This window comes from Pedobacter sp. MC2016-24 (assembly GCF_015223055.1).
Lineage (GTDB): Bacteria > Bacteroidota > Bacteroidia > Sphingobacteriales > Sphingobacteriaceae > Pedobacter.
The window spans coordinates 1-57,671 of the sequence record NZ_JADFBX010000007.1 but is presented as its reverse complement, the minus strand read 5'-3'; the positions used below and the strand labels follow the sequence as shown (position 1 = coordinate 57,671).

The window sequence follows — 57,671 nt, the reverse complement described above, 5'->3', positions numbered from 1 at the left end:
ATGAATCAACCGGTTACACATTTTATTTTTCATATACTTTCCTACTGGCCTCAATCAACTAGAGATAATATTTTGTAAGTATACTAAACTTTTTAATAAAATTAAATAACATAGCAGATATTTTAGCTCCTTTTCTTGCCTTAATAAAAAACGGTCTTGAATACCAGTCATTTCTGGTTACCAAGACCGTTTAGAAAAAAGCGGGGCAAAAATTTATTTGAAGATATTACTGCTGGTAAACACGCACGTAATCAATTTCAAAGCGGTTAGGAAATTTTGTATCCCCAAGCGCACCTCCATTGATTCCCCCCATCGCCAGATTTAATAGCATATAATGCGATTGCCTAAAAGGATTTATATTCGTTCCATCTTTATTGTGCAGCTGATCTACATCAACCTTCAGCAACAGTTGATCGTCCACATACAAAGCTATAAAGGTTGCTGTCCAGTCCATACGCCAAACATGAAATTTTGAAGCCCAGTCATTTCCACCCAGACTGGTTATAGACCTGGTTTTACTATACCATTCCGCTTTGTAAGGCTCCTTGGTTCCTATAGCAATATTGGCCAATAATTTACCTTTATAATACTCCATAATGTCAATCTCGCCATTTGAAGGCCATCTTCCAGCTACACCAAGCGTCCACCAGGCGGGCCACAATCCCGAACTCACATCAATTTTACCACGCATCACAAAGCGGCCATATTGCCAGGATTGTAAACCTGAAGTATGAATACTGGAAGAAGTATACCGGATATGCTCCTGTTTCCGCCGCCAGTCCTTACTCCCTGCTATAAAAAGCGGATTTGGTTTTACTTCGGCCCTGCCTTCAATAATTAACTTACCGTCTTCACACCATGCATTATTTTTTTGGTACCATTGCTGTTCCTCATTTCTTAAAAATCCATGTTCAAACTTCCAGTTTGCCGGATCTGGCTCACCATCCCCATTAAATTCATCAGCCCAAACCAATTTATAACCTTCCTTTGAATAAGCAAGCGCTTCTGCTCTATACTCCCCCTGGGCATATCCATTCACAGTTCCAAAAACCAGCAGGAAGTAGAAAATATGATGTAGGTATTTCATGGAAGCAATCTGTTTATTTGTCCAGTAAACTGATGGTGTAACTATAGCTGTATTTTTTATCCAGTAAAAGATATTCGCGATGTGGATAAGCCCCCCAACTGTCGTCACCACCAATTCCACGCTGCTTCAGATCAATGCTCAAAAATACCTGGTCCCTGGGAGGCAGATCCGTTGGATGCTGCTGTTTTTTGCTTAAACCAGGATCAAGATCTTCGGTACTGTGGTTAATGGCCGTAAATGCAATAGGTTGTGCTCCCGCGATCCTGATCCCACGCCCCTGCCCGTCTGTCAGCTCAACCCAGCGGACATCCGTTTTATTTCCACTTTCCTGAGGACGGATATAGCCTGCATAATACTGGTTTTCTACCTTATCCTGATACAAGCCAACAAAAGACCCCAGGTATCGGTCCGTATAATTTTCGTGGGGACCACGACCGTAATAACTCAACTGATTCAACCGCCCGGGCAAGGTTGTCCGCATGCCAAAGCGCGGTAGCTCAGGAAGGTCCCTTCCCGTCATATCCATCTTAGCCGTAATCGTAACAGAACCATCCTGACGAATGAAATAGGACAACTGATAAGGTACATCAATATCAGACAACTGCCAGTCCACCTCAATCCTCAGGCCTTCGCCACTTTGCGCTCCTACGACTACCTTTTTCAGCTTTTTCTGCTGATGCGCAGCACGCCAGATTCCCAATTTTGATGGCATGCCATTTCCAAAATCATTATCAGTTGGAGCCCTCCAGAAGTACGGCTCCGGAAAATTATTGAACCAGGTATTGTTGTTATGGTATTGTGTAAAACGACCAGCGTTCAGGTCAAATTCACCTTTAACTGTGCCTGAAGAAAAACTGATCTTTTGCCCCACCTTTGAAACCAACAGCGTATTACCTTTGGTATTTCCTCTTGAAAAATAATCACCTGCACATTTGAATTGTTCTTTGGCTACCTCAAAACCAGCCGGTAACATGGCACTGCTATCCCTGCAATAAGCATACACATTTAGAAAATACTCTGTTCCCTCAACTATGGTATATTCAGGTAAATTTAGCTTAATTTCTTTTTGCTGATGCGGAGCAAGCTGAAGCTTAAAATCACCGGTATGCACTGGCTTTCCATTTCTAAGCAATTCCCATTTAAACTTATACCGATCTAAATCTGTGAAATCAAAAGAATTTTTTATCCGGATTATTCCCTTATCCACATCAACAGGAGTAAAAATGACATTTTGATATACCTTTTTCACTTCATAAGCACCCGGATCCGGTGTACGATCGGAACTGATAATCCCATCTGCCACACCATTTTCATCATTTTGCAAATAAAAAGCACCAAGATCGCCACCATAAGCCCAAAAAGGCTTTCCATTTACATCTTTAGTTTTCAATCCCTGATCTACCCAGTCCCAAATAAAACCACCCTGCATATTTTTGCTATTTCGGATGATGTCAAAATACTCCTGAAAATTGCCATTGCTGTTCCCCATTGCGTGTGCATACTCACACATGATGTAAGGCCGCTTTTTTGTGGTATCCGCAGCATATTTTTTCATATTGCCGATACTTGGATACATAGGGCAAACAATGTCTGTATTCCAATCTTCACCCGCCTGCTCAAACTGCACAGGTCTTGAACCATCCCGCTGTTTAATCCATTTGTAATTGTCATGAAATACGGGGCCATTGCCACATTCGTTTCCCAGCGACCAGATGATAATTGAAGGGTGATTTTTATCTCTTTCCACCATCCTTACTGTGCGGTCTATATGTGCAGGCGCCCATTCCGGTAAATAAGCCGGATGCTTAGTCCGGTCAAACCAGGATTGAAATTCGGCCCCCATGCCATGCGATTCGATATTGGCCTCATCAACCAGGTAAAGCCCATATTGATCGCACAACTTATACCATAAGGGATCATTAGGATAATGAGACAGGCGCACAGCATTCACATTAAATTCCTTCATTAACCGAATATCTTTCAACATCAATTCCTTACTATTGGTGTGTCCAGTCACATCGTCATGTTCATGCCTGTTTACGCCATGAATTGAAATCGCGACACCATTTACCAATAGCCTGGCATTTTTAATTTCCACTTTGCGAAAACCTACTTTGGAAGCAATGAGGCTTAGTATCTTTCCACGATCGTCTTTCAAAGTCAAGATGCAATCGTATAAATTTGGTGATTCTGCCGTCCATTTTAGTGGTTTCTGAATCGAAGCGCTAAAGTTTAAAGTTTGCATACTATCTGCACCTATTTTAAAACTTTTTGCCTGATTAAAAACAGCATGTCCCGATTTATCCAATAGCATTACCGATAAACTTCCACTCTTAACCACATTAGCGTTAAATTGTCGCAGGTCAACCGCAGCACTAAAGCGGCCATTCAGATATTGCGTATCCAGATCACCTTTGATAAAAAAGTCCCAGATCGCCATTTTCGGTAAAGCATATAGATACACATCTCTTTCAATCCCACTCAGTCGCCAAAAATCCTGATCTTCCAGGTAACTCCCGTCATGCCAGCGGAACACCTGCACAGCCAATAAGTTTGTTCCCTTTTTAAGGTATTTGGTGATGTTAAATTCAGCTGGTGTTTTAGATGCTTTACTCAGCCCTACCTTATTTCCGTTTACATATACAAATGCACATCCAGAAATAGAACCAAAATGGAGCAATACTTCTTTCTGGTCCCATTGATCTGGTATCGTAAACGTTTTTCGATACGTACCTACCGGATTATCAGCACCTATAAAAGGTGGTCTTTTAGGATGTGGGTAGGTGATATTCGTATAAATTGGTACGCCAAAACCATTGAGTTCCCAATTGGATGGAACCTGAAGATTTGCCCATCCGGAATCGTTCAGGCCGGTCTGGTAGAATTCCTGGTTCCGATCGGCATGTTTATCCACATAATTGAATTTCCAAAGGCCATTTAGCGATTTAAAATCGGCCGACCTCGAGTAATCGTCAGCAAGGGCATCTTGCTGACGATCAAAAGACATAAAAGTAACATGCGGTTTTTCTTTACCTGCATCAACGAGTCCGGGGTTCTCCCAATCCTTGTTTTGCGCCCTAACCGACACAAAACAGACAAGGGCAATGCTTGTCGCAAGAAATAGCTTTTGAATGTTCATTTGTATAGTGTAGTGTGTATATATAATTAAGCCTGACTCCTGGTAAACTTACCTTTAAATTGATAGGTTACGCCTGAAACCGTATAGTTATACCACAGCTCAAAAACCTTGGTTGCTGGCTTGTAAGTACCTCCACCCGCTGTAATGACTAAGCTGCCCCAGGGTGTGATGGTTAAACTGTTGTCATCAGCAATGCGCACCTTCACGCCCGATTCATTTGCAGTCGCCACCGTTTCTCCTGCAGAAAGATGGGAGAAACGAATTGTCTGATAATTTACTGCCTTCAATGTCCTGGGCAAGGCAATGGATGTAGTATCCAGTGGACCGGCATTCAGCAATTTATAATATTTACCCTGGGCCTGGTAATTACCTGAATAATCATTGGTCAGCGCAAAAGAAACCATCAGTACCGTATCTACCTGACGTATCGAAATATAGCCAGGGTCTGACAATGATGCAATTTTTACTGTTACCGCATATAAGGAGTCACAGTGTAAACCAGCAGTTTTAATATAAAACGGCACAGTTCCATAAGTATCTCCAGACTTAATCTGCACGTTTTTTTCGGGGATACGATATAAACTGGACGCGAGCATCTGGTATTTGATATCCCCATTAAAGCGATATAAAAAATTATACCGGATAATGGATGCATTTCCGGCGTCAGCCAGAGTAGCCGTGATGTTCCTGTCAATATTCTTACTACCCCCGGTGGCCACAGAAATATAGCTCAGCTGCTCCTCATCAGCCGATTTACCATAAGCCAATTTGATGGTCGAGAGCCCTTCATTGTTCGATTTATTCGATCCAACTAGATATGCCTGTTTCATAAACTGTTCCTCATCCAAGGGATTTTTTTCTTTCGAACAGCCCGTTAAAATCGCCATCAAAGCCACAAGCATAGTCGATATAAATTTCAATTTCTTCATGATTATAAATTCTTGATCCTATTTATTTTGATTAACCCTTACCAACTTGGATTTTGAACCAGCTTGGAGTTTTTATCCATTGAGTTTTTAGGAATGGGCCAGAAATAATTTTTGAAACTCCAAACACGTGTAGTCAGTAGGTTACTGATGGTCGTACGGGTAAAGAAACGTTCCCGCTGACTACTTGTAGCCTTTACATTCATACCCACCACCGGTTTGCTGTAAGCATCTGGCGCATCTAACCATCTGCGTAAATCATGATAGCGACGACCTTCCAAAGCGAATTCGACTTTGCGCTCCAGCTTGATCGCATTTCTTAGACTTTCCTGACTTGACAATTCGGCTGCCGAAAGGCCAGGTAAGCCCGCTCTGAACCTAATCCGGTTAAAAGCACTTTTGATCTGGTTTAGATCCCGGCTAACCGTAATGCCTAATTTAGGATCCGTGTAAGAACCATTGAGTTCATTCAATGCCTCTGCATAACTCAAAAGCACTTCAGCATATCTGAAAATAGGAAAAATCTTATTCATAATGGATCCGGTCTGCTGCATATTGTCGACCGGATGGTTGTACTTGATACAGGTATAGCCTGTATGGTTGTAATCATTTGGAAAATTAACTGTAGGTGCCGCTGTACCATTTGAGTAATAAGTAACCTCAACATTTTTAAATGCACCGGAGCCGGTATATGAAGTTCCCTTCCAATACGAATGGTTAAATCCAATAGTGGCATAAAAACGGGCTTCCCTGTTGTTATACATCTTTGCCGTATTGGAAACCAATTGCACATCAGATATATTTTTAGTTGTACCAATAGGCTGGTAAACATCATTAACACCTGGATAAGGAAAAACAGCACTCGATGAATTGATGTCAAATCCATCCTTCATTTTGTAGGCATCAACCAGATCTTGCGTAATGTTCAAACCATTTCCACCGTTAAGCTGGGCTGGAGAAGATAGCCATAATGGAGAATCACCGGCAGTTGGGTTTACCCTGGTACACCAGATGACCTCCGGATTATTGTTAGCCGGAACCTCACCAATAAAAGTATACTTATAAGAACGATAAGGATCTATACCGCCTGCGCCATTTGGATAGGTGGCAGTTGGTACATTGTAAGCCAAAGGATCTGTATCTGAACTCACCGGATAGGTGTACAGCTCATATACGCCCGTATCCATAATACGTTTTGCAGCGGCCGCAGCTGCCCCCCATTTGTTATTGTCTTTGGTTTGAGAAATGAAAGGCGTCCCATCTGTGCGTGTCCAGCCAGCGTAAGACTGATTGCCATTAAACAAAGGGCTTGCAGCGGTTAACAACACCCTGGACATGGTTGCCAAAGCCGCCCCTTTAGTAGGCCGGTAAACATCCGATAAAGCCTCCTGTGTATCGGGCAAATAATCATAAGCCTGTTCCATGTTTTGGGTAATGTACCTGACGCAATCGTCATAACTGCTCCGCTCTTTCGAAAGTGCCATGCCATCCGCATCCAGTCCGAGCCCTTTATCATCCGGAAGAACTGCCGGGCCATATTGCTGTACCAGCAAATACATAAAGTAGCCTTTAAAGAAATACATTTCACCTAGAAACTGCCTTTTAGTAGTCAGCGACAAAGTCTTACACTCATCAATCCGATTGATAACCGTATTCGCCTTATTGATTCCTTTATACCAGGTTGCATAGTTGTTAAAATAGGTATTGGCTGCAAAGGGTGTAATTTCACCGACCATAAATTTGATCCCGGCATGGCGGGCATCGTTCCAGGACGTAAAGTTCTCGTCCGAAGCCCCTTGAAATGGCGCCCATGAGGATGTCCAGAGCTTATCTTCATCAGGCAGGTATAATGCAATACCATTGATATACGTCAGCAATTTATCCTGATTGGCAAAAACGCTGTCAATATTCGTTAAATCATAAATATATTCATCCACATTAAGATAATCCTTTTTGCAGGAATTAAATCCTGTAGCCATTAAACCAGCGACAAATAGGGTGGCAATTAGCATTCTAAATCTTCTGTTCATCTGATTGGTTATTATTAAAATGATAAAAACATTTGCAAAGTGTACATCCTTTGAAGCGGATATACAGCGCCATTACTGGAAGCTTGTTCAGGATCCCATAATTTAACTTTATCCCAAACCGCCAGGTTATCCCCTACTGCGCTGAAAGTGGCTGATGAGATACCATAACGCTTCAGCAACTGCGATTCCCAACGGTATGCGATTTCCACATTCTTCAAGCGCAGAAAAGAGGCATCGGCAGTCCAGAACGTAGATGAACGATTGTTATTTTCATTTACACCATAGGTGAGTCTCGGGAATCGTGCATTTGGATTTTCCTTACTGGCGTCACCAGAATAAGACGCAGGTGTCCATCGGTCTTTTTGATTGGCCACGATGTTAAGTACATTCCCCGTTGCGCCACCCTGAAAAGGATAATACCCTGATCCACCAAGGAAATAACTCACCTGATCCTGTCCGGTAAAAAACACATTGAACGACCATTTCTTCCAGCTTACCGAAGTGGCAAAACCATAGATCAGGCGCGGTACATTGGAATAATTGAGTGGAACAACATCATCCGTATCAATCACTCCGTCGCCGTTTACATCCTTATATTTAATATCACCCGGCCGATAATTCGTCATGAATGTTTGCTTAGGACTATTGGCAATATCTGCATCGTCTTTAAACAAGCCCAATGCGATAAGCCCTCTTTGTACACCTAAAGGCACATTGCTATAAGATTGGTAAGGAAAACTGATCCCTGTTTGCTCCCAATGCGTAACTTTATTCCTGGAAAATGTAAAATTCCCTTTAAGCGTTAATCTTAAATCCTGACTTAAGGATTCATTATAAGTCAGATTACCATCAGCACCCCAGCTTTTCATAGAGCCTACGTTCAAAAACGGAGCCTGTGCTACCCCCACCTCATCCGGAATGGTTACTCTTTGCTGATAAATATCATCCGCCTTAGTCAGGAAACCATCTACTGTCAGCTCAAATTTATTCTTAAAAAATTTCACGTCCAGTCCCAGATCATATTTGGTCGAGGTTTGCCATTTTAATCCACGGGTACCTACCTTGGTTTCTGCAATGGTTGTACCCCAGTCATTACTGGAAGTAGTCAGGATTGTCTGATAGGGAAAACGCACCAGTTTACCATCCGCATTGGTGATCTTTGCATTTCCCACCTTACCCCAGGATCCCCTGATTTTAAAGTAATCGATGAAAGGTATGTTCTTTTTTACCCAGTCATACTGAGTTGGGATCCATCCTGCAGATAAAGCTGGAAACAACCCATACTGTTCCCCTGGCTGAAAATTCTCAGAACCAGAATAACCCACATTGGCTTCCAGTAAATAAGTATCCTTGTAGGAATACGTGGCCCTCCCGGATAAAGCCTGATAGCGAAGCGGAATGATACTCATGTAAGGATCGGAATAAGCCGAAACATTTGAGGTAACATCTTCCTGCCGGTAAACATGGAGCAAACCAGTAACATTGTGTACCGAATTGAACACGCGATTATAGTTTAACTGCGCCTCCATGTACATCTGCCGCGTAATTAATGAACTTTGCGCATAGCCCGCATCACTGCTCTGTATGGTTCTCGTAGTGATTAAAGTTCCATCATTCGCTCTTCCTGTTGCCAGATAAGCAGCTTCGCCCACTTTACCATGTATGGCGGTATTGGTCCCATAATAAGTCCAGGAGAACAAACCTCGCGCTGTTAAACCCTGTGTCAAAAATTTCAGGTCCTGTTCCAGACTTAGTTTCGCATTCACGTTGTTGTCATTCGATTTTCTAAACCCCGTATAATTTAGAAGTGCATAAGGTGTTAATGAAGTTCCCCCACTGCCAAAACCAGCCAGCTGACCGTTAGAATACCTCAATGGTGTACTTACCGGTGTGATATTGGCCTGAGAACTCCAAAGGTAGGAGTTATCAACACCAAACGCCGGTGCATTCTGCAAGGTAATCGCATCGTCCAGATTGAGCGCCATTTTGGTGGTCTTGGTTAAATCCACATCAATATTGGCCCTGAAATTGTATTTTTTATAATTGGTATTTACATCGTATTTATTTGCGGTTTTATCTTCTTTGAAAATCCCTTCCTTATTCAGGTAGCCCAGGCTCATGTAATACCGGGCGTTTGTACCGCCGCCTGAAATGTTCAGATTGTACTGACTGTACCTGGAATGGTCTTTAAGGATAATGTCTCTCCAATTGGTATTTGGATATAGGTCTGGATCAAGCCCAGACTTAAAAAGCTCCAGTTCAACCGGGGTATAGACTGGATTTAACCCCCGTACTACCCGGGCTTCGTTTGCCAGTTGCGCATACGCAGATGCATCGGCATAGGCTGGCATTCTTGCCGATTGTGTAATCGTGCTGTTCACTTTGAAATTTAATCTCAAATCACCGGCCTTACCCCTTTTAGTGGTGATGACTACCACACCATTTGCACCGCGAACCCCGTAAACCGCTGTTGCAGAAGCATCTTTCAGAACGGAAAAGCTTTCGATGTCTGATGGATCAATGTTGTTCAGGTTTCCCTCCACACCATCCACCAGAATCAGGGCTGATGAACTGGCACCAAAAGTGCTGATGCCCCGAACCCAAAATTCAGAAAAATCATTTCCCGGCTCTCCACTGCGTGTTACCGCGATAATACCCGGCACACGTCCACCCAGCATATTGCTTAACGAAGTTGCCGGAACCTGCAATTCTTTTACATTGATGGTGGTAATGGCTCCTGTTTGCGTCACCTTACGTTGCGTACCATAGGCCACCACCTGAACTTCATCAATGTCATTCAGTTTTTCTTTAAGCACCAGTTTTACCTTTTCTTTGGTAGCAGTCACCTGGTATTCCTGACTTTCATAACCGATATAAGTGAATACGAGCACATCACTTTGACTGAGGTTTTGAATTCGGAATTTTCCATCCAAATTGGACGAAGTTCCTTTCTTTGAATTTCCCTTTACAATTATGGATACCCCGGGAAGCTCTTTCCCCTGCTCGTCCATTACTGTTCCTGCGATCGTGATCTGACCATTATCCTGCGCATAGGAAACCGCTGCGAATGTGGAAAACAGGCTGATCAGTATCAGATATAATATTTTCTTCATAAAATTTAATTATGCTTTACTCTTGTTAATAAAATGGAGTTAAATACCTGTAAATATTATTCAATAGCCAGTTTACGTATCGTACAGCCCCAACTTTCGCCGATGAATATGTTGTCACTATCATCCAGGTTAACCGAGTAAGGATAATTAAAACTGGATAACATAGGCGCGCCATTTGCGCCACCAAAAACACCCGCCGTTCCGGCGATGGTCGAAACATAACCAGAGCTTTTACTGATCTTTCTTATCAGATTGGTATTTGAATCCAGCACATACAAATTGCCTTCGGTATCAACCGAAATACCAACAGGAGAATTAAATGAAGCATCACGACGTGGGGCATCCAGCTGGCCTAGTCCATTAAAGCCAGCAAATTCTTCCACGGTTTTCCCGTCCTTGCTCACTTTATAAACCCCATTTATACTTTGCACGGTAAAGAAAAAACAATCATCTACCCTGCTATAAACCATATAACAGTAATCTGTATTTCCAACATTTCCGCAAGCGGTATTTAAAATCTGTACGTTGGTTGGCTTGGCAATTTCCAAACGGCCGAATACGCCATTTTTATCCCTGAAATACAACCACTCTTCAGTATTGTCTAACGCAGCAGCAAAAATCACCCCGGTAGAACCAGGAATCTGTGCGGCTATAATCTGAGGCTGCCATAAACTGTTTTTATCATAGGCATATACCTTGTGCGGTACCGACCTGCCAATGGCGTACATTTTATTTCTGGCCCTGTTCAAAGCAGGCTGTGTTCCATCAAAACCGGTTTGAAGGGTAGAGATTTTATTATCAGAGACCGAAATGTACCTTACCGAACTGGATAAGGTTTCAAAAGAAATCAGTTCATCATTATTTAAAGCCGCCAGACCAAATGTTCTTTGAATCCGGCCATCTGCAAGTGTTCCATTCACAGAACCGGCCACCCCCGATACACCCACAATATTGGAAACACTTTCTGCTACAGTATATAAAAATGTTTTTGATGAAGCCCCGGTTGTCTTTCCAACAACTACCTTCAGCTTATTATTACCTCCAATCTGTTTGGGAACCAGGCAATAAATGGTTTCATTATCGAGGCCTACAATTGTGGCGCTTCGCTCCTTTTCTTTGTCTAAAAAATATACTTTGATGTTGTTTTTATCGGTTCCAAAATTGGATCCCTTGATGATAAACTTTGTCCGTATTCCGCCCGAATCAGGCATAAAGGAGTTTAACTGCACCGGTAAATTCGGATCATAGGCCTGAGCAGCCTCGGTTTTACTTTTTTTACATGCCAGAACAAACAACAGCAGGACGAATGGCAATAACACATGCGGTGCGCCGATCTTAATCGGGAAGTTCATATTAAAATAATTTTTCATCTTGATTTTTTGGTTGATATTTGGTTCTATCCACGTTTTTATAATGATCAGCCTGAATAATTAACTGTCAAAACAACAATTAATAAAACTGACAAAAAAAAACGATAATTCAATTATCCCTTCGCAGCATATTGTAAAAACAAATGCTTGTAAGGGCTTAAATTATGTTGGTATTTTCAACAGTTCCCCCCGATTAGAATAAAAGAAGATCAGGAGCAATTGATTGGATGGCCGGAAATCAAATTCCAGCAGCCGGAGTCGATGAAGTAGTGTTTTGTTCATATGCAATTATATTTGGTTTGATACAAATTAACTGCAAATAAACGCTTGTTATGAGGGGTATAATCGTACAATAGCAGGGTCGAAATCGTTTTTACCCCCTTCTTTGATCAGATTTTATATATTTGTTAAGACAATTCTAAACCAAACCATTTCAGCACCATCATTCATGAAAAAATTCATTTACGTGGCCTTAATGTCCCTTATTTGTTTTTGTTCTAAAGCTATTGATCATCCATACCTACACTATTTAGGGATTGAACACGGCTTATCAAACAATGCAGTAACCAGCATCTATCAGGACAAGTACGGCTTTATGTGGTTTGGCACTTATGAAGGGCTGAACCGCTACGATGGTTATACATTTAAAGTTTTCAGGAATCATTTAAATGACCCGGCTTCCCTGGTCAATAACTGGATTGTTGCCATTCACGAAGACAGCAGACACAACATTCTGGTGGGGACAAAAAAAGGCGCGAACTTATACAATATTGTGACTGGTAAATTTAACCTGATCAACTTTCGTTCTGCAAATAACAAAGAACTAACCCCTGCCTCATATGCTATAAATGCATTTGAAAATGATGCAAACGGCAATGTATTTATTGCAACTGCCGGGCAGGGATTACTCATCTATAAGAACAATGATACCATTGCCACGCAGGTACCTTTTAACCTCAAATCCGGTCGCCTGACTTCCTACCATGTGCAATCTGTTAAAATAGACCAGAAAAAAAACGTTTGGTTGTTTATTCAGGGCTATGGCCTATGTCTTTATCACGATAAAAACAACAGCATTGAAAGAGTAGATTCAAGGCTACAGACGGCCTTTTGCATGGTGCCCGATCAATTGGGGAACATGTGGATAGGCAACGAATTTGGACTATATAAATATGACATCGCTTCCAAAAATTTCCAGATTTACACAGAAACAAATAGCTTTTTGTCTCACAACAACATCCACGGCCTGACGATCGATAAAAATGGCTTGTTATGGATTAGTACAGACGGTGGGGGGATAACAATATATGACATTAAAAACAACAAATCGAACCACATCCGTCCAGGTAAAGAGAACGGCATGCTGACCAGCGGTGCTGTAAATACCGTTTTTGAAGATAAGGACCAAAGAAAATGGATTGGCACGTTAAGGGGTGGGATAAATGTCCTGGATAGAAATAAAAACAGGTTCCAAACCCTTGCCGCAAACCCATTAAAGCAAAATGGGTTAATCAGCAATTTCATTATATCTTTTTGTGAAGACCAGGCAGGTAATGTCTGGATCGGCACAGATGGCGAGGGATTAAGCTATTGGGACAGGAAAAACAACCATTTTTCAAATTACAGGCATCAATCGAATAAGCCAGGTTCATTGACAAATAATAACGTGGCCCGCATCATCAGAGATTATAAAGATGAGATCTGGTTAACAACCTATGGTGGCGGAGTAAACAAATTCAACAAGCAAAATGGCACTTTCCAGCATTACCCCTGCTTCAATACGACAACCAAATCGCCAGACCGAAATGCATGGAGTATTTATGAAGATCGGCTCAGGAACATCTGGGTAGGCACCTGCACTGATGGCGGATTTTATAAGTTTAATAGAAATAGAGATAAATTTGAACTGTTCAGCTCAAAAATAACCAATGTCATCTCTATAAATGAAGATCAGCAAGGTATGCTCTGGATGGGTACCTTCTCTTCGCTACTTTGCCTTAGTAAAGATCATAAAACCGTTAAAACATTTAACCTGAACACGGCAGTAAGAGCGATATATGAAGACCACAAAGGAAACTTCTGGATCGGAACCGAAGGCGCCGGTCTGCTGTTATTTGACAGAACAAAGGGAACCTATAAAACCTTTTCTGAAAAAAACGGACTCCCGGGAAATACGGTATTAAACATTCTGGAAGACAAATCTGGCATGCTCTGGATTTCAACTTTCAATGGGCTAAGCCGTTTCAATCCGGTTAACGGGCATTTTAAAAACTTTTATGAAACCGATGGGCTTCAAAGCAATCAATTTAATTACAATGCTGCATTGAAATTGAATTCTGGCGAGTTTTTATTTGGTGGAATCAAGGGTTTTAACATTTTTTATCCAGAAGAAATCAAACCCTTCACCATGAAGCCAAGTCTTTTAATCACCGGGTTGAGCACAAACAATACCGCATATGAGCGTGACGAAAGTTTTAGCGATAAGAAAAGTGTTTATGAGGTAGATAAAATCACATTACCTTATGATAAAGCGACGTTATCTGTCGATTTTGCAGCCTTGGAGTACTCTTCACCCAGTAAAATTTCTTATGCTTACTACCTGGAAGGATGGGACAACAACTGGAACAACGCGGGTAATGTCAGAACCATAAATTACTCTAAATTGCGGGAAGGCGATTATCGTTTAAGAATCAAATCAACCAATGCAGAGGGCGAATGGCTACACAATGAACGGATATTACAAGTAAAAGTTTTACCTCCATGGTGGCGATCGATATGGGCATATATGGCCTACACCATGGCTATTTTTGGCTCGCTATACCTTTATCTGCGTGATCAAAAAAAGCAAACAATTTTAAAATACCAAATAGACCTTGCCAATTTAAAGGTAGAACAGGAAAAAGAGCTTAATGAGAAGAAGCTGGCATTTTTCACAAATGTATCACATGAGTTCAGGACACCGCTCACGCTGATTATTAATCCACTGAAAGAGCTTTTAAATAGCACAAGGCAAATTGAACCTAAAGAATTGTCGGTAGTCTATCGAAACGCCCGGCGATTGCTGAGCCTTGTTGATCAATTGTTACTTTTCAAAAAATCTGATGAAGAAAATCTCAAAATCGCGCCCATTAATCTGATCATTTTCTGTAAGGATATCCATAGTTGTTTTGTTCAACAGGCCATTGCAAGGAACATCACATTTAGTTTTTCAAGCACCATAGAAACGATTGAAATTTATATAGATAAAGAAAAAATCGAAATTGCCCTCTTCAATATAATTGCCAATGCATTTAAATTTACGCCAGATGGTGGCACCATTGCTTTAAGCATTTTTGATCAGGAAAATCAAGTCGAAATTCATGTAAAAGATACCGGAACAGGTATTTCAGCAGATGTTGGCCAAACTATTTTTGCACGGTTTTCGCAGGTATTTGAGAAAAACACAGCTTCCAGGCCTGGATTTGGGATTGGACTTTACCTGGTTAATAAATTCGTTAAACTTCATTTTGGAACAACTACTTATACCAGTAAACCGGGCCTGGGAACTGATTTTATGATCACCTTATTAAAAGGTCACGCACATTTCCCTTCGCATACGATCCATGAAAATGTTAGTGACGCCCCGGTATTTATGGATGAACTTATAGGTGATGAATCAGGACTTCAAAGCAAATCTAAATCCATACATGAAGATGATGAAAATAATCAGGAAGTTACCAGCGAAAAGAAAAGTATCCTGATTGTAGATGACAATGATGACATTAGAAGTTACCTAAGTCAGTTATTTAAGCCAAATTATCTTTTATACGAGGCTGCGAGTGGTGAAGAAGCACTAGCCATGGTTCACAAATACCTGCCGGACCTCATCATTACCGATGTAGTCATGGGAGAAATGAGTGGAATAGCCCTTTGTGAGCAGGTTAAGGAGCACCCGGCATTGAGCCACATACCTGTCATTCTGTTAACCTCCAGTTCTTCTGCCGAGATTAAGCTGAAAGGGATAGAAGGTGGTGCAGACGACCACATTACGAAGCCATTTGATAAGGATATTCTTTTAGCCAGGGTGACCAACTTGTTGAAAAACCGGACAACATTACAGAGTTACTTTTTCAATGAAATCACCCTTCAGTCAAATGATTATAAAGTGTCTAAAGAAAATAAAGCTTTCCTGGAAAAATGTATCAGTATTGTTGAAGCCCATTTGAACAACCCGGATTTTAACATCAAAACTTTGGCCGAAGGTATAGGCATGAGCCATTCTGCTTTATACAAGAAAGTAAAAACCATTTCGGGAAAATCTATCAATGAATTCATTCGCTACATTCGTTTACGTAAAGCCGCGCAATTGTTTATCAATTCATCTGACAACGTGAACGAAGTGGCTTTCCAGGCTGGGTTTAGTGACATCAAATATTTCAGAGAACAGTTTCAAAAACTATTTGGCTTGCTCCCGTCTGAGTACCTGAAGAAATATAGAAAGAATTTCAATAAAGGTTTTAAGCTGGATAATAAGATCAGGTAAATCAGTTTTTGCTGTAACTGGGCAAAATTCCGGGACACACTGGGGACAAAATAAGGTGTCGGAAAGGGCAAGTCCACACATAGGTCACACATTCCACACACTTTCTTCACAAAAAGGTACCTGTTTGTGTGTTTTGTGTGAAGGAAGTGTGAACCAGGTGTGAAGAAACTATTATCTTGTGAAGAACCAGGACTTAACCTGTCACGTTCTGATATAGCAAATGAAACAAAAAACCCCACTTCAATAAAATGAAGTGGGGTTTTTTAATATTTAATAGAATTTAAATTCTATTCTGGTAATAGTTCAAATCCCGTTGCAGTTCTAATAAATTTAACAGGAACATAAGCATACTTACCGGAATACGCATAATAAGTAATCGAATATGGAATTTTTGGATTAGCTGTTGCATTAGGAAACTTAAGGTTTAAGGTATAACTCAAAGCCTGTGCAATTTCAGCATCTGTCCATTGCGTACCATTGGTGGCACTGATGTTAAAACTTTTGAAATTTGCCACATTTGCTCTGTTTGTTGCCGTTCCAAAAGTGTAAGTAACATTAGCAAGATTAAGATTTAAATAATCTTGACTATTCATCGTATAATAAATAGTCGGATCAGCAATCCATTGACCATCTTGCTTAAGGAAAGCTAAGGTTAAAGAAGGAACCCAGTTACCCGTAGCATCATAACTCAAAGCATAAACCTTCTGATGAACGATGGTAGCTGATTGAAGATACTTATAAGTGATGTATTTTACATCCCCCACTTTTGGAGCAATTATACTAGGATCTGCCTTTAAAAAGTTATTAAAATAAGAAGGAAGATTTGCTACATCAGCCGATGTAAAGCCATTGTTTATTCCTCTACCCAATGAAGCATACTGCGCAGGAGAAACCAAATAGATTTTTTGCCATCCATCGAGCAACATAAAAGCTTCTGTAACGGTTACTCCCGCTGACGGGGTAGCATTGGATTGGAAAAACTGATAAGTAAGCAATACCAATTTGTTTGCAGGTGTTGTAGCTTGCGGATATTTCCAGTCCAAAAATGCTGTAGCTTGCGCTACACTGTAAGTTTTGAAAGTACCATTACCTACTGTAGCTGAAGCGTCTGTATAATCATTTGCAGTAACTGTATATTGAATATTTGCAAATAAACTATCAGCCGGTTTAATGGTATTTGATTTAAAGCTATAAGTTACATTGGCTTTAGTACCATCTCCAAATTGAGGATATGATTTATTCAACAAAGAAACGATACCTGCCTTAGCAGCATCTGAAGACTCGTATGTGGCTGTGGCTGTAATTACCAGCGTTTTGTTGTTTGGATCTGGCTTAATGTTATTGATTTCATCCTTCAAAGGATTACAAGAGGCAAATATTACAGCAACAAATGCCAATAGAAATAATATATTCTTTTTCATGATTGTCATTTTAGAAATTAATTTTTAAACCAACTGTCCAGGTTCTTCCCGCACCATAATATACCTGCGAATTATTTACATCGCTAATAGAAGTCTTAACATCGAAAGAAGAATTTGCATCAGAGATATAAGCTACATTTAACAGATTATTTACGTTAGCAAATAACGAAGAACCTACACCGGCAAATTTAAACTTAAATACCGCATTTACATCAAGTAGTGAATAACTTGGAACTTGCCATGGCTTCATATTTTCTTTGGTCAAGTCTGTTGGGATAAATGAAGAGTAATAGTTTCCAAAATAGTTATAATCAGCACCTATTTTTAAATCTGGTGTTACTGAAAAATCTACACCAAGTGCAGCAGTTGTTTGAGGAGAATCTCCAACTTTTATCCCTTTAGTATAAATAGGACCAAAAGTACCATTCTTTACAGGATTACCATTAACATCGGTAACTACCACCTGTGGAATGTTATTTGACCATGTCCAGTTGCCAAGAGAAAGCATACCATTAAAAGTCACACCAGATACTGGGGTATATTTAAAATCAGCTTCCAAACCCTGGTGCAAAGCATTTACACCACTTAAAGTAGCAGTATAAAACTGATTGGTTGGTTGATCAAAAATGGTTTTGATAGACGTTCTGTCTCTCCAGTCGGTACGGTACAAATTCACATTACCTGAGAATTTCTGACTTCTATAACCGTATCCCAGCTCATAACTCAAGATTTTTTCAGTTGTAGCGTCTGGATTAGGCGTATTTTGATTATTTACAAAAACGGCACTAAAGATTGGTGCTTTTTCGAAATAACCAACATTAGCAAATACGTTATGATTTTGATCAATATTGTAATTAGCACCACCTTTTGCTTGATATCCAAAGAAATTAACTTTTTTGCTTTTGCGTAATGGGTCGCTATTCAAATAACGGAAATAGTCTATACGACGATAAGAAGTATTCGATCCTGATAAGGACACGAAAGCTGATAATGCACCATCAGAATACTCACCTTGTAAGAATCCCCCTTGCCATCCTACTAAACCATCATTATAAAAGCCAATTTTATCACCTGTTTTAGCCATATTCACAGGATTATTGATGTTACCTCCACTGGCACCTGTTGTAGGCGTAGCGCTGTAAACATCCAAAACATATTCTGCTCCTAATAAATTTCTAACCGAGTTATAGTGAATCCCTTTGTAGTCTCTTAAGTCAAGACCTGCTAAAAGATCGATTTTATCAGTCAGTTTTTTCTTATATGTACTTAACAAGCCACCCCATTTGTGATCGTTTCTATTTGACTGAAGGTAGGCAACAGCTTTGCCATCCGTTGCAGCGGTATTTAAATCTACGATTGCATCCAAATCAACTGGTGTATACTTATTACCTGTTCTTGTATTAAGAAATAAGTTCGCATCATTAGGGAACTCGTTTCCACCACTACCGATTGATCCGTAAAGCGCTGTAGATAGTGAAGATGTTTCATCAATAATCCAGTTGTGGTTTAAGGAAACCTGTGGTTTATGATAAAAGTTACCGCTAATTGTTTTTTCTTTACCATTCAGGATACCATAGTTCGGATTGAATTTATTACCCTGAGGTGCGTTTTCATAATAAGCAAGAGGAAAACGCTCAAATCTCGACCCGTGGTACTGTGGAGCGCCAAAGCCTGTTAATGAAATCGTGTGATTTGCATTGATTACTTTAGATACGTTAAAGAAATAACTGTAAGCTTCATAAGCTAAGCCGTCAACAAAACCATCTCCAACATTTCTTGAGCCCATAACTGAGAATGCCCAGCCCTTATCAGTTAGACCTGTTGAATAAGAGAAAGTCGTTTTATTAAAACCATAGCTTCCCAATCCCTGGTAAATAAAACCACCTTTTTTAGCATCAGTAGTTTTAGTTGTAATGTTCATAGTACCACCAATTGAAGGTACAGCAACCTTAGATGCTCCTAAACCTCTTTGAACTTGCAAAGAACTGGTTACGTCATTTAAACCAGCCCAGTTTGACCAGAAAACACGACCGCTTTCCATATCATTTACCGGAATACCATTGATCAAAACCGCAATATTTGCGCTTTGGAAACCACGGATATTAATCCTTGAATCACCAAAACCACCACCTACACCTTTAGTAGCGTAAACTCCTGGAGTAGACTTCAAAAGCTCAGGAAATTCTTGCTGACCGCCTTTTTCTTCAATTCTGCCAGCAGTAATCGTAGAAAGTGCTACCGGAGTCTTTCTGTCAATTGCCAAGTTATTTGCAATGATGGCAACTTCATCCATCGTGTTTGCACTTGGAGACAGTGAAATAGATCCCAAGTTCATTTTTCCTTTAGTTAGCACTACTTCTTTACGGTTATAACCGATATAAGAAATAACCAACACTTTAGCTCCATCCTGAGCTTGGATGGAAAAATTACCATCTGAAGATGTTGATGTGGACACACCTGTGCCTTTTAGACTGACAACTGCACCTGGCAGTGTTTCATTTGTCAATGAGTCTACAACTTTACCCTTAATTGTTTGCTGAGCGTAGGCGCCAACAGCAAGGAATTGAAGGAACAAAGTGAGAATTAGTAAAGATCTCTTCATTCTTTTTAAGTTAGTTAATAATGTTTTGTTTTGATAGGATAACTAAAAATATTGACGCAAAGGTAAATATTAATTTATCCTACTACCCGATTTCAATGTTAAATAATTATTAAGAATGTCATTATTTTTCAACACTTAACAAAGAATTGATCTGGATAATACACAGACAAACAATAAATTAGCCATATGTCATTATGACAAATAAAGGAAATTTAAGAATTACTCTAAATTATTTCAAAATGAAATAAAAAAACAAAACTTCAACGACACAAGAGGCTAACATTTAATTAACATAAAAAATAACCGAAAATAAAAAAGGCGACCTCTTAAGGTCGCCTTTTTGAAACATACTGAGTAGGTTAGTTAAATGAATAACGAACACCAACTTGTATCTGATATCTTGAAGCGATATTCACGTTATCCTTAAATGTAGCAGCTGGTAAGTTTTTGTCAATAGTGTATTGTGGAACACCAGCAACGGTTGAACGGTATTGCATAAAATTGAACATTGCAGGCTGCCTGGTAGTACCCCACTCTTTGTTTAACATATTTCCGATGTTAACAAAGTCTACCGAGATTTGAAAACGACTTTTATTTTCTTCTCCAAATTGGGTAAAAATATCCTGTGAGATTCTAAGATCAAAACGGTTGCTCCATGGATACTCAGCGCCATTACGTTCCGTTACCTGACCTTTTTTTGAGCTTAGATATTTATCCTGATTAATAAAGGCTTCTAATCTTGCCCATTGGGAATCAGCACTTTCAGCAGCAAACAAAATTTTTCCTTTGCTATCTAAAACATCAGTCTCTACAAAATGTATGTCACTCTTGTCTTTAGGAACGTACATCAGGTCGTTTGCAGTTCCATTGTCATTATTCAAGTTACCAGAAGTAATATAAGAATATCGTGTATCACCGAAAACATCTCCGTAAGGAGAACCTTCATATATCAGACCGATTGAAGTTGGCAGTTTGCGGGCCAGTTCAAAGTTGAAATTAACAGCAGCAATCACCCGGTTTTTAACTACATAATTACTGTAAGCTAAAACTGGCTTGTTGGGATCATTCACAATCTGGTTACCAGTAAACGCTGAGTTAGCCTGAGAACCCGGAGTTGATGTAACGTCACGTGCATCACTATAAGTATAAGCAACCATTGCATCGACATATTTACCAAAACGCTTTTGCAGCTGACCGGTGATGTTATATGCATAGCCTTTGCTTGTATTGTCAAGGATAATTGCATTTGTGATGAAACTATTCACACGGTTAGCAGAACCACCGGGAAATACGTCGCGAGTATCACCTGTTCCAGTCAGCTTACCAGAAGGGTTCTTCAAGTTGGCATCACGATGAAAAATCTCGTTGATGGATTTAGTATAAATACCTTCAATCGTAGCAATAATGCCTCCGGGCAGATTAAAATCCGCAGCAAGGTTTGAACGCCAGATCTGAGGGATTTTAAAGTTGCTCGCTGTAGCGTTGATCGCGTATGTAGATGGAATAGAAGGATTAGCAGGAATATACTGGGCAGGATTAGAACTAAATGGACGGTTTTTAGGATCTGTCGTATTCTCATTTCCAAAAAGCAAACCTGTGTTACCAGCCTGGTTAACCAAATAAACACCTGGCATACCACCTGTAAAAATACCAGAACCGCCTCGAATCTGAAGAGACTGATCACCATTCACATCCCAGTTTAATCCAACACGTGGTGAAATCAGGATTTGATTTTTAGGTAATTTGCCTACATCTATTTTTTCATTATCGCGGAAAGTCAGTGCCGTTACCGCCGGATTTGAAGTAATTTTGGAAGTGTAGATTGGCATATCTGCACGTACGCCATAGGTTAGTTTAAAGTTATCTCTAACCATCCACTCATCTTGCACATAAGCTGCAATTGGAGCCATACTCAATTCTGCTACAGGTCTGGGATTTCCATTGATTGCAGAATAAGTCAGTTGATAAAGGGAAGGATTGACAGAAGCATCTCCACCAGCAGCAGCAAGGAAATCGGAAACTGATTTATACCTGTACTGGCCGTAAAGGAACTGCGCAAATCCATTTGCATATTTCAAATATTGACCAGAAATACCAATAGTTATGTTGTGACTTCCAGCATAGATGTTAAAGTTATCAGTAAAAGAGTAAACATCCTGATTTAAGGTATTTAATCCACTGAAAGGCTCAGAACCCAACGAAATATAGTTTGCTCCACCTCCATTTTCAATATCTACAACAGGAAATGGAGATCCGTAAATACTACGATAATCGCGGAACGCAGAATAACTCACTTGCAAGTTATTGGCAAAACGGTTTCCAAACCTTGAGTTTAATTCAGCTGCGATGGACTTCGTATTGTTAAAAAAGCGGTAACGCATGTTAGAAAAAGTCATTGATGTTGCACTCGGACCACGACCAGTATTAGAATTCGAACCACTCGGATCAAGATCTTTAAACGACTTTAAATAGTTATAGCGAACAGTAAGTTTATTGGTCGAGTTGATATTCCAATCTAAACGGGCGGTTAAATTATCAGCCTGCTGATCACTGCTATAGTTATCATAATCGCCAGGGTTATAACCGTACTTAGAAATCAGTAAGTTTTTCACGGCATCCAGGTCGCTGGTTTTAACAGCCGAGATACCACTGCCATTCTCACCCCTATTCGCTAGCCAGTTTGATCCGGGAAAAATTCTCCGGGTAATCTCGCCGTTTACAAAAAAGAACAATTTATCTTTTACGATTGCTCCTCCTAAACGTGCGCCAAATATTTTATTGGTAAATGCACTGCTTGAATTTTTTGGAACAGTGTAATCTCCGACCTTATATCCCTGTAAATTTTGATCTTTATAGAAAGTATAAATGGAACCTGAATATTTATTGGTTCCGCTTTTGGTAACCGCATTCACACTACCGCCAGTAAAACCGCCTTGTTTTACATCATAAGGCGCGATACTAATCGTTATCTGATCAATTGCATCCAGCGAAATTGGCTGCGCTCCTGAACCACCACCCGGTAAAGCTGTTAATCCAAATGAGTTATTAAACTGTGAACCGTCAATAGTAAATGAGTTGAATTTGTTATTACGACCAGCAAAAGAAAAACCATCGCCTGTTGAATTAGACTGTGGTGTTAGCTTAGTTAAATCCGTAACACTTCTATTAAATGTAGGCAGTTTTTCCATTTGCTCGCGTGAAACACTTGTTTGAGCCCCGGTACGCGAACTGTTAATGACTTTGTTTTGTCTGGAAACAATCGCAACCTCAGCCAAAGCCTGCGAAGATTCCTTTAATTTCAAATCAACTTTGAAATTCTGACCCAAAGCAAGATTAATGTTATCACTTTTTGCTGCCGTATAACCTACCATAGTAGCCGTAACCGTATACGGGCCTCCGACATTCATATTGGTAAAATTGTATCGTCCATCACCCCTGGTAATGGTTTTGTAAACTGTTCCGGTTGGCCCGTGAACGGCTACAACTGTTGCACCAGGCAATGCGCCCTTGGCATCTGTAACAGTACCATTCATTGCCGATGTAGTTACCTGTGCATGCGCAACAGAAAGAAAACCAACAAAAGCAACAAGCATCACTGCAATTTTGCATAGTAGAGATTTTTTCATTCTTCTTTTTATTTATAGCGTATCTTTTAATGATATCAATAGGATACCGCTACAAAGCTAGAGAGTCAACCTACGCAAACATTTGAACTCAATATTAAATAATCATTAAGTAGTTCAGCAATTTTTAACAATTAACACCAGAATTAAATATATAACCAACAGTTTATCAATTAAATAACAACCTCAAATAATCAACAAAAACGACCAAAGCAGAACAAATCTAAATTAGATTACATATTTATGGCTTTCAAAAAGTATTGTAGCACCATTAACTAACATTTTTTTTTATTTTTGGCGTTTACTTAAGTTATAATTTCCTTTATTAAAGATATGAACTACGATGTAATTGTAATAGGCAGCGGTCCTGGTGGATATGTAGCTGCAATCAGAGCTTCTCAGTTAGGTTTGAAAACTGCTGTAGTTGAACGCGAATCTTTAGGTGGAATATGCCTTAACTGGGGCTGTATACCAACTAAAGCTTTGTTAAAAAGTGCTCAGGTATTTGAATATATCAACCATGCAGCTGAATACGGTATCAAAACGGCGCCTGCAGAAGCAGATTTTGCTGCAGTAGTAAAACGCAGTCGTGGTGTTGCTGATGGCATGAGCAAAGGTGTTCAGTTCTTAATGAAAAAGAATAAAATTGAAGTGATCATGGGTACTGCCAAAGTAAAATCTGGCAACAAAGTAGAAGTAAAAGCTGCTGATGGTTCCCAAAAAGAGATCACTGCTCCACATATTATCATTGCAACGGGTGGCCGTTCAAGAGAATTACCTAACCTGAAACAAGACGGTAAAAAAATCATTGGCTACAGACAAGCTATGGTATTGCCAGAGCAACCAAAATCTATGGTAATTGTGGGTTCTGGAGCTATCGGTTCTGAGTTTGCTTATTTCTACGCAACCATGGGTACCAAGGTTACTTTGGTAGAATTCATGGACAATATTGTTCCGGTAGAAGATGAGGACATCTCTAAACAATTGTTGCGCAGCTTCAAAAAAGTTGGCATCGATGTAATGACTGCTTCAAGTGTTGAATCGGTAGATACCAGCGGTGCAGGTTGTAAAGTACAGGTTAAAACAGCTTCAGGCATGCAAACCCTGGAATGTGACATCGTTCTTTCGGCTGCAGGTGTAGTTGCCAACATTGAAAACATTGGCTTAGAAGAAACCGGCATCAAAACTGAAAAAGGTAAAGTGGTCGTAGACGAATTCTACAATACTTCTGTAAAAGGCTATTATGCCATTGGAGATATCGTGTCTGGACAGGCTTTAGCACACGTAGCTTCAGCAGAAGGCATCACTTGCGTTGAGAAAATCGCTGGTCACCATCCAGAGCCGATCGACTACAACAATATCCCGGGATGTACTTATACATCTCCTGAAATCGCTTCTGTTGGTTATACTGAAAAAGCAGCAAAAGCAGCAGGTTATGAGCTTAAAATTGGTAAATTCCCATTCTCGGCTTCTGGAAAAGCGAGTGCTGCCGGCGCAAAAGACGGTTTTGTAAAAGTAATCTATGATGCTAAATACGGTGAACTGTTAGGTGCACACATGATTGGTGCTAACGTAACCGAAATGATTGCTGAGATTGTAGTAGCCCGTAAACTGGAAACTACTGGTCACGAAGTTTTAAAAGCAATCCACCCGCACCCAACCATGAGTGAGGCGATTATGGAAGCTACTGCGGATGCATATGGTGAAGTAATTCACTTATAAAAGACAAATTGTCACCAAAGAAAGGAAAGAGGTAGTTATTCACTACCTCTTTTTTTATATTTACAATGCTAACTTACTTATCATGAATTTACACACAATCAATACCGGATTATTTAAATTAGATGGCGGCGCTATGTTTGGCGTGGTACCTAAATCCATTTGGCAACGTAGTAACCCGGCAGATGCGAACAACATGTGTACCTGGGCCATGCGCTGTCTGTTGATTGAGGATGGTGATCGTTTGATTTTGATTGACAATGGAATTGGTGATAAGCAGGATGAAAAGTTTTTAGGACATTATTATTTGCATGGTGATGATACCTTAGACAAATCGCTGGCGGCAAAAGGCTTTAGCCGCAATGACATTACCGATGTCTTTTTAACGCACCTCCATTTTGACCATTGCGGTGGTTCAATTGTTCGTGAAGGAGATAAACTCCGTCCGGCTTTTAAAAATGCATTTTACTGGAGCAACGCCAAGCACTGGGATTGGGCGGTAAATCCAAACGACAGGGAAAAAGCTTCGTTTTTGAAAGAAAACATATTACCCATACAAGAAAGCGGACAGCTCCGTTTTATAGCAGATCAAGATGGGATAGCTTTCCATGAGGGCATACAAGTACGATTTGCCTATGGCCACACCGATGCCATGATGCTCCCGCAAATACAATACAAAGACAAAACCATCATCTATGTCGCCGACCTGCTTCCTTCTGTAGGCCACATCCCCCTACCGTATGTGATGGCCTATGACATGTTCCCACTACAAACACTGAAAGAAAAAAAGGCCTTCCTAAATGAAGCTGCCGATCGGAATTATATCCTGTACCTGGAACATGATCCGATCCATGAGTGCTGCACCTTGCAACAAACCGAGAAAGGTGTCAGACTAAACCAAACTTTTGACCTGTCTGACATTTAAACCATTAAGCAAAAAAAACTTACTACTTTCTTGTTCCCCGTTTTGTTTTTTTCTAAATTGTGTTAACGGAACACAATCTGCTTAAAACAATTAGATCATGGGAAAATTTGAAATTACAATAAGAAAGGATGGCGAATTCCAGTTTAGTGAATGTATGAAAGTGAGGCCTCGAGGTAAAACGGAATAGCATCAGTCAAGAAAAATGCACCTGAGGCAGAAATTTCTGATATTTCCTAGTTTTTTGTATGGTTGCTTCATCACAACAACCGGCATCAGTCTGAAGTATTCAAGATTTTTTTTTCCTGACATCAGCACGACAATGAGGTTATTCTCGAAACAAATATGAACCAGATGTGTTAGTAATCAATATGTATCCATTTAGTAACAAGAAATATATAGTGATTATGCAAGCTAGAGCACAACCTGACAAAAGTAATTTGGAATAATTTTTGCTGAAGAAATATGAGATAAATAATGTCGTAAAGTGTAACGTTTTCAGGAATTTATGTTTCAGATAATCCTTTAAATGCTTACCTTTGCACGTTCAAAATATATAACGAGTACCAAAACACATAAATGAGACAACTCAAAATCACGCAATCAATTACCAATCGCGAAAGTCAATCCTTAGACAAATATCTTCACGAGATTGGTAAAGTGGATTTAATCACAGCAGAGGAAGAAGTAATTTTAGCACGAAAAATACGAGAAGGAGATCAGGCAGCACTGGAGCGTTTAACTAAGACAAACTTACGTTTTGTGGTTTCCGTGGCTAAGCAATACCAAAACCAGGGATTAACACTTGGTGATTTGATCAATGAAGGAAATTTAGGTTTGATCAAAGCAGCAAAACGCTTTGACGAAACCAAAGGTTTTAAATTCATCTCTTATGCTGTTTGGTGGATTCGTCAATCAATTTTACAGGCTATTGCTGAACAAAGCCGGATTGTACGTCTCCCTTTAAATCAAGTTGGATCGTTAAGTAAAATCAGTAAAGCCTTCTCTAAACTGGAGCAGGAATATGAGCGTGAACCTTCTCCTGAAGAATTGGCAGATATTTTGGAAACCACGGTAGACAAGATTTCTGATACACTGAGCAATTCAGGTCGTCACGTATCTATGGATGCACCATTTGTTCAAGGTGAGGAAAATACTTTGTTAGACGTATTGGAAAATCATGAACCAAATACGGACAGCAGTTTAATTAATGAGTCTTTATCTGAAGAAATCAAAAGGTCTTTATCTACTTTAACAGAACGCGAGCGTGAAATTATCGTATTGTTTTTTGGACTAAGCACCAATCATCCCCTGTCTTTAGAGGAAATTGGTGAGAAGTTTAACCTGACCCGCGAGCGTGTGCGTCAGATTAAAGACAAGGCATTACAACGTTTGCGTCATACTTCAAGAAGTAAAATATTAAAATCTTATTTAGGATAATCCTGCCGTTATTCCGGTGCTGGCCGGAATCCCGCAAAGAATAAAATATTAAATAAAAAAGATTGGGTACTCGCTCAATCTTTTTTACTTTTGTGCCATTCTAACCAAAAATACTCCAGCATGTTAAAGAAGTACCAATCTGAGTTTCAAAACTGGATTGAAAAAGAAAAAAAGGCAATTGAACTGATCAATATCGTAGGGCAATTGTGGTTTGACAGATCTGTTGAACTCGTTTTATTCCGTAAACCATTATTTGATGTAGGCAGCAGTGAAATTCTTTCACACCATCAGTACGCAAAAGAAGTAAGCGGTAAAGACATCAGTATTTACGAAACCTTAGAATTGGCGCATACCATTGCGAAATGCAACCTGGCCCCTTCAAGGATTGACATTGGTCGCCTGGCTTCCGAATGGCTGGAAGGCAATGACAACTACGCTTCCATGCATGACTTTGTCATCAGCAAATTGAGCAAACACATTGGCAAGGATAAAATTAATCTGCAACCTAAAGATGTAGTGCTTTATGGATTTGGCCGTATTGGTAGAATTGCAGCAAGAGAATTGATTGTTCAGGCCGGAAAAGGCGAGCAATTGCGTTTAAGAGCAATCGTAACCAGGAGCTATAGCGATGAAGAGCTGATCAAAAGAGGTGAGCTGCTACGTACCGATTCTATTCACGGACCGTTTCACGGTACCATTGTGGAAGATTTTGAAAACAAAGCCCTAATTATCAATGGCCAAACCATTTATTTCATAGAAGCCAAAGATCCAGAATCTGTTGATTATACAGCTTATGACATTCACGATGCCTTATTGATTGACAATACAGGTGTTTTCCGTGATCGTGAAGGATTGGGCAGACACCTGAAAGCAAAAGGAATCAGTAAAGTCTTGTTAACGGCACCTGCAAAAGGAGACATTCCTAACGTAGTAACGGGCATTAACGACACTGAAATTGATTTCAATACAGAAACCATATTATCGAATGCATCTTGTACGACCAATGCCATCGTACCGGTATTGAAAATTATTGATGATGCTTTTGGAATCGAAAAAGGCCACATTGAAACGGTCCACTCCTATACCAACGATCAAAATTTACTGGACAATTACCATAAAAAATACCGTAGAGGACGTTCTGCAGCTTTAAACCTGGTAATTACTGAAACCGGGGCAGATAAAGCTGTGGCAAAGGTAATTCCACATCTTGGTGGCAAACTGACAGGAAATGCAGTACGCGTTCCTACGCCCAATGTGTCATTGGCAATATTGAACCTGTCCTTGAATAAAATAACGTCTAAAGAAGAGGTGAGTGAAGTTTTAAAACAGGCCTCCCTTTTTGGGGATTTATCAGAACAAATTGAATATTCTATCTCCAATGAACTGGTAAGCACAGATTTGATAGGAAACAGTCATGCTTCGATTATTGATGGCCCGGCTACGATCATCGCGCGCGACAACAAGTCAGTGGTACTGTATGCTTGGTACGACAACGAATATGGATACACCAGGCAAGTAATCCGATTAGCCAAGAAGTTAGCCGGCGTAGTAAGGTTAACTTACTACTAGCCTTACAATGCAATATAAAAAACGGCCGGTAACTGATGATACCGGCCGTTTTTATTTTATAGTAACCCCCTGAATTAAAATGCGGACAACTTGGGCTTACTTTGCATAATCTCTTCAATTTCCGTTAAAACCTGAGGCGTTAATAGCGGAACAACTTCTAAAGTAGTCAGATTCTCTTTCAGTTGTTCCGGTTTCGAAGCGCCTAAAATCACGGTACTCACATTCGGATTGGTTAAACACCAGGCCAGGGACAATTTAGCCAGTGGCACATTCAACTTATCAGCCAGTGATTGTAATTTTTCTGCCTTTTTTAGCTTATCTTCATTCAAAACAGCATCTTTCAGCCATTCCATCCCCTTCAGATCCAGACGTGTGTCTTTGGTTTTCTTCGAAGTATATTTACCCGATAATAAACCAGAAGCCAATGGCGACCAAATGGTAGTTCCCAGCCCATACTCTTTAAATAAGAGCAAGTACTCATTTTCTACCTTATTACGCTCAATTAAATTGTATTGTGGCTGTTCCATCGTAGGCCCGATCAAATTGTATTGTTTTGCAACACGAATCGCTTCCATAATCTCAACGGCAGACCATTCCGAAGTACCCCAATACAATATTTTGCCCTGTTGCAATAAGGTATTCATCGCCCAAACAGTCTCTTCAATGGGCGTATTTTTATCCGGGCGATGACAAAAATACAAATCCAGATAATCAACCTGTAAACGCTTTAAAGCACCGTTACAGGCTTCAATAACATGTTTACGGGAAAGTCCCATCCGGTTTGGACCTTTATTTTCTGTACCAAAAAAGACTTTACTTGACACCACAAACGATTCACGTTCCCACTTATGCGATTTTAAGATCTTACCCATCACCTGCTCTGATTTTCCTTCGGCATACCCTTCAGCATTGTCGAAAAAATTCACACCCGCATCGTAGGCTATTCCCATCAATTCATCAGCAGTCTTGTCACTGATCTGCTGACCGAATGTCAGCCAACTTCCTAAAGACAAAGCACTAACTTGTAAACCTGATTTACCTAATCTTCTATATTCCATTTAAATAGCTTTTAATGATTAACAATTACCCCAAATTAAAGAGATAATAGGAAAACAATAGCAGGACTGCTTAAGTTTTACAAAAATAGGATGGCCAGTTTATCAGGCAATATATTTACCTTTATATGATGTTCAAACCTATTCAAATGAATACTTACCTGCTTGTAACGCTAGGATTGTTATTAAGTTGTGGCTCAGTAAAACAGGCTCCACCGATGTCCGCTGATACCCAGTTGCTAAGTGATGTGGAAATCTTGTCATCAGATGCTTACGAAGGCCGCAAAACCGGCACAAAGGGCGGAGAAATGGCCAGAACATACCTCAATAAACGTTTTACTGAGATCGGTTTAAAATCTTTCCCGGTTTTAGAACGCTATGAACAGCCCTTTTCATTTGAGACCAGTAAAGGCATAGTCAAAGGGAAAAACATGATTGGTTATATTGAAGGTAAAAGCGAGCAGGTGATCGTGATCTCAGCCCATTACGACCACATTGGCATCATCAACAACGAAGTATATAACGGGGCGGACGACAATGCTTCCGGGATTGCAGCGTTATTGAAATTCGCTGCTTATTACAGCAAACATCAACCCAACCATACTTTAATTTTTGCAGCCTTTGATGCCGAAGAAATGGGACTAAGGGGTGCTAAAGCATTTGTTGCCAGCCCACCGGTAAATATTGACCGCATTAAACTGAATATCAATATGGATATGATCAGTCATAACGATAAAAATGAGTTGTATGCCTCCGGAACTTCAAAATACCCCACCTTAAAGGATTACTTTTACACCAGCAATCCCAATCCGAAGATTTTATTCGGACATGACGATCCTGAATCAGGTCACAACGACTGGACCAACCAAAGTGACCATTCAGCCTTTAACGATAAAAATATTCCATTTATTTACTTTGGTGTGGAAGACCACAAAGATTACCATCAAGCCACCGACGAGTATAAGAACATCAATAAAAAGTTCTTTAGCGATGCTGCGAACGCCATTATGGAGATCATCATCAACATCGATAAAGAACGGGATGCCCAACAGCTATTTCATGAAAAGCTGAAAATGAAAAGGCAATAGATTTTAAAAATCAATATCAACAAGGCTGTTTAAAGGGATGTGAATCCCATTTTTCAGCTGGATATATTTCTCTGTAACGGACCATACCGTTGTAGATACTGTCTTTGGTCCCTCCTTAGTATTGAAAGTAATGTCGGCTTTTGATTTAAATTCATTACCCAAACGTTGGGCCGCATTCAGCTTATCACGTAACTCTTCAGTATGATTCTGATCAGCCGCTACAATCTGGCTGATGTCTATCGCTTCTTTTTCTATTAATTCCCCTAACATAGTATATTCGATTAAAGTCCGCTATAATGGTATTGAAACCACGTTTTCATATACCAATAAACAAAAAAAGCACCACAGTTCAAAGCCAATTGCCTAAATGTTTCAACAATATTACTGACGCAAAAGAAAGACTACTGATTACCAGTTTATTAATCTACTTCCGTTTAAAACGATCTTCAATCATCCCGATAAAACTCCCAGGCTGATCTACAGGCTGAATGGCATTCGGACTATCGAGATTGATTATTTTGCCATTAACGCTCATCACAGCACCTTTGGCCAGGCTTGTCGCGCCCGAAACCGGGTTTAATATGCTGATGGCTTTAGCAAGGTATACTTCCTTTTCGTCGCCCAGCTGATAAGTCGGATTCTCGTTCAGATCGTAATCAGGTGTCATGCCAGAAAAATAACCACCCTGGTCCTGAGAGTTCTTTGTTTCAAACATTGCATAATACACATCGTACCGGTTTTGAATACGAATAGGAAAAAAGCCTACAGGTTTGCCATAAGTGGTTTTGCCAACCAGTTTCACATTCATTTCAGGCTTGAGTGAATTGATTACAAGCTCACTGGCTGACGCAGTACTGCGGCTAACCAGGAATACAACATTCGTTACGCCGGTTACACTACCCACCTTGCTAAAATTATGGGTATTTTTTGCTACTGTATAATCCTGGTCATCGTACAAATTCATCATCCTGCCGCCAGTTGCATACTGAACCTTATCATTCGCATCCGTAAGCGGCTGATTTTTTAGAATCACTGCCCTTTTGTTCTGCATATCTGCATTGAAATATTCTTTATACATGACCTTCCCAAAGGCAGTTGAAGGTGCGATCAGGTTAACCAAACGTTCGGCAGTGTAAACATAGCCACCACCGTTATACCTTAAATCAATGACCAGATCGGTAACCCCCTGACTTGAAAAAGTAGAAAACACATTATTTAATGCCTCAAATGAATTACTTTCATTTGAAAACCGACCATATGCGATATAACCGATCTTTTTATTACCTGAAGTAATGACTTTTGATGCGTACACAGGACTGCTTTTGTAACTTTTCTTGGTCAATGTAACAGAAAAAGCCTCGCCCTGCACTCCATTTACATATTTAAAGCCCTCAATCCGCACGCTGCTTTTAGCCATTTCACTATAAATGGACAAGTATTCTCCTGGATAATTGTTACCATAAGAGATGCCATTGATCTTTGAAATCGCCCATCCCCTTTTTACCCCTTGTGCTTCGGCATCAGAGCCCGGTGCAACTACCGTTACAAAAATAGTGTAACTGTTATTGGTACCAAAAGGAATCCACATCACCCCGGTATCGTTTCCGTTTCCTTCCAGGTCCACAGACATTTGCGCCCCCTGCACATTGGCGGTTGGACTTGGATTTGCAGTTGTGATATCCTGTATATAAGAATATTTGGTTTCGTTATCGGCAGTCACGTAGTCAACAGAACCCGAAGCCTTGGCAATATTAAGCAATTCGCTATCGTAATTACTGCCATATTTCCTCGGGTTAAAATCATCATAGGAAGGGAGTGCCGAATTCCAGAAATACACCTGTTTGGCATATAGGAACAAGGAGTCATTGCTCAATTGTGTCCTGTCAGTTGTTGCTGTCTGTAAGGTATTCGGCCCAATTGAAGGCGCAACCGGATCGGGCTCTGGCTGGGTCTTATTTTTTTTACAGGCACCCAATAATAAAAGCACCACAAGTCCCGCCAGGCGGAAGTCAACCACTTTAGGAAAAAGCAAGTTTTTCATTCGTTATATTTTAGCGTAAATATAAACGGAATTAAGATAGAAATAGTTTCTCAGCTACTGCAAAATCAATATTATTTTCAATAGCAGATTTCTTTGACATTTTAGGCTTCCCAATAAAGATTACACTTTTAGGCTCAAGATCATGTGTAACCAGGATTTGACCCAGTCCTGCAGTCATTCCGCCCATTTCCTCCGTAAAATAAACGGTCAGGTAATTTTCTAAACCGTTCCACTCCACCTGCTTAATCACATTGAGTTGCATTGCAGCATTGCCATCAACCAGTAAGAATATTTTCTTCCGCTCTACTACAATCTGCTGCATAAATTTCAGCACTTCACCAAACATCAAAAGTTTTAAAGGTAAACGCGCACTTAACAGCAACAATTCAAAATTCACCTGATACTTTTCCGGGATATTGAAACGCCTGGCAGTTTTGCTAAAAATATCCTTAGTCCCTTTTTTCAGGTAATACTCCTGCATAAAAGCAACAATTTCAGCTGCATTGAGTTGCTCGGCGTATTCTATAAATTGTCCAAACAAGTAATAAACCTGCAAATAATAATCCTTCTCAGGGAAAATTACCTGGTTAAGTTCAAAAATAAAGGCTTCTTTTTCCTTTAGATACTGCGTTGTACTCATTTACTGGGCTATAATGTGGTTACTTTCAGGGATTAAAACCTGGATGTTAAATTCCTCAAATAATACAGAAGCCTTGGCTACCTGATCAATCTCAAAAGCATGTAAAGGCACAATGGTATTCACTTCCAGATCAAGACAATGATTGAGTAAATTGTGCGCAATGATTTCATCATTACGTTCGCCCAGAGATACAAACTGGTATTTTACAGAGGGGAATACCGGCACCTCCCCATAATCAGCCATGATTACAGTATCATTTACATATGCTGCAACCAGTTTTAAGGCCTGGACAGACTTCCCTCCTGTTATCAATATTTTCATGATTAAGCTATAATTAAACCATCTTTCATCGTCACCACCCTATCACTGATTTTAGCCAGATCCTCATTGTGTGTCACAATGATAAAGGTCTGTTTAAAATTATCCCTCAGCGTAATGAAAAACTGGTGCAGGGCATCGGCATTTGCAGAATCAAGGTTACCGGAAGGCTCATCCGCCATCACTATAGCCGGATTGTTTACCAAAGCCCGGGCTACAGCCACACGTTGCTGCTCACCTCCCGACAACTCGCTGGGTTTATGTTGTGCCCGATCTGCCAGTCCAAGCAGATCAAGCAATTCCATCGCCCGCCGTTCTGCTTGTTTTTTATTCGTCTTCGCGATAAAAGCAGGAATACAAATATTTTCCAAAGCTGTAAATTCAGGCAACAAATGATGAAACTGAAAGACAAAACCAATATTCTGATTGCGAAAAATACTCAACAATTCGCCCGAAAGTTTGTGCACCTTGGTGCCGTTAAGCTCGACCGTTCCCTGGTCAGGCTTATCTAACGTACCTAAAATATGTAATAAAGTACTTTTTCCGGCACCAGAAGCACCAATAATACTTACAATCTCGCCTTTTGTAACTTCAAAATCTACACCCTTAAGTATAGAAAGTTGTCCGTAGGCTTTTTTGATACCTGTGGCTTTTAGCATAGCTGCAAACTTACAAAAACCGACACATTATTTGGCTTCTACTAAATAATATTAACAGACCGGCCGCTACAAATTCCTTTTCATTTCCTGATCACACATCAGGACTGGTAAAAATTTATGGTCATAATATTGAAATTATGCTTTATTACTTAGAATAAGTTTTTAAAACCAATATGAAATTGTAGATTTGAACAAATTTTTTCAGCAAATGAATATCCACGAATATCAAGGTAAAGAAATACTTAAAAGTTTTGGTGTAGCCGTACAAGAAGGCGTTGTTGCCGATACGGTTGAGCAGGCTGTAGAAGCTGCTAAAAAAATGAAAACTGACTTCAATTCTGACTGGGTTGTGATTAAAGCACAAATCCACGCAGGAGGTAGAGGAAAAGGTGGTGGTGTAAAATTGGCCAAAAACCTGGAAGAAGTTAAAGAAAGAGCGACCGCAATTTTAGGTATGCAATTGGTAACACCTCAAACCGGACCTGAAGGTAAAAAAGTAAACAAAATTTTGGTTGCTCAGGATGTATATTATCCAGGTGCTTCTGAAACCAAAGAATTCTATATCAGTGTTCTTTTAAACCGTGGAAACGGTAGAAATATCATCATGTACTCTACAGAAGGTGGTATGGACATCGAAGAGGTTGCTGAACATACACCTCATTTAATCTTCAAAGAAGAAATCGATCCTAAAGTTGGCTTACAAGCTTTTCAGGCACGTAAAATCGCTTTCAACTTAGGTTTAAGTGGTGCAGCGTTTAAAGAAATGGTGAAATTTGTTACAGCGCTTTACAAAGCATATGACAATACCGATTCTTCTATGTTTGAAATCAACCCGGTTTTAAAAACATCTGACGACAAAATCATTGCTGTTGATGCGAAAGTAGATTTAGATGAGAACGCTTTGTTCCGTCACCCGGACTACGCTGCAATGCGTGATAAATTGGAAGAAGATCCAACTGACGTTGAAGCAAGTGAATCTAACTTAAACTATGTAAAACTTGACGGTAACGTAGGTTGTATGGTTAACGGTGCTGGTTTGGCAATGGCTACCATGGACATCATCAAAATTGCTGGTGGTGAGCCTGCAAACTTCCTGGACGTAGGTGGTACCGCAAATGCACAAACAGTAAAAGCTGGTTTCAATATCATTTTGAAAGATCCAAACGTAAAGGCCATCCTGATTAATATCTTTGGTGGTATCGTACGTTGCGACCGTGTTGCCCAGGGTGTAATTGATGCTTACAAAGAAATTGGTGATATTCCAGTTCCAATCATTTGCCGCTTACAAGGTACAAACGCTGAAGAAGCTAAAAAACTAATTGACGAGTCGGGATTGAAAGTTTACTCAGCTATCGCATTGAAAGATGCAGCAGCCCTGGTTACTCAAGTATTGGCTTAATCAACAACACATATTTAAAAAAGCGCCCTTATCGAAATGATAAGGGCGCTTTTTTTTGCATTCAGCATTAATTTTCGTCTAAGGTTTAAGGCAGTTCATCGATACCTGAACTTTGTTGGTATAATACGGCTAAATCCGATGAAACGTATTGAGGACAATAACGTCTTATGTACGTTATGAAAATTATTAACTACCTACCCCTAATCTCGCTGCTTTACTGTAGTCAACTTTTATCTGCCTACACTGCAAACGCACAATCCATCAACCTGAAAGGAGAATTCCAGGGAAAGATATTAGATGAAACCGGACAAGCCTTCCCCTATGCATCGATCAGCCTGCTCAACGCAAAAGATTCCAGCCTCGTCAAAGGAACAGTCAGCACAGACAATGGCACTTATGTGCTAAACAGCATTACGCCAGGAAACTATCTCCTCGCATTTTTTGTTGTAGGCTACAAAAAAATCATCAAAGGTCCTTACGGCATCACGGCAGACAAGCAATTGCATCAACTGGAAAGCATTCAATTGACCCAGGACAGCAAATTATTAAAAGGCGTTGAAATCATCCAACAAAAGCCATTGATCGAGCGTCAGATTGATAAGACAGTCATCAATGTAGAAAACAGTGCGCTTGCTACGGGCAACACTGCACTCGAGATCCTGCAAAAGTCGCCTGGCGTAAGCGTCGATAAAGACGGCAAAATCAGTCTGAGGGGCAAACAAGGCGTCAACGTCATGCTCGATGGAAAACCGACATATCTATCCGAAGATCAACTGGCCAATTTACTGCGCAGCACAGAAGGAAGCGCGATACAAACGATTGAACTGATCACCAATCCATCGGCCAAATACGATGCGTCAGGCAATTCAGGGATCATCAATATTAAATTCAAAAAAAACAAAAACTACGGTACCAATGGATCTGTATTTGCAGGTGCCGGCATGGGCAGATACTACAAAGTAAACGGCGGATTGAGCTTAAATCACAGGGAGAAAAAATTCAACATATTTGGAAATTTCAACTACGGACACAACGAAAGATTTGGTGGAACAGACATCATGCGTCTGAACAACACCAGCGACAAGCCTACCTATTTCAACCAGACCAGCGATACGAAAAGAGCAAGGAACAACAGCAATTACAAAGCCGGTATAGATTACTTTATTAATGATAAAAACACACTGGGCTTTAGCATGAATGGCTACAACAGCAATGGTAAGAACGATGCACACGTTTTAACCCTCATTGGTGATCAGCCTTTAAAAACAGATTCATCAGTGGTGGCAAGAAATCCAAATGACTACAAATACACTGGAATATCCTATAACCTGAACTACAAATCAACCATAGATACCCTGGGCCAGGAATTCAGTATGGACGCCGACTACTCCAACTATAACGGAAACGAGCGCAGCAATTTCAACAACAAATACCTTGATGCAAATGGCCAGATGCGTAAGCCAGATTATATATTCAGAAATGCAACGCCAACTAAAACGCATATATGGGCAGCAAAAGCTGATTACACCTACCCGATTGATAAATCAACCAAATTGGAAACAGGCATAAAATCAAGCCTGGTAAAAACCGACAACAATTTTTTATTTGAGAATTTTGAACAGGAAGCATGGCAAAATGATGTTAAAAGAAGTAATCAATTTCTATATCAAGAAAATATCAATGCGGCTTATATTAATTTGAGCCGTAAATTCAAGGGAACTACCCTACAATTGGGCTTGCGTGCGGAACAAACCAATTCGAACGGAAATTCGATCACTGAACAGAAAGTAGTAAACCGTCATTACTTTGATCTTTTTCCTAGTTTATTCATCAATCAGGAACTTTCTAAAAACAACGAACTGGGCTTCTCTTACAGCAGAAGAATTGATAGGCCGGATTACGAATCGCTTAACCCTTTCGTATCCTATCTGGATTTATACTCTTATCGTTTCGGAAATCCTTTTTTAAAACCGCAGTATACCAATTCATTTGAACTTGCTTACAGCTACAAAAAGACATTAAACATGAGCATCGGTTACAGTCACACAAGGGATGTCATGACAGATGTATTGTTAACAGATACCATTAACAAAACCATTTTCATTTCCAATCAAAATCTGGCCACACAAGACGCTTATAATCTAAACATCAGCTATCCGATACAAATTACAAAATGGTGGAACAGTAATCATACAATAACTACCTATTACACTAAATTTAAAACACCCAACCTGTTGGGCAATCCGTTCGAAAGTGGAAAACTGACCTTTAAATTCAACACTACACAAACCGTGAACCTAGATCAAAATACCAGTCTGGAATGTTCGGCAAATTATGAATCCAGACAAGCGATAGGAACTTTAATCATCGATCCACAGGCGAATGTTGACCTTGGAATTAAGAAAACGATATTAAACAAGAAAATGGACATCAAATTTGCTGCTAATGACATATTTAATCTGCAAAAAAATACGATTACCAGCGCTCTGCCATCCCAACGTTACGTCATCAAAGAAAAATGGGAAAGTCAAGTCTTCAGAATCACTTGTACTTACAAATTTGGGAGTAACAATATCAAAGGCAGTCAAAAAAGGTCGAAAAGTTCAGAATCAGAAGAAAATCGGGTAAAATCAGGCGGTTAAACAAGAAGGGGGTTACAGTCATCCAACTGTAACCCCCTCTAACCAAATATAAATTAAACGAGCAATACAAATATAGGAACTTATTTCATTTAAGCATAATAAAATTCAATAATTTTTAAAATAAATACCAAATAATCGCAATAAAGCTCAAAATAAAATACAAAAAACCTAAAAACAGCAAATAAAATATAATAAAACACAACAAAAATACTCATAAAAACAAAATAAACAGAAAAACTACTAATTAAATACATGAAAAATCAAAAATAAACCATCTAAAAATAAAAAACACACATAAAAACCAGTGAAAAACAGTAAAACATCAACAAAAACACAAAATAGACATAAAGATCAGTAGACAACTCAGAATAAAAAAGCCTTTACTTCTTCCCAAGCCACTTATTTTTTATAGACGTTTACCCATGAGGGTTTCAATGAAAATCATTATTTTTGGCCTGCTCCATATAAAATCATGATACATAGAGAAAAAGTAAAAAGTCTGCTAGAGACAGAATCGTTTAACAGAGAAGTAACTGTTATGGGTTGGGTGCGTACTTTCCGCAACAACCAGTTTATTGCAATCAATGATGGCTCCTGCATGGGAAATATCCAAATCGTTGTTGATTTTAATAATACCGATGAGGCGCTTCTTAAAAGAATTACTACCGGAGCTGCAATTGCGGTAAAAGGAACAATTGTCGAATCTGTTGGAAAAGGCCAGCGTGTAGATATAAAAGCCGAATCCATCGAGATTCTGGGCGATAGCGATCCTGAAAAGTTTCCACTGCAACCTAAAAAACATAGCCTGGAATTTCTAAGAGAAATTGCACATTTGCGTTTCCGCACAAATACATTTAATGCAGTTTTCAAACTCCGTCATGCTTTGGCTTTTGCAATCCATCAGTTCTACAATGAAAGAGGTTTTACTTATATGCATACCCCGATCATTACAGCTTCTGACGCTGAAGGTGCTGGCGAAATGTTTAAAGTAACCAATTTAGATCTGGAAAACCCTCCAAAAACAGAAGATGGTAAAATAGATTTTACTCAGGATTTCTTTGCCCGCGCAACCAACCTTACCGTTTCCGGACAGCTGGAAGGTGAACTTGCAGCAATGGCTTTTGGACAGATTTATACTTTTGGCCCTACTTTTAGAGCTGAAAACTCCAATACGGCACGTCACCTGGCGGAGTTTTGGATGATTGAACCAGAGGTCGCTTTCGCGGATCTGGAAGACAACATGCAACTGGCAGAAGACATGATGAAATATGTAATCAGCTATGCTTTGGAAAACTGTAAAGAAGAAATCGAATTCTTAAACAACCGTTTACTGGAAGAAGAAAAAACCAAACCTCAGAACGAACGCAGTGAACTGTCTCTGATCGAAAAGCTGAACTTCTGTTTAGCCAATGATTTTGAGCGTTTAACCTATACGGAAGCCATCGCGATTTTGAAATCTTCTAAACCGAATCAAAAAAAGCAATTCAAATACCTGATTGACGAATGGGGTGCAGATTTACAGTCAGAACATGAGCGCTACCTGGTAGAGAAACACTTCAAAAAGCCTGTGATCTTAACTGATTACCCTGCAGACATTAAATCGTTCTATATGCGTCAGAATGAGCCGGATGCCCAAGGTAGAAAAACAGTAGCAGCTATGGACATTCTTTTTCCTGGCATCGGCGAAATGATCGGCGGTTCTCAAAGGGAAGAACGCCTGGATAAACTGACACAAAGAATGGATGAGTTGAATATCTCCCAGGAAGAAATGTGGTGGTTTTTAGACACCAGACGTTTTGGTTCAGCACCACACTCAGGTTTTGGTCTTGGTTTTGAAAGACTGGTACTTTTTGTAAGTGGGATGACCAATATCAGAGACGTAATCGCTTTCCCCCGTTTCCCTAAAAACGCTGAATTTTAAGCAAAAAAATAAATATAAAAAAAGCGCCCTGATCAAATGATCAGGGCGCTTTTTTTGTAAAGAATACTAAGAACGCTGCTGTTGCTCGGTCTCAGATTCACTGGAATAGGAATTCGCATGTGCATAATCAACCATAGAAACCTTGTAATCTGTAGGGGTAAAACTGGCCGATGTACTCAAAGCCATTCCCAATTCAAATCGGATCGGATACGGAGTCTGTAACAAACTTCCTTCAGGGATATAAGGAAAAGTTTCCATATAACTCTGCACCACATTGGGCGCAACCCGTCTATTGATGTAAGCGCGTGTCAATTGATGCGTGTGGCGCAAGCCCGCAGCACCCAGCAACTCCACAGCGCTCGCAATTGTAAGCTGATGAAAGTTAAACACACGAACACGTTTATCCTCCACAACCAGTCCTTTCATCAAACTCGCATCCTGGGTAGCAACGCCTGTCGGACAAGTATTGCTGTTACATTCCAGCGCCTGGATACAACCCAAAGCAAACATCATTCCTCTTGCCGAATTACACAAATCAGCCCCAAGTGCAATGTTCTTCACCAAATCAAAGCCTGATGCTACTTTTCCAGAAGCAATGATTTTAATGTCCTTTTTCAAATTAAAGCCAGTCAGCACATCGTAAACAAATGCCACTCCTTCGCGCAATGGCATCCCCACCGCATTAGAGAACTCCTGTGGCGAGGCACCAGTTCCACCTTCCCCTCCATCTACAGTAATGAAATCAGCATATATACCTGTTTCAACCATAGCTTTACAAATCGCAAAAAACTCACTTTTACGGCCAATACACAATTTAAATCCAACTGGCTTGCCCCCCGAAAGCTCCCTAAGTTTCTTGATAAAAGCAACGAGTTCCAAAGGTGTAGAGAATGCCGTATGGACAGGTGGCGAGATCACATCAAAGCCTTCCTTAACCAAACGAATGCGTGCGATTTCAGGCGTAACTTTCTTGGCTGGCAAGATACCACCGTGGCCAGGTTTAGCACCCTGAGAAAGCTTTATTTCGATCATCCGAACCTGTTCCGATTGTGAACGCTCAGCAAAGGCATCGAAATTAAATGTACCGTCATGGTGACGACAACCAAAATAACCGGTACCTATTTGCCAAACCAAATCGCCACCAGGATTTGCATGGTAATCACTGATACCACCTTCACCGGTATTGTGCGCAAAATTACCCAGTTTGGCACCACCATTTAAGGCCAGAATCGCATTCTGACTCAAAGACCCGAAACTCATCGCCGAGATGTTGTAAATACTGGCAGAATAAGGCTTGGTGCAATCCGGGCCACCCACAAGCACCCGCGGATTGGGATCCAGCTCATGGTGACTGATCGCGGCAATACTATGACTCAACCACTCGTATCCATTTTCATACACATCTAACTGTGTTCCGAAAGGGATGGTATCATTTTCCTTTTTAGCACGCTGATAAATTAATGAACGGTTTAAACGGCTAAAAGGCTTACCATTGGTATCACTCTCTACGAAATACTGATATACTTTTGGCCGGAGATCTTCCGCCAGATATCGCAATCTACCCACCACCGGATAATTCCTCACAATACTGTGTTTAGGTTGATAGAGGTCATAAATTCCCAATAAAACAATGGGTCCTGTAAAAATTGCTATCCACCATAACGGCGGATAGGTAAGGCCTAACATAACGGTAAGCGCTACTAAAAATGCGGCAATTGCGATAAATGCTTTTCTCATACGTAACAATTTACTAAAAAACATGCCAATAGAACAATAATAATCTGAATTCGGCCTAAGATTTGTTTAATTTTACATATGCTTATCAAAATCTATCCTGAGAACCCAAATCCAAAAGCAATTGAACAGGTTGTAGAGGTGTTGAAAAAGGGAGGTCTGATCATCTACCCTACCGATACCGTATATGGCCTGGGCTGCGACATCACCAACCAAAAAGCCATTGAGAAAATCTGCAGAATCAGGGGCATTAAACCCGAAAAAGCCAATTTCTCTTTCATCTGTTCTGATTTAAGACACATTTCTGATTACATTAAACCCATAGATACGACAACCTTTCGCATTTTAAAAAAGGCTTTGCCCGGACCCTTTACCTTTATTCTAAATGCCAATAACAACGTACCCAAACTGTTAAGCTCTAACAAAAAAACAGTTGGTATCCGGGTTCCGGACAACAACATTGCACGTGAAATTGTCGCGCTTCTAGGGAACCCCATTTTATCAACTTCCATACGCGATGACGATGAACTGATCGAATATTCCACAGATCCGGAATTGATTCATGAAAAGTACGAAGATCTGGTTGATTTGGTGATTGACGGGGGATACGGTGACAATGAGCCTTCTACCGTGGTAGACTGCACATCCGGAGATTTCGAGATCATTCGCGAAGGTAAAGGCGACCTCAATAATTACCTATAATTCCGCGGAATGGCTATATTTACCATATGGCTAAATTAATCAACCTCCAGGCATTTAAAGATTTTTTCCGTTCCGGACAAATTGGTGGTGTTTTACTGATGATCTGCGTAGCAATTTCGTTGTACATTGCCAACTCTGCTTTTAAAGATGGATTTGCCAGTTTTTTAGCGACCGACTTTGGCTTTACCTTTGGTACATCCAACTATAGCTTTACCGTCTCTGCATGGATTAACGATGCCTTGATGGCCGTTTTCTTTCTACTGGTCGGTCTTGAAATCAAAAGGGAGATGCTGGAAGGTGAACTTTCTTCGGTTAAAAAAGCATCATTACCAGTAGTTGCCGCACTGGGTGGCATGCTCATTCCAGCTTTTATCTATTTCCTGTTCAACAAGGGCGAAAGTACAGCGTCCGGATGGGGTATTCCCATGGCCACTGATATTGCATTTGCATTGGCCATCATCTCCATGCTTGGTAAAAGTGTGCCAACCTCTTTAAAAGTCTTTTTGGCCGCACTGGCTATTGTTGATGACCTGGGTGCAATCCTGGTAATCGCTATATTTTATACCAATGAGGTTCATTTTGATTATTTATTAATGGCAGGCGGAGTAATGCTCCTATTACTAGCCTTCAATTTCATGAACATCAAACCTCTTTATTTTTACCTGATTCCGGGTATTTTCCTCTGGTACTTTATCCACCATTCCGGCATTCATGCAACCATTGCAGGTGTATTACTGGCGCTAACCATCCCAACCAATAACGTCAGTGTAGAATCTCCCCTGGAAAAACTGGAACACTTGTTAAACGGTCCGGTTAACTATTTCATCATGCCCATTTTTGCATTGGCAAATACCAATATTACTTTTCAAAAAGAAATGTTAGGCGGATTGGTTTCCCCACTTGGATTTGGCATCATTACCGGCCTGTTTGCAGGAAAAACCATTGGTGTAACCCTATTTTCCTGGCTTGCCGTAAAATTAAAACTGGGCAGTTTACCTTCCCAATCCAGTTGGAAACACATCATTGGATTAGGGATGCTGGCAGGTATCGGTTTTACCATGTCTATTTTCATCTCCCTGCTTTCCTTTAGCGATGAAATGCATATAACCGAAGCGAAATTTGCCATTCTTTGCGCTTCGGTCATTTCAGGTCTTGCCGGATTTATCTTTCTAAAATCAATTCAAAAGAAAGTCAGGACTTAAATTTCAACATAAACCGCTGGATGCTGCCTTCCAGATCTGCTGGCTCTAAAGCCTTCACAAATGCACTGCCTATAATACCGCCGTTGGCGTACTGGCAAGCTTTATCAAAGGTTTCTTTGCTGTTGATCCCGAAACCAATCATTAAGGGATTGTTCAGCTTCAGATCTGCAATACGCGCAAAATAACTTTCGGTATTTTCAGAAACCTGCAGGCTCTGTCCGGTAGTAGCCGAAGAAGACAATAAATAGATAAAGCCATTGCTTAGACCATCGATCTTCCTGATGCGCTCCGGAGATGTTTGCGGTGTCACTAAAAAGATATTGCTTAAGCCACGGGATTCAAAAATATCCTGATAAAACTCTTCGTACTCCACCATTGGCAAATCGGGTACAATACATCCGTCCACACCAACTTCTACACAGGCATTACAAAAGTTCTCTACACCAAATTGAAGCATAGGGTTCACATAGCCCATCAGCAACACCGGAATACTTACCTTTTCACGAAGTGATTTCAGTTGCTCAAACAACAGCTTCAAATCCATTCCCTGGTCTAATGACTGCTTACTACTGGCCTGAATAACTGGGCCATCTGCAACAGGATCTGAATACGGAAAGCCGATTTCCAACAGGTCAGCCCCCGACTTTTCCAAAGCCTCAGCAATGCGAACTGTATCATTCAGTTCTGGATAGCCTGCGGTAAAGTAAATTGATAATATATTTTTCTTCTCTTGAAATAACGTCTTAATTCTACTCATTTTCTTGTATTATAAACCAAAATACTTCATATAGGTATCCATGTCTTTATCACCTCTGCCAGATAGGCATACCACCACATTCTCCTGACCTGTGAAAGTCATTTTTTCTAAATAAGCCAGGGCGTGCGCACTCTCAATGGCTGGAATAATCCCTTCCATCTGGGTCAGCAATAATCCGGCTTGTAAAGATTCGTCATCTGTTACAGAAACATATTGCCCGCGACCAGTTTTAAACAGATGCGCATGCTGAGGGCCAATTCCAGGATAGTCCAGTCCGGCCGATACAGAATGTGGTTCCACCACCTGTCCATCATCGGTCTGCATCAGAATGCTACGGCTACCATGCAATACACCTTCTTTACCCAGGTAAGTTGTAGCTGCAGAAAATCCGCTGTCCACTCCTTTACCCCCGGCCTCTACAGCCACCAATTTCACTTTCTCATCATCAACAAAGTGATAAAACATACCCATGGCATTGCTACCACCACCTACACAAGCCAATACATAATCTGGCTGATCATTTCCTGTTTGCTCCAGTAACTGCTTCTTGGTTTCTTCAGAAATGATCGACTGAAAAATAGCTACCATATCCGGATAAGGATGCGGACCAACCACAGAGCCGATAATGTAATGTGTATCTACAGGGTTGTTAATCCAATCACGCATGGCCTCATTGGTTGCGTCTTTCAGGGTTTTACTGCCGGACGTTGCCGGAACAACCTTGGCACCCAACATTTTCATCCGGGCCACATTAGGTGCCTGACGTTTGATGTCAACCTCGCCCATGTAAACCACACATTCCAACCCACGCAAAGCACATACAGTTGCCGTTGCCACACCATGCTGACCAGCGCCTGTTTCCGCAATAATACGTTTCTTCCCCAGACGTTCGGCCAGCAAAATCTGTCCGATCGTATTGTTGATTTTGTGTGCACCTGTATGGTTTAAATCTTCCCTTTTCAGAAAAATATTAGCCTTATATTTTTGCGATAAGCGCTTGGCCAGATATAAAGGCGAAGGTCTTCCTACATAATCTTTAAGCAATTGATGAAACTCTTGTTGAAAAGACTCATCCTCAATAATCTTAAGGTAGTTTTGTCGCAGTTCTTCTACATTGGGATATAACATTTCCGGAATATAAGCGCCTCCAAAATCTCCGTAATACCCCTTTTCGTTTACAAAATAGCTCATAATTTTATTCTATGTTTAAAATCGATCAATTTATCTATATCCTTTAAGCCTGGCTCCAGTTCAAATCTACTGTTGATATCCAGCGCGTAAAGGCGTGTATCATTTATTTTTTTTAACGCTTCGGTGCTGTTCAAATCAATTCCTCCACTTAGAAAATAAGGCACCTGCAATTCATACTGCGATAAAAGTGCCCAATCGAACAACTGCCCTGAGCCTCCATGAGCAGGTGTCTTCGTATCGAATAAAAAGTAATCCACTAAGTGCTGATATGTACTCAACTGGCTAAAATCAAAGCCTTCTTCCATTCCAAAAGCCTTGATCATTTCTACATGGCTACCCAAATGCCTTTTCAATTCCTCAATAAATTCAGGAGATTCCTCACCGTGGAGTTGTACAGCACATAAATCATACCTGTTCACCATTTCAACAATCTCCAGTAGTGATTCGTTTACAAAAACACCGGTTTTCATGATAGCGGCTGGCAAGTTTTTAACAAATTCCGGTTCCAGATCTGCGACAAAACGTTTAGATCCTTTATAGAAAATAAATCCCAGGTAATCCGGCTCCAAAGCCGCTACCTCTGTAATATTTTCAGGAACCTTCATCCCACATATTTTTAACTTGGCCTGCATGTTTAAGCAATTAATTTTTTAAAGCTTTCCAGCGCCTTGCCAGACATCAAGGAAGCTTCGGCCTCGTAAAAGCTATCGCCGAACGACTTGGTATTGTCGATCGTTTGTATCGCTAAAGCAGCATTACACAAGACCACATTGGTTTGTGCTTCCTTAGCCTCACCATTCAATACACTTTTAAAAATCTCTGCTGAAGAAGCGACTGTATCACCTCCTCTAATCTCTTCTTCCTGGATTTGTTCAAAGCCAAGATCCGACACCTTAATCAAAGCTTCACCTTTATTGCTAAAGGTTTTAATATCGCAGGTCAGGGAAATTTCATCAAAACCATGAACAGCATGTAAGATCGTATAGTTTTTATCCGTGTCCTGGTACAAATAAGCATATAAACGTGCCAGTTCCAGACTAAACACACCTACAATTTGATTTTTAGGCTGCGAAGGATTAACCATGGGCCCTAACATATTGAAAAACGTTTTTACGCCCAATTCTTTACGAATCGGCGCTACGGTTTTCATAGCCGGATTGAACAATGGCGCATGAATGAAACAAATACCCGCATGATCCAGAGAACGCTTCAACAAATCTTGATTGTCTGTAAAACGATACCCCAGATATTCCATCACGTTAGAAGAACCGCAGCCAGAAGAAACACCGTAATTACCATGTTTAGCCACTTTATAGCCTGCCCCTGCTACAACAAAGGATGCCAGGGTAGAAATGTTAAAAGTATCTTTTCCGTCGCCGCCGGTACCACAAAGATCGACCAGTTCAAAATCAGAAAAATCAAGTTTAATGCAAAGATCGAGCATGGCATCACGGAAACCCTGCAATTCCTCTACCGTAATGTTTCGCATACCATAGGCGGTAATAAAAGCAGCAATTTGTGAACTGTTGAATTCACCAAGGGCAATTGCTGTTAGAATTCGCTGTGCTTCTGCGCGACTAAAAGTTTTGTTTTCAAATAAGTGATTTAATATTTTCTTCATTTTGTAAAGGACTCGTGTTATGCTGATTAAAAAGGTTGTAAAACAAAAAAGGTTGCCTTAAAGCAACCCTCAAATATTATTATATAAAATAAAAACGTTCAATACAGGGTTACACTACGCATTTGCGTTGTGCCACCACCAGTTATTAAGTCCGTTTGTTAGTATCATTAAAGCAAATATGGAATACTTTTTATTATTTACAAAATAATTCTTGCAATTAATTAAATTTTATGGCTTTGCTTAAACAGTAACGGTAAACAAACAAGCCTTTACGTTCGGAATGCCCTTACGCTTTCTCAATTGACTTTCATAAAATTGAGTATAATCTGGTACAATTGATTCGCTCCAAAAATCATCTGACTAATCATCCCCACATGTTTTTTATGTTTAATCACATGCAATTCAGTTTTAACCTGTTTCGCCAATAGCAAGCTATCCAATCTTTTCGATTGGATTTGTATCGCTGGATAAGTCCGTGCTCCATAAAAGATCAGCTGTGGATTCCGAATATTTTCTATATAATGAAGTGGAGACCCAAGCGTCCAGGTTTCAGGATGGGTAGAAAATGTCCTTAAAAAGTCCCGATAACTATCGTCTTTTTCTGCGATGTTCAGATATTCATGCATATCCAGTCCAAAGGCATCGTTTAAAATCACCCCTTTTATCGGATTTTTTAGCCCCACAGAATTGAAATACTGCGGATCAGCATTGATCAGTTCAGCCAAATGCCCACCCGCTGAGTGCCCCATGACAAATATTTTCCTGAGGTCTCCGCCGTACCGACCAATATTTGCATACACCCATTTTACCGCCTCGGCACAATCCAGGCCCATTTGATGAAATTCAGCATTTGGCGCCAGTCTATAATTGACAATCACCGTAACCACTCCTTTGCGGGCAAAATTTCTGCCCAGCCACCAGTAAGTTTCTTTTTTTCCGCTACTCCAGGAACCACCATGAATAAAGATGAGAACCTCCTTTGTTGTAGCCACATCTGCCGGATAATAAACATTCAATTGCCTGTTCGGATCATTCGTCGAACTGCCATAATTGATATCCTTCTCCACTTTAACATTAGCAGAGGAAGTAAAAATCTGGCCAAGAAAGGCAAACACCATAAGCAGACTAATTTTTATCATTCTTATTTAATCAAAGCATTTTTTTCTTTAGTAAAATGGTTAAAAACCAATTTATCAGCCAATGCCGGCAGCAGCTTATTGAGCCAAACCGTCAGTTTGCCTTGTCCAGTCATGATCAAGGTGCGCTTGCGCGATGCAATTCCGTCTACAATACGTTTGGCCACCTCCGCTGCAGTCATCATTTTACCTTCTTCCATACTGGTTTCTCCGTGTGCATGGCCATCTTTTGCCAAAGCAGCAACGCGGATATTAGAGGTGGTAAAACCAGGACAAGCGACCATGACGTGTACCCCCGTTTTTAGTAACTCTGTTCTCAATGCTTCCATAAATCCATTCATGGCAAATTTAGAACTGGAATATCCGGTCCGCCCCGGTAAACCCCGGTAACCTGCAATAGAAGATACGCTAACTACACTACCTTTGGATTTCAAAATTTCCGGTAAAGCGTATTTTGTACAATAAACCGTACCCCAGAAATTCACGTCCATCAGATTTTTAAGAACAGACAGCTCAAGGTCGTCAAATAAGGCACGCATGGATAAGCCTGCATTATTAACCAGGATATCAACGCGACCAAAGGTTGTAATTGCCTGCTGAACCAGCAATTTGCAATCCTCTTCCTTACTTACATCCGATTGTACTGCAATCGCCTTAATCCCATATCTTTTTTCCAGGTCAGCTGTGATTTCACAAAGTGTTACATATTGACGTGCACCAAGTACTAAATGTGCACCACGTTTGGCAAATTCTTCGGCACAGGCCTTTCCTATACCAGACGATGCGCCGGTAACAATAACAATCTTATTCTTAAAATCCATTTAAAATTATTTAATTAATGAGTTTTGGTAAGGTACACGGGTAACGATAGACCGGCCAAGTGTAATTTCGTCTGCGTATTCCAGCTCTCCCCCAAATGCAATACCCCTGGCGATGGTTGTAATTGGTATTTGAAAATCCTTAAGTCGTTTATACAGATAAAAAAGCGTGGTATCTCCTTCCATTGTGGCACTCAGCGCCAAAATAACCTCCTTTACGGGCGTTGTTGCCGCACGTTGCACCAGCGAGTCAATAAATAAATCAGCAGGTCCTATGCCGTCCATTGGCGAGATTAAACCACCAAGTACGTGATAAACACCAAAATATTGGCCTGTGTTTTCTACCGCCATCACATCCCGCGTATCTTCAACCACGCAAATCAACTCCCGGTCTCTTTTACCATTGTTGCAAATGTTACAGACCTCCTGATCAGAAATATTATGACAAATACCACAATGTTTGATCTCTTTTCTCAATTTAATCAGGGTATTGCCAAAAGTATCTACCTCCTCCTGCTCTTTATTCAAAAGATGAAGCACCAACCTCAAAGCCGTTTTTTGTCCAACTCCAGGTAGTTTAGAGAATTCATTAACAGCGTCTTCAAGCAATTTAGAAGAAAAGTTCATTTTACAAAATTAGATAAAACTATGTAAGCATTTACATGGACTTTAATTTTTTTAAGGTATTTTCACCTTGGTTTCTTACATTTAGACCTTAACACAACATACAATATGAGTCCAGCTATACTTTTGTCCTTTTTAATTGGTTACTTCCTCGTACTGATTATTATTGCTTTTGCAACTTCAAAAAAATCGTCAGACAATTCTACTTTTTTCATAGCCAATAGAAATTCGAAATGGTACCTGGTTGCATTTGGAATGATTGGTACAGCTTTATCAGGAGTTACCTTTATCTCCGTACCCGGCGAGGTGGGTGCTCCGGCAGGTAACCAGTTTCAATACTTCCAGTTTGTCCTGGGTAATGCCATAGGTTTCATCATTATCGCTACAGTACTGCTCCCACTTTATTACCGGATGCGGCTAACCTCTATCTACAGCTATATTGAACAGCGCCTGGGCTATTACAGTTACAAGACTGCTGCTTCCATATTTTTAATCAGCAGAACCATCGGATCAGCGTTCAGGCTTTACCTGGTTGTCATCGTTTTACAAAGGTTTATATTTGACAGCTATGGCATACCTTTTTGGGCCACGGTATTGATTTCACTCGGCCTGATCTGGTCTTACACATTTAAAGGCGGCTTAAAAACAATCATCATAACCGATACTTTACAAACGTTCTTCCTCGTATTGTCTGTCTTCCTTACACTTTATTTCGTATGCAGCAGCTTGGATATGAGTATCCCGACAGCATTTGAGGCCATCAAGAACAGTGGTTATTCAAAAATCTTCTTCTATGAAGATTTTCTAACCAGCAATTTCCACTTTAGCAAACAGTTGTTAGGTGGTATATTTGTAACCATAGCCATGACCGGCCTTGATCAGGATCTGATGCAGAAAAACCTCAGCATGAAAACCATAGCTGAAGCGCAAAAAAACATGTTTACCTTCACAGGCGTATTTGTGGTATTGAACATCTTCTTTTTAAGTGTGGGTGCTTTACTATACATTTACGCAACAAAAAATGGCATTGAAATCCCTTTAGATCATGTAACAGGCAAGCCAAGGACCGACTTCCTGTTCCCGGAAATTGCGCTGAACCACCTGAGCGTAATACCTGCAATTGTATTTATGCTCGGTTTAACGGCAGCAACTTTTGCGACAACAGATTCTGCCCTGACGGCCTTGACGACTTCTTTTTGCGTAGATTTCTTACATATGGATAAAGGTGAAAATGGCAATTCCAAAGAAGCTGTAAACAAAAGACATATCGTACACGTTGCTTTTTCCTTATTGATGTTCGTCGTGATCATCATTTTCAACGCTTTCAATGACGAATCCGTTGTCAAAGGCATCTTTAAAGTAGCGTCTTACACTTATGGCCCCCTATTGGGACTGTATAGTTTCGGATTGTTTATGAAAAAGCGGGGCTTACACGATAAGTTAGTACCTTTTATCTGTATCGTATCCCCGGCGATCTGTTACCTGCTAAATGCCTACTCTAAAGAACTACTTGGCGGCTATGTGTTTAGTGTTGAATTGATCCTTGTAAACGGTTTAATTACCTTTATCGGATTGCTACTGATCAGTAAAAAAACAGATCTCCAGACAAGATTTTAAGAACTTAATACCGATAGAATGACAAGTGAAGAGAAAATAAGAAGTGCTTTTGAAAACAAAGACTGGCAGGAAATAAAAGTTACCGATTCCTGGCAGATTTTCAAAATCATGGCCGAGTTTGTAGACGGCTTTGAGAAACTGGCAAAAATAGGTCCCTGTGTTTCCATTTTTGGATCAGCCAGGACTGCGGAAACCAATAAATATTATGAGATTGCAGTAGAGTGCGGACGTTTACTTACTGAACGCGGTTATGGTGTCATCACCGGCGGCGGACCAGGTATTATGGAAGCAGGAAATAAAGGCGCGCACATGAATGGCGGAAAATCTGTGGGCTTAAACATAGATCTTCCTTTCGAGCAATTTCACAACAAGTATATCGACCACAATAAGTTACTGGAATTCGATTACTTCTTTATCCGTAAAGTGATGTTCATGAAATATTCGCAGGGATTCATTGTACTTCCAGGTGGTATGGGAACGATGGACGAGCTTTTTGAAGCGATTACATTGATCCAGACTGGTAAAGTAGCACGGTTCCCAATCGTTTTAGTAGGCAAAGATTACTGGGGTGGCTTGGTAGAATGGATTAAGAACACCATGCTGCAAAAGGAACACAACATTCATGCAGAAGATCTGAACTTATTCAGATTGGTTGATACGGCCGAAGAAGCAGCAGAACACATTTTCAGGTTCTATGAGAAATATGTGTTGAAACCGAACTTTTAATGTAGTGCTGTTCTTAAAAAAGTCAAATATTGTTCGACTCCTCGTAGCTTAAGCCCTTAAAAAGGGCAAACCTACGCATGTCGTCTCACAACATTTGACTTTTTTAAAGATTAATACAATTGCAAAATGTATAAAGTTGATACACCAGTATTCAACAGTTGTTCAGTTCTAACGATTTGTTAATGACTGTCCCTGGCAATTAAGACAAAATATCGTTAACCTTTTCCATAGGCCTTCCAATTACGGCTTTATCCCCTGAAACCAATATCGGACGTTCAATCAGTATTGGATTTTCAACCATCGCTAAAATCCACTCCCGCTCAGAAAGTATTTTCCCTTTATATTTCTCCTTATAAAATGTTTCAGTTTTACGGACCAACTCTTCTGCCTTAATCCCTAGCTTTTCAACAATCCCAGTCAGCTCAGCAACTGTAGGCACCGCTTCTAAATAATTAACAACTTCAAAATCCTGTCCACTCTCTTCCAAAACAGCTAATGCGCATCTGCTTTTACTACACCTGTTGTTATGATAAATCTTGATCATACTAAATATTCCAACTTTCTGTTTGCTTTTAATCAATTATCCATCCCTAAACATAGCTTTTCTGCTAACCAGCTCAACTAACTAACTAACTAACTAACTAACTAACTAACTAACTAACTAACTAACTAACTAACTAAAAACTAACTAACTAACTAACTAACTAACTAACTAACTAACTAACTAACTAAAAACTAACTAAAAACTAACTAACTAACTAACTAACTAACTAACTAACTAACTAACTAACTAACTAACTAACTAAAAACTAACCAGTTCAACTACCTAACAACCTATCCAACAAAGCCGCCCTATCCAAATAAACATCCAACCCAAACAATAAAAACAAGCTTTCGCAAAAAAACGGCTTATTTTTCCCGGCCTCCCCTCATTCTGGCCGGACGTACTTCATTTCTATAAAAAAAGGTAGTACGGAGAGCCGACATGCGTAGCTTGCCCTTCTTCAGGGCCAAAGCTACGAGGAGGCGACCGTGCTACCTTTTTTTATCCGAAATGGCTAACGCCGCCAGATACCACCAATTTCATGGCGTCTGCCGCACTCATATTTAACGGTTTAATCTTTTCATGTTTAACAATGTACACCTGTCCTGCAAAAGAATAAGAAAACGGAAAATAAACAATAGATTCACCAGGTAAATTAATTGCTTTTAAATCGCTCTGTGTTAAGAAACCGATTCTTTTGAGGTCCCCTTCTACTTCAACCAGAACAGGATTATTAAATTTCTTTTCATCACCTACAAAAGCTTCAGTGAGGTCTTTAATCGAAGAATAAATAAACTTAAGCAGAGGAATTTTATCCAATAAACGCTGAAACCAGTTGTACATCGGTTCAGTAACAAAATAAGTTACAAAAATCCCTGCAATCAAGATAATCGAAACCACAAGCGCTAAGCCAAGCCCGGGAATATTCCGACTGGCGCCCGTGCGGGGATCCACGCCCAGGATATTATTCACATTCAACCAGCTGTCAACCGTAGTAACAGCCCATATTACGATAAAAATGCTTAATGCAATGGGAAGTACAATTAATAACCCTTTAATCAGATAGTTAATTAAAGCCCTGCCAATTCTGTTCATGTCGCAAATTTAGATAAAAAAAATCGTGAAAATCTGGGATCTTTTAAACACATGACTTTTAAAAAGAGCATTTTTATTAAAAATTATTCATAAAAATACACGCGTTTTACCCGTTGAGAGATATTGGTTAAAATTTCATAGGGAATCGTTCCAATTTGATTGGCAAGATCAGCGATGGTCAGTTTTTCATTAAAAACGATAACTTCATCCCCGGCTTTAACATCCAAACCTGTCACATCCAGCATGCACATGTCCATACAAATGACCCCGACCGTAGAAACAGCCTTGCCATTGATCAGCATTTTCCCCACACCATTACCAAAAGCGCGGCTATAACCATCTGCATAGCCAATTTTTACCGTAGCAATGAGTCCACCATTTGGCAAACTCCCTTTACGGCTGTAACCGATGGTTTCAGCCGCTTTAATTGGCTTAACCTGCGTAACGGTTGTTTTCAATACCGCTACGGTTTGCAAGCCACGGTTTCCAGCCAGTCCACCATCAAAGCCATATAATCCAATTCCAATACGAACCATATCAAGTTGGGCTTCGGGGTGCCGTGAAACACCCGAAGTATTGGAAATGTGTCTGATGAAAGGATATTGTAAAACCGCAGACAACTCATCCGCCATTGCGGTAAACCTGCGAAGCTGGTAACTTGTAAAATCGTCATGGATCTCATCATCACTACCTACGAGGTGTGAGAATGCCGAAGCCACTTTGACCCGGTTTGAAGCGCTTAAAACCTTCAGCAAATCTGCGAGTTCAGCCTCTTCAAATCCCAAACGGTGCATCCCTGTATCTATTTTCAAATGGATGGGATAATCGGTTGTACCTGCATCAAGGAAATCCAGAAAACGTTCTAAAATATCGAGATTGTAAATTTCCGGTTCCAATTTATACCTTACGATGGCATCAAAAGCAGAAGGCTCCGGACTCATCACCATAATCGGGACCGAAATCCCACCTTTTCTCAAAGCAATCCCCTCGTCTGTATAAGCTACTGCCAGGTAATCCACTTTATGATATTGCAGCAGATTGGCGATTTCGAAACTACCACTTCCATAAGAAAAAGCTTTGACCATCGCCATTACCTTTACGCCTGGCCTCAGTTTATTGCGATAAAACTGAAGGTTGCCAGCAAGTGCATTCAGGTCTATCTGCAATACGGTATCATGTATTTTTTGGGTAATCAGTTTACTGATGCGCTCAAATTCGAACTTACGGGCGCCCTTTAACAAGATCGTTTCATTGTTGAAATGAACAGCCGGAAAATTTGCAATAAAACTTTGTGTACTGTCAAAAAACACGGCTTCCAGTTCAAACAAATGGGCTGCAGCAGTAATATTCGGACCAATGCCAATTAAGCGGCTGACGTTCTTTTGCTTCAGTAAGGCCGCGATTTCAGCATATAGAAATTCATTATCTTTACCAGTCTCGTGTAAATCAGATAAAATCAGGGTTCTTTTGTCATGCTGATTTTGCAGATTTAAAAAATCAAGCGCAATGGCGAGCGAAGGAATGTCTGCACTGTAAGAATCATCAATTACCGAACATTGATTGATACCATTCTTCAATTCCAGGCGCATACTTACCCGGGTTAACTTTGCCAGGCGTACATCTGCTTCCTGAGGCGTATAGCCTAAAGCCAGCAATGTTGCCCAGCAAATGATACCATTTTCAATAGAGGCGCGGTCACTAAAGGGTATGAGGCATTCAATTTCAGCATGTTTATAAATGGCCCGGATCTGGTTCTGACCTTCAATCGGCTCAACAGCCAAAATCCGCAAATCCGCTTCCTGTCTGATGCTCCAGGAAAACCTGCGTTTACCTGGTAATGCTTGCTTGTCTATTTCCTGGGTATAATCCGGCGAATAAATGAACAGTTTTACGTGTTTAAACAGCTTTAACTTTTCCTTAAGCTTCTCCAGGTTAGAAGCAAAACCTTCAGCATGGGCCTCCCCCAGATTTGTGAGGATTCCAATTTCCGGTCTGATCATGTCAGCTAAAGCGTCCATTTCATTGGGTTTGGAAATACCCGCTTCAAAAATACCAAGATTGTGTTGCGCGTCAATTTCCCATAAGGATAAAGCCACGCCAAGTTGGGAGTTGAAACTTTTCGGACTCCTGATGATGTTAAAATCAGCAGCCAGCAATTGATACAACCATTCTTTTACTATCGTTTTCCCATTACTGCCTGTAATTCCAATCACTTTCAAAGCATACTGAGTGCGATTTGCCCTAGCCAATTGCTGTAAAGCCCGCAGCACATCCTCCACCATTAACATATTGGCATCCGGATATGCAGATAGGTATCCTGGATCGCTGATTACAAAATTTCTTATCCCATTCCGGTAGGCATCTTCAATAAAAGTATGCCCGTCCCTTTTGGCTTTCAAAGCAAAAAACAGTGAACTTTCCGGCGCTGTTACAATTCTGCTGTCGATAACCAATTTATCAATTATAGCCTTTGTTTTTTGATCAAAAGATTTCAGTTCAAATATATCAGCAATCTGCCCAATGGAAAAAGAAGAATTGTTCATGTTGCAAACTTAATGAAACTATGGCTTCGGTCCTGCTAATCTGAATGTAAATAAGCAGATAAAAAACTCATAAATTATTCTAGCCGGTTACACTTGAAAAAGCAAATCTATAATC

40 protein-coding genes and 1 pseudogene (1 of these 41 running past the window's edge) are annotated in these 57,671 nt (G+C 40.2%); 14 read left to right on the top strand and 27 right to left on the bottom strand.

All coding sequences use genetic code 11. The features are described 5' to 3' along the window. From IM797_RS17110 to IM797_RS17080, 7 genes are all read right to left on the bottom strand, one after another. Nucleotides 1–33, bottom strand: the 5' end (the start) of a protein-coding gene (locus IM797_RS17110; RefSeq protein WP_228098918.1) for an alpha/beta hydrolase family protein. The gene continues 819 nt to the left of window position 1, outside the view; 33 of the gene's 852 nt are visible here — the first part of the coding sequence; it begins with the start codon at nucleotides 31–33; its stop codon lies beyond the left edge, outside the window. Between the two features lie 193 nt (nucleotides 34–226). Then, nucleotides 227–1,087, bottom strand: coding sequence for a family 16 glycosylhydrolase (locus IM797_RS17105; protein WP_194128380.1), 861 nt, complete (start codon nucleotides 1,085–1,087; stop codon nucleotides 227–229). 13 nt (nucleotides 1,088–1,100) lie between these two features. Next, nucleotides 1,101–4,226 (bottom strand): glycoside hydrolase family 2 TIM barrel-domain containing protein, encoded by a 3,126-nt coding sequence (locus IM797_RS17100; RefSeq protein WP_194128379.1) that lies wholly within the window; start codon nucleotides 4,224–4,226, stop codon nucleotides 1,101–1,103. 26 nt (nucleotides 4,227–4,252) lie between these two features. Further along, nucleotides 4,253–5,155: a BT_3044 domain-containing protein gene (locus tag IM797_RS17095; RefSeq protein ID WP_228098917.1), complete on the bottom strand. Its 903-nt coding sequence runs from the start codon at nucleotides 5,153–5,155 to the stop codon at nucleotides 4,253–4,255. Nucleotides 5,156–5,193: 38 nt separating this feature from the next. Continuing rightward, nucleotides 5,194–7,182 carry a RagB/SusD family nutrient uptake outer membrane protein gene (locus tag IM797_RS17090; RefSeq protein ID WP_194128378.1) on the bottom strand — a complete coding sequence of 663 codons (1,989 nt, stop codon included), beginning with the start codon at nucleotides 7,180–7,182 and terminating at the stop codon, nucleotides 5,194–5,196. 14 nt (nucleotides 7,183–7,196) lie between these two features. Then, nucleotides 7,197–10,295, bottom strand: a complete 3,099-nt coding sequence (locus IM797_RS17085; RefSeq protein WP_194128377.1) for a TonB-dependent receptor — start codon at nucleotides 10,293–10,295, stop codon at nucleotides 7,197–7,199. Between the two features lie 56 nt (nucleotides 10,296–10,351). Beyond that, complete coding sequence (locus IM797_RS17080) at nucleotides 10,352–11,665, bottom strand: IPT/TIG domain-containing protein (RefSeq protein ID WP_194128376.1); 1,314 nt, start codon at nucleotides 11,663–11,665, stop codon at nucleotides 10,352–10,354. A 448-nt stretch (nucleotides 11,666–12,113) separates the two neighbouring features. Between IM797_RS17080 and IM797_RS17075 the strand changes: the two genes are divergently transcribed. After that, a complete protein-coding gene (locus IM797_RS17075) occupies nucleotides 12,114–16,187 on the top strand; it encodes a two-component regulator propeller domain-containing protein (protein ID WP_194128375.1) in 4,074 nt (1,357 codons plus the stop codon). A 287-nt stretch (nucleotides 16,188–16,474) separates the two neighbouring features. Here the strand turns inward: IM797_RS17075 and IM797_RS17070 are convergent, their stop codons facing one another. The 3 genes from IM797_RS17070 to IM797_RS17060 form a co-directional block, all read right to left on the bottom strand. Beyond that, the gene (locus IM797_RS17070; protein WP_194128374.1) at nucleotides 16,475–17,608 is read right to left on the bottom strand and encodes a hypothetical protein; all 1,134 of its coding nucleotides are present in this window, start codon (nucleotides 17,606–17,608) and stop codon (nucleotides 16,475–16,477) included. Between the two features lie 10 nt (nucleotides 17,609–17,618). After that, nucleotides 17,619–20,210 (bottom strand): TonB-dependent receptor domain-containing protein, encoded by a 2,592-nt coding sequence (locus IM797_RS17065; RefSeq protein ID WP_194128373.1) that lies wholly within the window; start codon nucleotides 20,208–20,210, stop codon nucleotides 17,619–17,621. Nucleotides 20,211–20,569: 359 nt separating this feature from the next. After that, the gene (locus tag IM797_RS17060) at nucleotides 20,570–23,836 is read right to left on the bottom strand and encodes a TonB-dependent receptor (protein WP_194128372.1); all 3,267 of its coding nucleotides are present in this window, start codon (nucleotides 23,834–23,836) and stop codon (nucleotides 20,570–20,572) included. A 330-nt stretch (nucleotides 23,837–24,166) separates the two neighbouring features. On the opposite strand from IM797_RS17060, the gene lpdA reads away from it, so the two are divergent. From lpdA to IM797_RS17035, 5 genes and pseudogenes are all read left to right on the top strand, one after another. After that, entirely contained in the window at nucleotides 24,167–25,555 is a 1,389-nt protein-coding gene (gene lpdA / locus IM797_RS17055) for a dihydrolipoyl dehydrogenase (RefSeq protein ID WP_194128371.1), read from the top strand. Nucleotides 25,556–25,637: 82 nt separating this feature from the next. Next, nucleotides 25,638–26,477 carry an MBL fold metallo-hydrolase gene (locus IM797_RS17050; RefSeq protein WP_194128370.1) on the top strand — a complete coding sequence of 280 codons (840 nt, stop codon included), beginning with the start codon at nucleotides 25,638–25,640 and terminating at the stop codon, nucleotides 26,475–26,477. A 177-nt stretch (nucleotides 26,478–26,654) separates the two neighbouring features. Next, nucleotides 26,655–26,714: pseudogene (locus tag IM797_RS28745) on the top strand (DUF1508 domain-containing protein); the annotation flags it as partial. 339 nt (nucleotides 26,715–27,053) lie between these two features. Then, nucleotides 27,054–27,914 carry an RNA polymerase sigma factor RpoD/SigA gene (locus tag IM797_RS17040; protein WP_008242129.1) on the top strand — a complete coding sequence of 287 codons (861 nt, stop codon included), beginning with the start codon at nucleotides 27,054–27,056 and terminating at the stop codon, nucleotides 27,912–27,914. A 120-nt stretch (nucleotides 27,915–28,034) separates the two neighbouring features. Next, on the top strand, nucleotides 28,035–29,483 hold the full coding sequence (locus tag IM797_RS17035) for a glyceraldehyde-3-phosphate dehydrogenase (protein WP_194128369.1): 1,449 nt from the start codon (nucleotides 28,035–28,037) through the stop codon (nucleotides 29,481–29,483). A gap of 74 nt (nucleotides 29,484–29,557) precedes the next feature. On the opposite strand, the gene IM797_RS17030 is transcribed toward IM797_RS17035, so the two are convergent. Continuing rightward, nucleotides 29,558–30,541 carry an aldo/keto reductase gene (locus IM797_RS17030; protein ID WP_194128368.1) on the bottom strand — a complete coding sequence of 328 codons (984 nt, stop codon included), beginning with the start codon at nucleotides 30,539–30,541 and terminating at the stop codon, nucleotides 29,558–29,560. Between the two features lie 146 nt (nucleotides 30,542–30,687). On the opposite strand from IM797_RS17030, the gene IM797_RS17025 reads away from it, so the two are divergent. After that, nucleotides 30,688–31,626, top strand: a complete 939-nt coding sequence (locus IM797_RS17025) for a M28 family peptidase (protein WP_228098916.1) — start codon at nucleotides 30,688–30,690, stop codon at nucleotides 31,624–31,626. 3 nt (nucleotides 31,627–31,629) lie between these two features. Here IM797_RS17025 and IM797_RS17020 read toward each other — a convergent pair whose 3' ends face one another. From IM797_RS17020 to IM797_RS17000, 5 genes are all read right to left on the bottom strand, one after another. After that, nucleotides 31,630–31,896 carry a hypothetical protein gene (locus tag IM797_RS17020; RefSeq protein WP_194128367.1) on the bottom strand — a complete coding sequence of 89 codons (267 nt, stop codon included), beginning with the start codon at nucleotides 31,894–31,896 and terminating at the stop codon, nucleotides 31,630–31,632. Nucleotides 31,897–32,050: 154 nt separating this feature from the next. Next, nucleotides 32,051–33,667, bottom strand: coding sequence for a S41 family peptidase (locus IM797_RS17015; RefSeq protein ID WP_194128366.1), 1,617 nt, complete (start codon nucleotides 33,665–33,667; stop codon nucleotides 32,051–32,053). Between the two features lie 31 nt (nucleotides 33,668–33,698). After that, nucleotides 33,699–34,307 (bottom strand): haloacid dehalogenase, encoded by a 609-nt coding sequence (locus tag IM797_RS17010; RefSeq protein ID WP_194128365.1) that lies wholly within the window; start codon nucleotides 34,305–34,307, stop codon nucleotides 33,699–33,701. After that, the gene (locus IM797_RS17005; protein ID WP_194128364.1) at nucleotides 34,308–34,628 is read right to left on the bottom strand and encodes a hypothetical protein; all 321 of its coding nucleotides are present in this window, start codon (nucleotides 34,626–34,628) and stop codon (nucleotides 34,308–34,310) included. It lies immediately after the preceding gene. 2 nt (nucleotides 34,629–34,630) lie between these two features. Continuing rightward, complete coding sequence (locus IM797_RS17000; RefSeq protein WP_194128363.1) at nucleotides 34,631–35,284, bottom strand: ABC transporter ATP-binding protein; 654 nt, start codon at nucleotides 35,282–35,284, stop codon at nucleotides 34,631–34,633. Between the two features lie 208 nt (nucleotides 35,285–35,492). Between IM797_RS17000 and sucC the strand changes: the two genes are divergently transcribed. The 3 genes from sucC to asnS all read left to right on the top strand — a co-directional run bounded on the left by sucC (nucleotide 35,493) and on the right by asnS (nucleotide 41,246). After that, nucleotides 35,493–36,683 (top strand): ADP-forming succinate--CoA ligase subunit beta, encoded by a 1,191-nt coding sequence (gene sucC / locus IM797_RS16995; protein WP_194128362.1) that lies wholly within the window; start codon nucleotides 35,493–35,495, stop codon nucleotides 36,681–36,683. Nucleotides 36,684–36,859: 176 nt separating this feature from the next. Next, nucleotides 36,860–39,325, top strand: a complete 2,466-nt coding sequence (locus tag IM797_RS16990; RefSeq protein WP_194128361.1) for an outer membrane beta-barrel protein — start codon at nucleotides 36,860–36,862, stop codon at nucleotides 39,323–39,325. Between the two features lie 472 nt (nucleotides 39,326–39,797). Then, complete coding sequence (gene asnS / locus IM797_RS16985; protein WP_194128360.1) at nucleotides 39,798–41,246, top strand: asparagine--tRNA ligase; 1,449 nt, start codon at nucleotides 39,798–39,800, stop codon at nucleotides 41,244–41,246. 66 nt (nucleotides 41,247–41,312) lie between these two features. On the opposite strand, the gene IM797_RS16980 is transcribed toward asnS, so the two are convergent. Continuing rightward, nucleotides 41,313–42,983, bottom strand: a complete 1,671-nt coding sequence (locus IM797_RS16980) for an FMN-binding glutamate synthase family protein (RefSeq protein ID WP_194128359.1) — start codon at nucleotides 42,981–42,983, stop codon at nucleotides 41,313–41,315. A 78-nt stretch (nucleotides 42,984–43,061) separates the two neighbouring features. Here IM797_RS16980 and IM797_RS16975 point away from each other — a divergent pair, with 78 nt between their 5' ends. Both IM797_RS16975 and nhaA read left to right on the top strand, forming a co-directional pair. Further along, nucleotides 43,062–43,682, top strand: coding sequence for an L-threonylcarbamoyladenylate synthase (locus IM797_RS16975; RefSeq protein ID WP_194128358.1), 621 nt, complete (start codon nucleotides 43,062–43,064; stop codon nucleotides 43,680–43,682). A gap of 26 nt (nucleotides 43,683–43,708) precedes the next feature. Further along, on the top strand, nucleotides 43,709–44,884 hold the full coding sequence (nhaA, locus tag IM797_RS16970; RefSeq protein WP_194128357.1) for a Na+/H+ antiporter NhaA: 1,176 nt from the start codon (nucleotides 43,709–43,711) through the stop codon (nucleotides 44,882–44,884). Here the strand turns inward: nhaA and trpA are convergent. From trpA to recR, 7 genes are all read right to left on the bottom strand, one after another. Further along, on the bottom strand, nucleotides 44,874–45,641 hold the full coding sequence (trpA, locus tag IM797_RS16965; protein ID WP_194128356.1) for a tryptophan synthase subunit alpha: 768 nt from the start codon (nucleotides 45,639–45,641) through the stop codon (nucleotides 44,874–44,876). The two genes, nhaA and trpA, sit on opposite strands and share 11 nt — an antisense overlap. A gap of 9 nt (nucleotides 45,642–45,650) precedes the next feature. Further along, nucleotides 45,651–46,832 carry a tryptophan synthase subunit beta gene (gene trpB / locus IM797_RS16960; RefSeq protein ID WP_194128355.1) on the bottom strand — a complete coding sequence of 394 codons (1,182 nt, stop codon included), beginning with the start codon at nucleotides 46,830–46,832 and terminating at the stop codon, nucleotides 45,651–45,653. Continuing rightward, nucleotides 46,829–47,437, bottom strand: a complete 609-nt coding sequence (locus tag IM797_RS16955) for a phosphoribosylanthranilate isomerase (RefSeq protein ID WP_255526894.1) — start codon at nucleotides 47,435–47,437, stop codon at nucleotides 46,829–46,831. Before IM797_RS16955 ends, trpB begins: the two co-directional genes overlap by 4 nt. 29 nt (nucleotides 47,438–47,466) lie before the next feature. Beyond that, nucleotides 47,467–48,453: an anthranilate phosphoribosyltransferase gene (gene trpD / locus IM797_RS16950; protein ID WP_194128353.1), complete on the bottom strand. Its 987-nt coding sequence runs from the start codon at nucleotides 48,451–48,453 to the stop codon at nucleotides 47,467–47,469. Between the two features lie 296 nt (nucleotides 48,454–48,749). Beyond that, nucleotides 48,750–49,592: an alpha/beta hydrolase gene (locus IM797_RS16945; RefSeq protein WP_228098915.1), complete on the bottom strand. Its 843-nt coding sequence runs from the start codon at nucleotides 49,590–49,592 to the stop codon at nucleotides 48,750–48,752. A 2-nt stretch (nucleotides 49,593–49,594) separates the two neighbouring features. Next, a complete protein-coding gene (locus IM797_RS16940; RefSeq protein WP_194128352.1) occupies nucleotides 49,595–50,410 on the bottom strand; it encodes an SDR family oxidoreductase in 816 nt (271 codons plus the stop codon). A 6-nt stretch (nucleotides 50,411–50,416) separates the two neighbouring features. Further along, nucleotides 50,417–51,034, bottom strand: a complete 618-nt coding sequence (recR, locus tag IM797_RS16935; protein ID WP_194128351.1) for a recombination mediator RecR — start codon at nucleotides 51,032–51,034, stop codon at nucleotides 50,417–50,419. 105 nt (nucleotides 51,035–51,139) lie between these two features. Here recR and IM797_RS16930 point away from each other — a divergent pair, with 105 nt between their 5' ends. Continuing rightward, nucleotides 51,140–52,648, top strand: coding sequence for a sodium:solute symporter (locus tag IM797_RS16930; RefSeq protein WP_194128350.1), 1,509 nt, complete (start codon nucleotides 51,140–51,142; stop codon nucleotides 52,646–52,648). A gap of 18 nt (nucleotides 52,649–52,666) precedes the next feature. Beyond that, nucleotides 52,667–53,374: a TIGR00730 family Rossman fold protein gene (locus IM797_RS16925; protein ID WP_194128349.1), complete on the top strand. Its 708-nt coding sequence runs from the start codon at nucleotides 52,667–52,669 to the stop codon at nucleotides 53,372–53,374. Between the two features lie 199 nt (nucleotides 53,375–53,573). Here IM797_RS16925 and arsC read toward each other — a convergent pair whose 3' ends face one another. From arsC to IM797_RS16910, 3 genes are all read right to left on the bottom strand, one after another. Then, on the bottom strand, nucleotides 53,574–53,918 hold the full coding sequence (arsC, locus tag IM797_RS16920) for an arsenate reductase (glutaredoxin) (RefSeq protein ID WP_194128348.1): 345 nt from the start codon (nucleotides 53,916–53,918) through the stop codon (nucleotides 53,574–53,576). A gap of 501 nt (nucleotides 53,919–54,419) precedes the next feature. Beyond that, nucleotides 54,420–55,013 (bottom strand): DUF502 domain-containing protein, encoded by a 594-nt coding sequence (locus tag IM797_RS16915; protein ID WP_194128347.1) that lies wholly within the window; start codon nucleotides 55,011–55,013, stop codon nucleotides 54,420–54,422. A gap of 83 nt (nucleotides 55,014–55,096) precedes the next feature. Continuing rightward, nucleotides 55,097–57,556, bottom strand: a complete 2,460-nt coding sequence (locus tag IM797_RS16910) for a bifunctional UDP-N-acetylmuramoyl-tripeptide:D-alanyl-D-alanine ligase/alanine racemase (protein WP_194128346.1) — start codon at nucleotides 57,554–57,556, stop codon at nucleotides 55,097–55,099. Between the last annotated feature and the right edge of the window lie 115 nt (nucleotides 57,557–57,671).

Bases quoted from the DNA above. Each gene is read 5' to 3' on its own strand.
- nhaA (WP_194128357.1), top strand. From the start codon at position 43,709: ATGGCTAAATTAATCAACCTCCAGGCATTTAAAGATTTTTTCCGTTCC.
- IM797_RS16930 (WP_194128350.1), top strand. From the start codon at position 51,140: ATGAGTCCAGCTATACTTTTGTCCTTTTTAATTGGTTACTTCCTCGTA.
- IM797_RS17095 (WP_228098917.1), bottom strand. From the start codon at position 5,155: ATGAAGAAATTGAAATTTATATCGACTATGCTTGTGGCTTTGATGGCG.
- IM797_RS17080 (WP_194128376.1), bottom strand. From the start codon at position 11,665: ATGAAAAATTATTTTAATATGAACTTCCCGATTAAGATCGGCGCACCG.
- IM797_RS17005 (WP_194128364.1), bottom strand. From the start codon at position 34,628: ATGAAAATATTGATAACAGGAGGGAAGTCTGTCCAGGCCTTAAAACTG.
- IM797_RS16990 (WP_194128361.1), top strand. From the start codon at position 36,860: ATGAAAATTATTAACTACCTACCCCTAATCTCGCTGCTTTACTGTAGT.
- trpD (WP_194128353.1), bottom strand. From the start codon at position 48,453: ATGAAGAAAATATTAAATCACTTATTTGAAAACAAAACTTTTAGTCGC.
- IM797_RS17075 (WP_194128375.1), top strand. From the start codon at position 12,114: ATGAAAAAATTCATTTACGTGGCCTTAATGTCCCTTATTTGTTTTTGT.
- IM797_RS17070 (WP_194128374.1), bottom strand. From the start codon at position 17,608: ATGAAAAAGAATATATTATTTCTATTGGCATTTGTTGCTGTAATATTT.
- IM797_RS16910 (WP_194128346.1), bottom strand. From the start codon at position 57,556: ATGAACAATTCTTCTTTTTCCATTGGGCAGATTGCTGATATATTTGAA.
- IM797_RS16975 (WP_194128358.1), top strand. From the start codon at position 43,062: ATGCTTATCAAAATCTATCCTGAGAACCCAAATCCAAAAGCAATTGAA.
- IM797_RS17060 (WP_194128372.1), bottom strand. From the start codon at position 23,836: ATGAAAAAATCTCTACTATGCAAAATTGCAGTGATGCTTGTTGCTTTT.
- IM797_RS17015 (WP_194128366.1), bottom strand. From the start codon at position 33,667: ATGAAAAACTTGCTTTTTCCTAAAGTGGTTGACTTCCGCCTGGCGGGA.
- IM797_RS17035 (WP_194128369.1), top strand. From the start codon at position 28,035: ATGTTAAAGAAGTACCAATCTGAGTTTCAAAACTGGATTGAAAAAGAA.
- recR (WP_194128351.1), bottom strand. From the start codon at position 51,034: ATGAACTTTTCTTCTAAATTGCTTGAAGACGCTGTTAATGAATTCTCT.
- arsC (WP_194128348.1), bottom strand. From the start codon at position 53,918: ATGATCAAGATTTATCATAACAACAGGTGTAGTAAAAGCAGATGCGCA.
- IM797_RS17010 (WP_194128365.1), bottom strand. From the start codon at position 34,307: ATGAGTACAACGCAGTATCTAAAGGAAAAAGAAGCCTTTATTTTTGAA.
- trpA (WP_194128356.1), bottom strand. From the start codon at position 45,641: ATGAGTAGAATTAAGACGTTATTTCAAGAGAAGAAAAATATATTATCA.
- IM797_RS17100 (WP_194128379.1), bottom strand. From the start codon at position 4,226: ATGAACATTCAAAAGCTATTTCTTGCGACAAGCATTGCCCTTGTCTGT.
- IM797_RS16940 (WP_194128352.1), bottom strand. From the start codon at position 50,410: ATGGATTTTAAGAATAAGATTGTTATTGTTACCGGCGCATCGTCTGGT.
- lpdA (WP_194128371.1), top strand. From the start codon at position 24,167: ATGAACTACGATGTAATTGTAATAGGCAGCGGTCCTGGTGGATATGTA.
- IM797_RS16915 (WP_194128347.1), bottom strand. From the start codon at position 55,013: ATGAACAGAATTGGCAGGGCTTTAATTAACTATCTGATTAAAGGGTTA.
- IM797_RS16945 (WP_228098915.1), bottom strand. From the start codon at position 49,592: ATGATAAAAATTAGTCTGCTTATGGTGTTTGCCTTTCTTGGCCAGATT.
- IM797_RS16955 (WP_255526894.1), bottom strand. From the start codon at position 47,437: ATGAAGGTTCCTGAAAATATTACAGAGGTAGCGGCTTTGGAGCCGGAT.
- IM797_RS17040 (WP_008242129.1), top strand. From the start codon at position 27,054: ATGAGACAACTCAAAATCACGCAATCAATTACCAATCGCGAAAGTCAA.
- trpB (WP_194128355.1), bottom strand. From the start codon at position 46,832: ATGAGCTATTTTGTAAACGAAAAGGGGTATTACGGAGATTTTGGAGGC.
- IM797_RS17000 (WP_194128363.1), bottom strand. From the start codon at position 35,284: ATGCTAAAAGCCACAGGTATCAAAAAAGCCTACGGACAACTTTCTATA.
- IM797_RS16925 (WP_194128349.1), top strand. From the start codon at position 52,667: ATGACAAGTGAAGAGAAAATAAGAAGTGCTTTTGAAAACAAAGACTGG.
- IM797_RS17050 (WP_194128370.1), top strand. From the start codon at position 25,638: ATGAATTTACACACAATCAATACCGGATTATTTAAATTAGATGGCGGC.
- asnS (WP_194128360.1), top strand. From the start codon at position 39,798: ATGATACATAGAGAAAAAGTAAAAAGTCTGCTAGAGACAGAATCGTTT.
- IM797_RS17090 (WP_194128378.1), bottom strand. From the start codon at position 7,182: ATGAACAGAAGATTTAGAATGCTAATTGCCACCCTATTTGTCGCTGGT.
- IM797_RS17085 (WP_194128377.1), bottom strand. From the start codon at position 10,295: ATGAAGAAAATATTATATCTGATACTGATCAGCCTGTTTTCCACATTC.
- IM797_RS17020 (WP_194128367.1), bottom strand. From the start codon at position 31,896: ATGTTAGGGGAATTAATAGAAAAAGAAGCGATAGACATCAGCCAGATT.
- IM797_RS17030 (WP_194128368.1), bottom strand. From the start codon at position 30,541: ATGGAATATAGAAGATTAGGTAAATCAGGTTTACAAGTTAGTGCTTTG.
- IM797_RS17105 (WP_194128380.1), bottom strand. From the start codon at position 1,087: ATGAAATACCTACATCATATTTTCTACTTCCTGCTGGTTTTTGGAACT.
- IM797_RS16980 (WP_194128359.1), bottom strand. From the start codon at position 42,983: ATGAGAAAAGCATTTATCGCAATTGCCGCATTTTTAGTAGCGCTTACC.
- sucC (WP_194128362.1), top strand. From the start codon at position 35,493: ATGAATATCCACGAATATCAAGGTAAAGAAATACTTAAAAGTTTTGGT.
- IM797_RS17065 (WP_194128373.1), bottom strand. From the start codon at position 20,210: ATGAAGAGATCTTTACTAATTCTCACTTTGTTCCTTCAATTCCTTGCT.
- IM797_RS17025 (WP_228098916.1), top strand. From the start codon at position 30,688: ATGAATACTTACCTGCTTGTAACGCTAGGATTGTTATTAAGTTGTGGC.